The sequence below is a fragment of the Martinezella sp. CNPSo 3890 genome (genome assembly GCF_057784455.1).
Genome location: NZ_JBXSOR010000004.1, coordinates 1 through 57,671 on the forward strand (window position 1 = coordinate 1; position 57,671 = coordinate 57,671).

A 57,671-nucleotide genomic window follows, 5' to 3' on the forward strand; every position below is an offset into this window, starting at 1 on the left:
CGCGAAAACCTCGGCACGGATGCAATAAGTTCGCGTGTATAGGCATGGTGAGGCCGTTGGAAGACCTCTTCGACAGATCCAGCCTCGACGATCGCTCCTTGCTTCATGACGACGATCCGATGGCTGATATGCTGGATCACCCCCAGATCATGCGAAATGAACATCATCGACAGGCCGAGCCTTGCCTGCAGATCGACCAATAGATCCAGAACCTGGGCTTGCGTCGTGACATCGAGTGCCGAAACCGGCTCGTCACAAATCAGAAGTTTCGGCGCGGCCGCAAGAGCCTGGGCGATCGATACGCGCTGGCGCTGGCCACCTGAAAGCGCGGTCGGCCTCCGGGCGAGCAAATCCGGCGACAACCCGACCAGATCCATTAGACCGATGATCTTCTCGCGGCGCTCCGATCTGCCGAGACCGCCATGAAGCAGCAGAGGCTGTTCGATGATGCGCTCGACGGTGAAGCGTGGGTTGAAGGAGCTCAACGGGTCCTGGCTGATGGTCTGTATTCCGGCTCTGAGGGGGCGGCGAATGCGTTCTGAAAGCGCGCTCCACGGTCGCCCTTCGTACAGCACCTCCCCCGCATCCGGCCGCTGCAGCGCCAGCGCAATCTTGCCGAGCGTGGTCTTGCCTGAACCGGATTCACCGACGACACCCAGCGTTTCGCCGCTGCCGATATGAAGCGATACGTCCCTGACGGCGCGCAGAAGACTGCCATCCGCGTGCCTGAAACTCATCGATACGTTGCGTATCTCCAGCAGACGCTCGGTTGAGCAAACGGGCTTCCGGAGCGGCAAGGGCGTATTCGCTGCACTGAGGCGGCGGCCGCGATTGACCGCTGTAGGTACGGCTGCCAGGAGCCGCCAGGTATAGTCATGCTGTGGATCTGACAGGACGCTGCGCGCCAGGCCCGTTTCCACCAGCCGGCCCTTTTGCATCACCGCGACCCGATCGGCGAGCTGGGCGGCAACGGAGAGATCATGCGTGATCAGGAGGATGCCATGGCCGGCAGCGGCCAGTTCCTTGAAGATGGCGAGCACTCTTTTCTGGACGCTGACATCCAGCGCTGTCGTCGGTTCGTCGGCGACGAGCAAGCGCGGCTGGCCGGCAAGCGCGGAGGCAATCAATGCCCTTTGCCGCAATCCGCCGGACAATTGATGCGCATATTGCCCCATCCGCAAATCCGGCTCGGGAACACCAACACGTTCCAGCAATTCCACGACATGTTGCGATACGAGTGAAGGTGGTGCCAGTCGATGCGTGAGGATGGGCTCGGCGATTTCGCGACCGACCGTCCTCAGGGGATCGAGCGATACGAGCGCATCCTGAAGAATGAAACCGATTTCGCGGCCGCGCACATGGCGCCAGGCTTTTTCCGACAGGTCAAGGAGGTCGAGCGGCCGGCCATCATGCGCGCTCAGATCCATCCTGTCGGCTTTTACCACGGAGCGCGATCCGGCGAGGCCGACAATCGCCCGGGCCGTTACAGACTTTCCGGAGCCGGATTCGCCGACCAATGCGAGGATCTCGCCAGGCGCGATTTGTAGCGACAGGTCGCGAACTGCATCCACGCGGCCCTGCGGGGTCTGAAAGGCCACATTCAACCCTTTGACCGCAAGCAGCTGGGGCGGCTCGGAAGCGGTGGTCTGAAAGTTTCGAAGGCCGGACTGAATATTCATCGCAGATCTCCCGTTGCGAGGAGGGTTTGCAGCCGGCGGCCCAAAAGCGTGATCGAAATGACGGAAAGCGCAACCACCGTCGCCGGCAACAGGCTGGTCCAGGGCGCGATATCGAGAAAATTGCGGCCATTGGCGAGGAGCGCACCCCATTCAGCCGCCGGAGGCACGACGCCCAGGCCAAGGAAGCTCAAGGCCGAAGCGGACAGTACCGAACTACCCACACCAATTGTCGCGAGGATGAGAAGTGGCCGGATGGCGTTGGGGACGATATGCCGGCTGATGATCGTCCACGGATGCTCGCCAAGTGCCACAGCATGTTCGACATAGCCCGACAGCTTAATGTGAAGCACCTGCGAACGGATCAGCCGCGCGTAGCCGGCGATGCTGGCAAGCCCGACCGCCAAGAGCGTGTTCGCAGGCCCGCGGCCGAGAACGGCAATCACCAGCAGCGCGAGCAGCATTTCCGGAAAGGCAAGCAGGATATCGATGATGCGTAGCAAAAGCCGGGCAATCGGCCTTGGAGCCAGTGCAGCCGTCGTCCCCAACACGATCCCGCCGAGACTGGCAATCAGGGTCGCACCGATGCCGATGGTCAGGGATTGCGAGGTGCCGTAAACCACGCGCGAAAACAGATCCCGGCCCAGTTCGTCGGTTCCAAACCAGTGTTGCCCATCAGGCGGCAAGAGGATCGCATTCGGATCGACTGCCTCGGGATCGAGAGCAGAGAGCCATTGGGGCGCCCAGACCGCTACACAAAGAAGGACAAAAAAGGCGAAGGGAACAAGCAGTCCGAAAGACAGCCAGACGGGGCGTCTGCGCGTGATGCGGCGCTGCCCGCTTTCAGCTAGCACGACATCGCTCAAAGGCCTGTCCTCCTTAGACGTGGATCGATCACAAGGTAGAAAGCATCGACCAGCAGATTGACGATAACGAAGACAAGGGCAGACAGCATCACCAGACCGAGGATCAACGGCATGTCGCGGGTCTTGATCGCCTGAAGCGTGATCTGCCCGATGCCCGAACGGCCGAATACCGTCTCGGTCAGGATCGAGCCGCCTAGGGTGCTGGCAAGCAACGTGCCGGTGAGGGTCGAGGCCGCCAGTGCGGCGTGCCGCAAACCATGTCTGACACGCAGGACCGTCTCGCCGACGCCGCGTGTCCGCACGGTCAGAGAAAACGGCTGGGACAGCGCCTCCTCCAGGCCGTCGCGCAATACCTGGCTCAAGAGTGCGGCGAGCGGCAGGCTCAAGGCAATGGCGGGCAGCACAAGCGCCGATGGTCCATCATTGCCTGTGACCGGAAACCATTCGAGATTGAAGCTGAAGACCGACAATAGGACAATGCCGATCCAATAGACGGGCGTGCTCAGAAGGATCAATTCTATTCCCGAGGACAGCAGCGTCAGGCTTTTGCGACGGCCTGCGGTTGCCAAGGCCACGCTGATCGCCAGAAGGAGAGCAAGCACGATCGCGCTGCCGGCGAGCTGCAATGTCGGCCCCGCAGCCTCATAGATCACCTCTGAAACAGGCTGTCTGTACTGGTAGCTTTGTCCGAAATCGCCACTTAAGGCCTTGGCGATATAATGCGCATATTGCAGCGCAAGCGGCTGGTCGAGGCCATATTGATGCACCAATGCGGCCCGCTCTGCCTCATCGACGACGTTCTCCCCGCCAGCCAGGATCGCGACGGGATCGCCGGGAATGAGCTTTACGGCGATAAAGGCAATCGTTGCCGCGCCCCAAAGCACGGCAACGATCACCCCGGTCCGCCGCACAGCGGTTTGGAAGAGCTTAGCGGTCCAACCAGGCATCGTAGAAATTCGGCTTCGCATTGGTGGCCCAGGAAATGCCATGCAGGCTCTTCGAGGCGCCGAGCTGATAGGCGGCTACGAAAAGTGGTACGGCATAAGCCTGCTCGATCACTTCCTTCTGTATCTCGGCATAGAGTTTCTTACGCTCGGCATCGGAAGCCCCGACCGCTTTCGTCAGCTTTTCATCGAGGCTTTTGACGCGAGACGCATTCTGACCGGCTGGAGGAATATAGGCCGAATGGAATACCGTGCGCAGGATATCGGGCTCCGCACGCACATAGTAGAAGGACACGAGATCGTAATCATTGGCATTGGCGCGAGCGGTCCAGCCACCGGAATCGACTGGATCGAGCTGCAAATCGAAACCCGCCTGCCGCACCTGATATTGAATGGCCTGCGCCAAGGTCACTTCCGTCGCGGCGAGCGAGGTGCTGTCGTAGACATAATGCAGGGTCAGCCGGCCGCCATCTTTTTTGCGGACACCATCGGCGTCCTTCTGTGACCAGCCCGCCTCGTCAAGCAGCCGGTTGGCCTTTGCCAGATCGAAGCCCCATGAGCTGGAAATATCGTGGTCATAATAGAGCGTCGAGGGGCCGAGGATATTGTCGGCCGGCTTCAAGGTTCCGAAGAAGGCAGCCTTGACCGCTGCCGGTCCATTGACGGCGCTCTGGAAAGCCTGCCGCACCGTCAAGTCCTGAAATGGTCCCTTCGAGGTGTTCAGGAAATAGGCGCTGTTGACGCCCGGGTTTTCCCGCGTCACCACCTGCAGCTTGCCGTTACCCTGAACGGAGCGATAATTTGCCGGCGGCACCGCGTCGATCGCCTGCAACTGACCGCTTGCCAGCGCACCGAGACGCACGGAAGCCTCCGGCAGATATTTGAAGACGATCTGATCGAAATGGGCCGGCCCTTTATGCGCGGCATAGCCAGGACCCCAATTGTAGTCCGCACGGCGGCTCAGCTTGCTGCCGCTGCCCTTCGTAAAATTGTCGAGCACGTAAGGACCCGATCCGATGACCGTATTCGTCGTGCTCTGCGCCTTCTGAAGATAGGTCGATGATTGAATGCCGAGATAGGGAAGGCTCAACCCCTGCAGCAAGGGCGCGAAGGACTGGCGATAGCGGATCACGACCGTACGGCTATCCGGCGCCTCGATCTTGTCGATCGGTCCGAGCAGTGACTTGGCGTAGCTCGATGTCGTCTTCGGATCGAGAATGCGATCGAAATTGTATTTGACCGCGGCTGCATCGAGCGGAGTGCCGTCGCTGAATGTCACGCCCTGACGCAGACGGAAAGTATAGACGGTATTGTCGCCGTTGATGTCCCAGCTTTCTGCCAGCCACGGCGTGAACTTGTTGTCTTCGGCCTGCCCGACAAGCGAGTCGACGATATTGCGGGTAATCAATGCCGTAACCGAGTTGCCCGTGATCGACGGGTCGATAATGGAGGCATCCGTTGCCAATCCGACGTTGAGAATGCCCCCATCGACCGACTTTGCCGTATCGGATGCGGCATTTGCGACAGTGCCCATCATCGTCAGAAAAGAAAATGCCAGGGCAATGCGGATCTTGCTTCGCCCGATGGTTTTCGCGCTTGAATGCGTTTTTCTCATATCCCGTCCCTATTTTGGCCGCCACGACATCGATCATGCGGCCAAAAGGCCGCTCGGCACCGCGCGGGCTGAACGGCACGATAATTGTCTATAAAAATACTAGACTAAAGGCATTGTGATGCGTTTATGCGAAGACAGGCGGAAATCCGTTTCAAGATCGCTGAGGCCGTCAGCGGCAACCTGACCGGTGGCGCGTTCATTGGCGTTGGAATGATCTCAAGCAAACTATGAGGCAGTTCGAAGCGATGCGGATGCCAAACGGATACTGCACATGGCAAGCTGCGACGGCTCGCACCGTCGCAGTTTTGCATTTCATTTTGGAAGTTGCGCGCCAGCCTGCTTCACCGCATTTGCGATGGTTTCGCAAAACTGCTTTTCGGTCACGTTCTGCGCTTTTGTAATGGCTGCAAGATCCTGATTCACGCCCATGGCGGAGATCTTGCCTTTTTCACCCTCTTGTTCGGCCGCCTCGCCCTTCGCCGTATCCGAGGGCGCCGGTATGAGAGCGAGCATTTTCGTTTGAGTCTCGACAGCAGCCCCATCGATGTGGCCTGCATTCTGGCAATATTTCAGCACGCCAAGTTGATTGCGTGCCGAATTATAAGCCAATTCCAGTTGGTCGTTTGATACCTGTGCATAGCTTGGCGCGGCAAATCCGCATGCCACGATACCGATCAGAATGATCTTCCGCATATGAAACTCCTGATTGCTTCAACATGCTGCGATCTATCCTCGATCGTCCTGAAGGCAATAGCTGCAAAGTCGGAAAACGCTCTACCCACGAGAGCATCGCTGCGGAGGGTCAAAAGAAAGCTGAAGCCTTCGATATGATCGTGGTCGCCAACGGAACTGCCCGTTCCCTCCGCAGCTCGCGCGCAGGTCCGTTCGGCAGCGATCAAACGGATCTCCAGCTTCCGTGTCGGGCATAAGACGCCGATGACGCCGGTAGCATCCGTTCATTTCCTGTGGGAAAGCTTCAAACTTCATCCGGCCAACACATGGCATCGGGATCGATGTGGCAGTAATCCGGACGCGCCCGGACGGCTTTGACTGTCCGGATTTGCCTCTGCGTGGCCGTTGCGCTGCCGGGGCATCGCAAGAGCGAAGGAAAAGATCAACGGCTTCACCCGCGACATCCTTCGACAACAGCAACATCAGGACCTGGAGGTCTTACATGAAGAAGCCTATTGCTGCCGCCGTCTTCGCTGCAGCACTTTATACATTTGCCGGCGCCGCGCATGCCGATTGCGGTTCGGTCTCCATCGCCGAAATGAACTGGGCTTCGGCCGGCGTTGCGGCAAATGTCGACAAGATCATCCTCCAGGAAGGCTATGGCTGCTCGGTCGAACTCCTCACGGGCGACACGCTGCCAACATTTACTTCGATGAACGAGAAAGGCCAACCGGACGTTGCGCCGGAACTTTGGATCAATGCCGTGCGCACGCCGCTGGATCAGGCGGTTTCCGAGGGACGGTTGGTCATCGCTGCCGGCATTCTTTCCGATGGCGGCCAGGATGGTTGGTGGATTCCGAAATTCCTCGCCGACGCCCATCCCGATATCAAGACCGTCCAGCAGGCGCTGGAACACCCGGAACTTTTCCCCGCGCCGGACGATCCGAAAAAGGGCGTCATCTACAATTGCCCGCCCGGCTGGCAATGCCAGGCGTCGCTCGGCAATCTCTTCCGGGCGCTCGGTGGCGAGAAGAAGGGCTTTGAAATCGTCGAGACCGGCTCTGCCGCCGCTCTTGACGGCACGATCGCCAATGCCTTCGAAAAGAAGACGGGCTGGCTTGGCTATTATTGGTCGCCGACCGCTATCCTCGGTAAGTATCCAATGGTGCGCCTTTCCTTCGGCGTACCCCACGACAAGGCCGAATGGGACGCATGCACCTCGGTCATGGATTGCGCCAATCCAAAGGTCAATTCCTATCCCGTCTCGGAAGTCTACACCGTCGTCACCAAGAGGTTCGCCGATCAAGCCGGGATTGCGATGGACTATCTGAAGAAGCGGAAATGGTCGAACGATCTCGTCAACAGCATTCTTGCCTGGCAGACGGACAACCAGGGCACCAATGAAGATACCGCCCGATATTTCCTGAAGACCCATGAAGACATCTGGACGACATGGGTAAGCCCGGATGTCGCTGCCAAGGTAAAGGCCGCGCTCTAAATTCTGGCTTTTGGGGACGCGGTGAACCACTGCGTCCCGGCCCCATAGCCATGAGCGCGAATGCTCCAACAGCACTTTTGGACAGGTTGGCGAAAAAACTTGCCGTCGGGGGTGGGCAGAAAAACAATGCACGCTATTTGATGCATATGAGCGGGGAGAAATATTAGCTCGATGGAGGAGGTCGTCCGGCACGAAGGAAGAGGATTCTCATGCCCAATTCAGTTTTGAATGCTCTTGGACAGCCACTTTACTATAGCGATACGTCGACAGGTTTCTTTTCCGCCACCGGCTCTGGCCCGGTGCTTTACGGCACCGCCGGCAACGACTCCATGTGGGGTGACGCCTCCGTCAATGTGACGATGATGGGCGGCACCGGCGACGATATCTACTATCTCTATTCCAGCATCAATCACGCCTATGAAGCATCCAACGCCGGCGTGGATACCATCAATACCTGGATGGATTATACGCTGCCCGAAAATTTCGAAAATCTCACGGTCACGGGCAATAATCGCCATGCCTATGGCAATGACGCCGATAACATCATCACCGGCGGCAGCGGCAGCCAGACCATCGATGGCGGTGCCGGCAACGACGTGCTGACGGGCGGTGGCGGCGCCGATACTTTCATCATCAGCAAGGGCAACGGCAGCGATCTCATCACCGATTTCAGCGATGACGACAAGGTCAGGCTCAATCAGTATGGCCTGACGTCGTTCGATCAGGTCGTCAGCCATTCCACGCAGGAAGGTGCCAATGTCCGGCTCGATCTCGGTAATGGCGAAAGCCTGGTCTTCGCCAACAAGACCATCTCCGACCTGCATGAAGACCAGTTTCAGCTCGGGCTCGACAGATCGTCGCTCACTCAGACTTTTTCGGACGATTTCAATACGCTCTCGCTGCACGAGGGGACGCAGGGCACCTGGGATGCTAAATATTCCTGGGCGCCGGACAAGGGCAGCAGCCTGAATGATGAACTGCAGTGGTACATCAATCCTTCTTATGCACCGACCGCATCCGCCAACCCCTTTTCTGTCTCCGACGGCATTCTGACGATTACAGCGAAACAGACGCCGGACGCGCTGAAATCGATCGTCGAGAACCATGATTATACTTCAGGCATTCTGACCACTCACTCGACCTTCTCGCAGACCTACGGCTATTTCGAAATGCGGGCAGAGATGCCGCATAATCAGGGCGTCTGGCCCGCTTTCTGGCTGCTGCCGGAGGATGGTTCCTGGCCACCGGAACTCGACGTGGTGGAAATGCGCGGACAAAACCCGACCACGGTCAATGTGACGGTTCATTCGAATGCCACCGGCGAGCACACGAAGACCTCTATTCCAGTGGAAGTGCCAAGCACCGATGGCTTCCACAATTACGGCGTGCTCTGGGACAAGGATCAGATCGTCTGGTATTTCGACGACGTGGCCGTTGCCCATGCCGATACGCCGGCCGATATGCACGGGCCGATGTACATGCTGGTCGATCTCGCAGTCGGCGGCGTGGCGGGCACGCCGACGGACGGTCTCCCGAATGGGTCGGAGATGAAGATCGACTATATCAAGGCCTATTCCCTGGACGATCACAACGCCCAGCTTGCCGCCTCGACGCAATCCGCCCACACGACGGACTGGCACATCTGACCGCATCGAACAACCAGTGAGTCAAAGCAGGTACTTCGGACGGATTGATCCGGCCGAAACCAACCGTCATCGGAGCTATTCCTCGAAGCGGCTGGTACTCTCGCGATCGCGTGCGTATCGCTTCTCGAGCGGGAAAGGCGGCAGCCACGATTCGCGACGGATGGTCCATAGCTCGTAAGTGGGCTTTAGCTGGTCGGGAGCATCCAGGGAGCCTAGATTTATCTCGATTTCATCCGCGGTGCGGGAAAAAACGGAGGAGCCGCAGCGGGGACAGAAGAAGCGCCCTGCATAATCCCGGGCTTCGCCGTCGATCTTGACCGCGCGCTCGGGGAATATCGCAGAGGCATGAAAAAGCGCGCCATGATGCTTGCGACAGTCGAGACAATGGCAAAGACCGACCCGGTACGGCCGACCCGATACCACAAATCGGAGGTCGCGGCATAGGCAACCGCCCTCGTATTGATCCATGTTACCCTCCTCAAAAGTCAAGCGATGAAGCGTTTGCATCGACCGCTGCGCAATTGATCGCTGTGAGCAATGGCGCTCCCGCACATCACGACTCTGCGCCGATGCACCTATATGCCTAATCCTCTTTGAACGCTCGCCTGATCTGGTCGGTCATCGGCTTTGTCAGATAAGCAAGGACGCTTCGTTGGCGCGTTTGCAGGAAGGCCTCCACAGGCATGCCGGGCAACGGCGTAAGCTGCCGCAGCCGATCCCATTCCTGCTTTGCCACCTTGACCCGCACGACATAGTAACTTTGTCCCGAACGTTGATCCGTCGTCAGATCCGCCGAGATCGTATCGACATGCCCGTTCAATTCTGGTGTGATTCGTTGGTTGAAGGCAGGAAAACGCAGGGACACCGCCTGTCCCGTGGTAATCTGATCGATATCCTGTGGCGCAAGTTTAAGCTCCGCCACCAGCGCGTCCTTATCCGGCACCACCTGCAGGATCGCTTCTGCCGGCGAGACAACCGCTCCTGCGGCATGGATGCTTAGCTGGTCGACGATGCCAGCCTGCGGTGCCTTGATGTCGATCCGTTTAAGATCGTCCTCGGCTGCGATTAGACGCTCGGAAAACTGGCCGCTGTCGCTCTCCGCCTGGCGCAGCTGATCGGACACTTCCGAGCTGTGATCGGCATCGATCTGCAGTATCTGCAGCTCTGTTTCTGCGATCTTTCCTCGGGTCTGGGCTATAGACGAGACGAGATTGCCAAGATCGCCGTTCAGCGAAGCGCTTTCCCGCTGCAACGAGTAGACCTTCGTCGCCGAAATGATGCCCTGATCGAGCAGGCCTTCGAGGCTTCCGAGCTCCTTGGCGATGAGCGCGATTTCCCGCCGCTTGCCCTCTTCCTGGGCGACGAGACCGTCAATCTCCTGCCTGAGCTGCTGAATGCGCTCGTGAAGCTGCGATTTCTGCCCGTCGCGCGATATCTGACGATCGCGAAAGAGCCGACGCTCGCCTGCCAGGATAGCTGCCACATCAACATCTTCGGCAAACGAGAGCAGATCGGCCGGAAAGTCGATATCCTGCCGGCCGTCGCGCTCCGCTGCCAGACGCGCCGTGCGGGCAGAAAGTTCGTTGAGCCGTTTGCGGATGATCGAGAGGTTGGCTCTGGTCTGGGTGTCGTCAAGCCTGACGAGCACCTGACCGGCGGCGACATGATCGCCATTCTTCACCAGGATCGCACGGGCGATCCCACCCTTCAAATGCTTTACTGGCTTTACATAGCTGTCGACGACAAGCGTGCCGGAGGTGACGACCGCGCCGGAAATCTTTGTAGCGGCGGCAAGGCCGCCCATGACGCCGAACAACAGCAAAATGGCGGCTATCACCAACAGCGACAGGCGGCGGATCATTCGTTCGTTCGATGACGAGGCCTTGCCGATCATCCGTGCGTCTCCCCGCCGGCGATGGCCAGATGCGTCGTTCCGAGCTGCTTGGGCGACGGACCGAGGATGTCCTTCTTTGGCCCGAATGCCTGGACCTGGCCGCCGGCAACGATCATGACCCTATCGGCGGCGGCAAGAGCGCTTGGCCGGTGGGCAATGACGATCGCAATGCCACCCCTCTCCTTGACGCCTGCGAGGGCCGCCGTCAGTGCCGCTTCGCCTTCCGCATCCAGATTGGAATTCGGCTCGTCGAGAAGCACCAGAAAGGGATCGCCGTAAAGCGCCCTCGCCAGGGCGATACGCTGCCTTTGCCCGGCCGAAAGGCGCGATCCGCCTTCGCCGATCTTGGTATCGAAGCCATCCGGGAGTTTGACGATCATGTCGTAGACACCCGCCGCTTTCGCCGCCGCAATGATCGATTCGGTTCGCATGTCCTCAGCAAAACGCGAAATATTCTCGGCGATTGTGCCGTCGAAGAGGTCTACATCCTGCGGCAGATAGCCGATATGCTGCCCAAGTTCATCGGTATCCCATTGCGAAAGAGCGGCACGATCGAGCCGCACGGAGCCGATTGCAACCGGCCACAAGCCGGCAATTGCACGTGCCAGCGAAGACTTGCCCGATGCGCTCGGGCCGATGACGCCGAGTATGGTTCCCGCCGATATCTTGAACGAGACATTGCGCAGGATAAGATCGCGGCTGCCGGGCGACGTCACGGTGATATTCTCGACGCTGAGCTCCCGCGACGGTGCGGGCAAGGCGAAAGCCTGCTTCTCGGGCGGCGCGGCGTCGAGGAGTGCGGCAAGCCGAGTCCAACCCTGGCGTGCAGCCACAAAACCCTTCCATTGGCCGATCGCAAGCTCGACGGGCGCCAGCGCCCGCGTCACCAGGATCGAGCTTGCAATGATGATACCTCCCGTCGCTTCCTGGCGAATGACGAGGATCGCGCCGACGGCAAGGACACCGGATTGCAGCATCATGCGTGCAATCTTGGCGGCGATGGTCAGCGCGCCGACACGGGTGCTCGCTATCGCCTGGTGACTGAGATAATCCTCATTCATGACAGCCCATTTATCGGTGAGGCGGCCGGAAAACCCCATAGCAATAGCAGCCTCCCAGTTCCGCCGCGCAGCCTGAGCAAAGCCGAGGCGTGCTGCCGAAGACCTGGCCGCCTCCAGCGCCGGTCGACGCGACAGCATTTCGGCAGCCACGGTAATGCCGACGAGCAGCAAGGCGCCGCAAAGAGCCGTAAAGCCGATCCAGAAGTGGAACAGAAAGCAAAGGATCAGATAGAACGGCACCCATGGCAAATCGAAAAGCGCCGTCGAACCGGTACCGGAAAGGAAGGAGCGGATCTGCTCGAGATCACGCACCGATTGCAGCCCATCGTCCGACGTCTGTTTTTTGCTCGGCAGGAACAGAAGCGCGCCGAAGACCTTCCTGTTTAGACGCTCATCGAGCGACATGCCGATGCGCACAAGCAGCATGGAGCGCAGGAATTCGATTACGCCCTGAAACAGATAGAGGGTCACGACGATGATGACGAGACCGGACAACGTCGGCAGGCTATGGCTCGGAATGACCCGATCATAGACCTGCAGCATGAAGAAGGAGCCGGTCAGCGCCAGCACATTGATGGCCGCGCTCGCCAGAGCGATGCCGATGAAGGCCTTGCGAAGCGCCGACAACATCAATGCGACGAATGTCTGCGGCGGGTCTTTCGGGACGGCAAGCACCTTGCGTCGATCCTCAACATTGGCCGTCGCGTACGGCAGGGATTTACATGACGCCCAAAGCACCGCCTCCCGCTCGGCGCATGGACCTGCAAAGCGATCGCCTATGGCTTTGCCACCATTCCCGCTTCAAGCCTAACCTTCAACGATCCCTTGCAATTTAGGAAGTCGAAATCTATCCAGAATGCAGTTTCGGTGAACCCAACCTTATCGCGGAACGCCTTGTCCACTTGCGGGACAATTGCGCCATGAAATGGGGCAGCAGCCTGTTCCGGCAAGATGCGTGACCTATCATATTAGGATGAGCAGGCGGCATCTTGCCGCCTGCCTCCCGCGTTCAATCGAATTTCTCCGTCGCGTCCGCCTTGCCCTTGACCCAATAGCCGGACGCCTTGATCCAGCTCAGCGGATAGCCGCGGTCTTCGACGAGGTAGGAGCGCAAGGCGCGCGTGACGGAGGCTTCGGCGGCAATCCAGACGAACGTGCCGGGCACCACATCGATCGACTGCAATATCTTCAGAAGCGAGGACGGATCCGCCGCTTCCGAAAGAGGCCGATATGCCCAGCGCATATCCAGCTGCGCATCGGTTTGAAATGACTGATGTTCATGGGCATCGGCAACCGCGGCGATCGCCGTTATATGTGCCCCCGCACGTGCCTCCTCAATCCGGCGGCCGATGGCCGGCAGCGCCGTCTCGTCGCCGATGAGCAGCCAGTTCTCGATATCTGCGGACACGACGGCCGAGCCGCGGGGACCGCCGATCTCCAGCCTGTCGCCGACGCGAGCGTCGAGCGCCCATTGCGTGGCAGGGCCTGCCTCATGGACGGCAAAATCGAGGACGAGTGTCCGCGCGTCGGTGTCGTATTGGCGAGGCGTATAGTCACGCCGCTCCATCTCCTCGCCGGCGCCCGGCACCATCACCTTGATGTGGTCGTCGGGCGCAAGGCTGACAAAATCGGCGAGATCTTCGCCGGCCAGCCGAATGCGCAGCATGCCGGGCGTGATCCTGTCGATGGCCGTTACAGTCAGAGTGCGCCGCTTCAGTTCATGGCGCACGCGCTCGATCTTCGGAGCGGAGACGGCCGGGTTGGAATTATGGGGGGTATCCATGAGTGTCCTTTCGAGGCGCCTCGATCTCGATCCGCAGGACATAGTCGCGCAGACCGAAGCCGCAGAGCCGTTCGATCATACGCGTTGAGTGACGTTAACGCTTACGTGGCTGGACGATCCGGCCAGTGTGCATGTCTTCTATAAAAGAGGACGTTTCCTCGCGCAACGAAAAGATGATAATTTTAGACAAGTTTCGCATCCGACGCCCACGCGGACGCAAGGTCTGCCGAGCAGGTCGGCACGGCCTTTCAAAGCCGTGCCGACTGATTGATTACTGCAGTGCCTTTTCCATCAGCCGCGCCAATCGTTCGGCGAAGGCACGCGGATCGGCCGGCTTGTCGCCGTCGAGAACGCGGGCCTGGTCGAGCAACAGGAAAGCAGCATCGTCGCGCAAGGACGGCGCATCCGCCTTGGCGGCGATCGCTTTGACGACCGGGTGATCCATGTTGATTTCAAGGATCGGCTTGGCGCCGGACTGTAGACGACCGGCTCCCTGCAGGATCTTCTCCAGCTGGCGGTCATAACCCTGCTCGGAGGCCACGAGGCAAACGGCGCTTTCGATCAAACGATCGGATGCACGGACATCGGAGACTTCATCGGCCAGCTTCTGCTTAGCATAGTCGAGGAAGGCCTGGACTTCGGCGGGCGCGCTTTCGCTTTCCGGCTTGTCTTCGTCCTGCTTCTTGAATTGGGCGAGATCAGCAGAGCCTTGCGTGATCGACTTGAAGCTCTTGCCCTCGAATTCCGGTGCATTGGTCACCCAGAAGCTGTCGACGGAATCGGTCAGCAACAGGACTTCGATGCCGCGGGCACGGAAGCCTTCAAGCTGCGGCGACGCCTTCAGCTGCTCCAGGCTGCCGCCGACGAGATAGTAGATCGACTGCTGGCCCTCCTTGGCATCCTTGATGTAGTCGGCAAGCGAACGATAGCCATCTCCCGAGGTAGTCGTGCGGAAGCGCGAGAGCGCCAGAAGCTGCGAGCGGCGCTCGAAGTCCTCGTAGAGGCCTTCCTTGATGAGGCTGCCGAAACTCTCCCAGATCTTCAGGAAGGCGTCATGGTCGCTCTCCGCCTGTTTCTCGATCGCCGTGATGATGCGATTGGTCACGCCCTTGCGGATCGCCGTCAGGATCGGGCTTTCCTGGATCATCTCGCGCGAGACGTTGAGCGGCAGGTCCGACGTGTCGACGAGGCCGCGCACGAAGCGGAGATAGCGCGGCAGCAATTCGGCTTCATCGGTGATGAAGACGCGCTTCACATAGAGCTTCATGCGGCCCTTGCGGTCCGGATCGAAAAGATCGAAGGGCTGCGAGCCCGGCACGAAGGCAAGCGCCGAATATTCATGGCGGCCCTCGGCGCGGAAATGCACCGTCAGCGCCGGCTCGTCATACTGGCCGGAAACGCCGCGATAGAAATCGGTATATTCCTCGGCCGTAATGTCGTTCTTCGATTTCGTCCAGAGCGCGGTGCCGTCGGTCAGCTGCGTCGCTTCCTCGCCGGGCTTTTCGGCGATCTTGATCGGCACCGGCACATGACCGGACTGTTCCTTGACGATGCGCTCGACGCTCCAGCGCGAGGCATAGGTCTTGGCATCTTCCATCAGATGCAGCGTGATGCGGGTGCCGCGCGCCGGCGCCTCGCTGACGTCAACAGGCGCAACGCTGTAGCCGCCCTTGCCATCGGAAGACCAGAGCCAGGCATCCTCCGCACCGGCGCGGCGTGAGACAACATCGACGCGGTCGGCCACCATGAAGCAGGAATAGAAGCCGACCCCGAACTGGCCGATGAGCTGCGCACCCTCGCCCTGTTTGTTGGCCTCGATACGCTCCATGAAGGCGCGCGTGCCCGAGCGGGCAATTGTGCCGAGCGCTTCGATCATCTCGTCGCGGCTCATGCCGATGCCGTTATCCTCGACGACGAGCTTGCTGCCATCGGCATCGAGCGTCAGCAGGATGCGACTGTCGGGATCGTTGGCAAGCAAGCCGGGATGGGCAATCGCTTCGTAGCGCAGCTTCTCGCAGGCATCGGCCGCGTTCGAGATCAGCTCGCGCAGGAAGACATCCTTGTCCGAATAAACCGAGTGAACCATCATGTGCAGAAGGCGGGCAACGTCGGCCTCGAAAACGTGGCTCTCGGCGGTATTTTCTGCGGTGGTGGTCGTCATAAGCGTCTAGTCTCCTGGGAATAAAAAAAGTCGCGCCGCACAGGTGGCGGAAGACAAGCGAAATTTCAAGCGGGCGTTGTCCCACAGAGCTCAAAACGAGCGAATGAGCCCGTTTTCGCGTGCGGAAGCGTTCACGCGACGCTTCTGTCACGAGTTTATCACGCAGGATTGACAGCAGTGCGGCCCCACTGCGGCATGGTGCCGCAGTGACTGCCATAAATTTGGCAGAGGCGAGACCAAGATCGAAAGGGTTCGCATCGATCGGCGCTCCAAGCCATCCAAGCAGGAGCCGATCCGACATGCTCTCAAAGCAAAGGAGATCATCGTGCTAACCCTCCGCAATGCATTTCTCATCGGCGCCGGCCTTATCACAGCCACAGGATTGGCGAGCCAGGCTGTCGCTCAGCAGAAGATCGAGCAATCCGCCAATACGCACCAAATGACAGTTCGCCTGCCGGACGGCTCGCTGGAATTGATCCGCTACAGCGGTGCTCAGCCACCGACGATTACCTTCCGGGACGGTCCGGCGTCGATGGCGGGCTTTGCTCCAATCGACGACGTCTCGCCCTTCGCCGACATAGAGCGCATCTCGGCTGCCATGGATCGCGAGGCCGCAGCCCTGATGAATGATCCGGGTCTCTTCACGCCGTGGCCGGATGGCTCGGATAATCTCATGAAGATCGATCTGTCGAAGCTCCCCGCAGGCGTGAAAGGATATACGGTCATCTCGATGACATCGGGCAAGGGCACTTGCACGCAAACCGTGGAGTATTTCAGCTCCGGCAGCGGCAAGCCTCGGGTCGAGAAAACGAGCTCCGGAAGCTGCGGCCCGGCTCAGAGCCCGGCTACCCGGCCGGCACATGCCATTGCGCCCCAGCCATCTCCCAACCATCAGCCGTCCAACGTGATCCAGGCCTCGTTTCAGCCCAATGCAAAAACGGTGAGATTGGCAGGTCTGTTCTAGGATATAGACCCTAAATAAGCAGTATCGATCTCAAAGGCGGGATGCTCGAAAGGGCATCCCGTTTGTATTTGGAGACGCGGGTAGAGATCTTTTTGCATGGCGACCGCCCTCGCGCCCATGCGGATTGCTATGCGGGCAGTGTTGCTATAATAACTTGAGTTTAATTTGAAGGATTATTGCGCAAAAGCGACGCCGGAAGCAGCAAATGACGTTTCAGCCAAGAATGCAGAACAAGATCGGAGGCTTTTCCGTCATCGGCGGTATGCATCGCCGCCACTGGAACGGCATGGTTGCCGACATCTGGAACGTCAATTGCGCGGCGCAGGCCGGCGGATATTATGTGGCACGCGATCCACGCCTGTTCATCCTTCTGGAACAGCGTGGCGCAGGCAAGACCAATGTCCGCCCCTCGCCTCGCGCGCAGGCCCAGCTGCAGGATTATAGTAGTGGTCGCATCTCCTACATTCCCGCTGGCATGGAGCTCTGGGTCGACATGGCAGGCGTCGAGTTCGTCCGCCACCTCGATATTCATTTCGACGCCGAGATCATCAGCCAGCGCCTGATGGAACATATCGACCCGGCGCGGCTCGGCCGTCCGCAGCTGCATTTCAACGACCCGCGCATAATAGCGCTTGCCGAGCTGATCGCGGCCGAGTGTGAAAACCCGGAGCCGCTGCACGATCTCTACGGCGACGGCCTGACACTTTCGTTGCTGATCAATGTGCTGCAACTGCGCGGCACCCAGCCGCGCAAGCGCAGCGGTCTCGCTACCTGGCAGCTGCGGCGCGCGGTCGATTATATCGAAGAGAACTGCACGCGCGCCATCCGGCTGGAAGAACTGGCTGAATTGACCGGCCTCTCGCAGTCGCATTTCAGCCACGCCTTCAAGGCGTCGACGGGTCTGCCGCCGCATCAATGGCAAACGCAGGCCAGGCTCGAAAAGGCCAAGCAGCTTCTTCTGAACAGCGAGATGCCGCTGACGACCGTTGCCGTCGAAACCGGCTTTGCCGATCAGGCGCATTTCACCCGCGTCTTCCGCAAGAATGTCGGCGCTGCGCCTGCCAGCTGGAAGCGCAGCAGGCTTGCCTGAAAACCACAGCCCGCGAGCAATTGTAGGTTTTGCGGAGAATTGCCCAAAAACATTCAATTTCCCCCGTGACAGACAAGCCGCGCCTGTAAATATGAGTTAACTGCTCATCTTATCGAGGGATCGGCCACCGGGCTAAACGGGGCGCAAGAATTCGGGACAATTGACGGAAATGCAGGGATTGAAGCAGGACGTATCGCGAGCGCGGCTCATGGCGACGGGCGCAGCCATTATCGCGCTGCTGGCGGGCTCCAAGGTCATGGCGCAGGAAACGCCGACTGAGTTGCAGCCTTTGGTTATTCAGGGTTCGCAACAGAAGAGTGAAGACAACGGTACCGCGCCGGTCAAGGGCTATGTCGCCAGGAAGACCACGGCAGGCTCAAAATCCGACACGCCAATCACCGAAGTACCGCAATCGGTCTCCGTCGTCGGCCAGCAGGAAATGCAGGATCGCGGCATCACAAACAAGGTGGATGAGGCTCTGCGTTATACGCCCGGCGTTACCGCGCAGCCCTTCGGCAATGATGGCGATACCGACTGGTTCTACATTCGCGGCTTCGACGCGACGCAGAGCGGCGTCTTCATGAATGGCCTGACGCTCTATAGCTACGGCTTCGGTGGCTTCCAAATCGATCCCTATATGCTCGAGCGCGTCGAAGTGCTGAAGGGGCCTTCTTCCGTGCTTTATGGCGGCGCCAATCCGGGCGGCCTCGTCAACATGGTTCGCAAGGAGCCAACGGACACTCCTCAATATTCGACCGAGATCGGCATCAACAATCTCGGCAATGCCTTCGTCGGCTTCGACTTTTCCGACAAGCTTTCGGCCGACGGCGTCTATCGCTACCGCCTGACCGGCAAGATCGCCGGCGGCGACACCTATAGCGATGGCACCCACGACCTGCGCGGCTTCATCATGCCGCAGGTCACCATTTCGCCCGATGAGTCCACCAAGCTGACCGTCTTCGGCATGCTGAGCGGCTTGGATGAAATCCATAGCGGCAACGGCTTCTTCCCCTATGTCGGCACTGTTGTCGATGCGCCCTTCGGCAAGATCAAGCGCGATGCCTTCTATGGCGAGCGAAGCATCGATAATCTCAAATATGCCCAGCAGATGCTGGGCTACGAATTCTCGCACGATTTCGACGGCGGCTGGACCGTGTCGCAGAACGCGCGCTACGGCCATCTCTACAAGCGCGAGGAAGGCCCGTATCTGAACGGCTATGTCGACGGCAATCCGCTCAGCCCTGGTTATGACGATCCCAACTACATGCTGAACCGCATCGGCTTTTTCGAGCGCTCAAAGGTCGATACCTTCTCCGTCGACACACGCGCAGAAAACAAGTTCGACACCGGCCCGATCAGCCATGATTTCCTAATCGGCACGGACTATTCGATCTACCGCCTCGACCAGATCCAGGCGTGCTGCGGCTCCAATCCGATCAGCGCAACGAACCCGGTCTACGGCACGCCGCAGGGAACCAACTTCGTCTACCTCAATCAGGTCATGACGCAGCAGCAACTCGGTATCTATACGCAGGACCAGATGCGCTTCGGCGATGGCTGGCTGGTCACGCTCAACGGCCGTTACGACTTCGTCGACACCAATTCCGACTCGAAGGTCGGCACGAGTTACAAGTCGAACGCATCAGCGCCAAGCGGCCGTGCGGGCCTCGCCTACGAGTTTTCCAACGGCATCACACCCTATGTCAGCGCCGGCACCTTCTTCAATCCTCTGATCGGCACCAGCGTCAGCGGCGGCGGCCTGACACCGGAAAAGGGCGAGCAGTACGAGGCCGGTATCAAGTATGAGCCTGACTTCATCGACGGCCTGTTCACGGCGTCCATCTTCCAGATTAACCGTAAGAACATGGCGCTGACCGATCCGGTCACCTTCCTGCAGCGCCAGGTCGGCGAGGTCCGCTCGCGCGGTGTCGAATTCGAAGGCAAGGTCAATCTGGATGATAATTGGAAGCTCCTCGGCTCCTATTCCTACACGGATCTGACGATCACCAAGGACCTAGACTCCTCCATCATCGGCAACTCGCCCTATCTGGTACCGAATTCCACCGCATCCCTTTGGCTCGACTATGCCTTCACGAGCGATGCGCTCGAAGGGCTCAGCATCGGCGCCGGCGTGCGCTACCAGGGCAAGTCCTGGGCAGACCAGGCCAATACACTGCGTGTACCCTCGGCAACGCTCTTTGATGCGGGCATCCGCTACGAGAAGAAGGGCTGGGGTGCGGCGCTCAACGTCTCGAACCTGTTCGACAAGGAATATGTCTCGGGTTGCGCCGGCGAGAATGTCTGCGGCTACGGCGAAGCGAGAACCATCACCTTCAAGCTCAGCAAGAAGTGGTAAGTTGAGAATTAAAGTATACTTTTATTTTCGATCATGGCAAGGAACCGAGGATTGCCGCAAGGCAATCCTCGAACTCGTTTCAAACCGAAGGCAACGCTTACGCATGACGACGCAGTGGCTGCGAATTTACCGCGTCGGCGCAGGGATGCTTGCCCAGTCACAGTGCTGCAGCCTGGTCAGCTATTTCCAATGACAGCAGGAAACGCTCATAAGCTGTCTCGAAGACAGTTCATTGCGATGGCAGGCGCAAGTGCGATCGCCGGCCTGACGCCGGCGCGCGCCGCGGCGAGCCCGCGTGTGGCGACGCTCGATTGGGCCATTCTGGAAACCCTGCTGGCGATCGGCGCAAATGTGGTTGCCGGCACCGAATTACTGCAATTCCGCGACGTTGCCGTGACCCCGGCCATTCCCGCGGGCGTTGCCGATCTCGGGCTGCGCGGCACGCCGAACTTCGAAGTCCTTCATGCATCCCGGCCAAATCTGATCTTCAATTCCAATTTCTATACCTGGGCCGACGATCGCATGCGGCTGATCGCACCGGTCGAGAGTCACGCCATTTATCAACCCGGAGCCAGCCCTTACCGGCTTTCGGAACAGGCAACCCTTGCGATCGGCGAGCGGCTTGGACTTATGACAGGTCGTGCCCTCGTCGATGCGACGCGCGAAAAACTCGAAGCCTATCGCGCCAGTTTCAGCAGGGGCGATCACCGGCCGATCCTGCCGATCAATCTGGGCGACGCCAGGCACTTTCGCGTCTTCGGCTCCGATAGCATGTTCGGAGAAGTTCTCACCCGCACCGGCCTGACCAATGCCTGGCCGGATTTGACAAGTTATTCGGCGACCGCACCGGTCGGCATCGAACGGCTAGCCGCCATGCCGGATGCATGGATCGTCCTCATCCCGCCGCATCCGGCCGAAGCTCTGGCGGAACTCCAGCAAAGCGCATTCTGGAATGCGCTTCCGCCGGTACGGCAAGGTCGTGTCCTCATGCTCGGCTCGATCAATCCCTATGGTGCGCTGCCGGCGGCAGAACGCTTCGCCGATCTCCTTGCAGGAGGCCTCAACCGTGCATGGAATGATTGATCGGCCTGTGATTGCCCAAGGCAAATCGCTGGCACGCAACGGTGCTCTGCTCGCCACTCTCTGCATCCTTGCTTTTGCAGCTCTGCTCTTGCTGCGGCCGCAGCTTGCCGCTGATGTACGCGAGGCAGCCGCACTCAACCATATCTTGCTCACCGATAGCCTGCTGCCGCGCTCGGCTATCGCAATCATAGCCGGTGCGGCTCTCGGCCTTTCGGGCGCCTTGCTGCAAAGAGTCTTGCGCAATCCGATCGCCGACGCCTCGACGCTCGGGATCGCCGCCGGGTCGCAGCTGGCAATGACGATCGCTGTCGGGCTCTTTCCCTTGCTGATCGGCCTGCCGCGGGAGATCTCTGCCTTTGTCGGCGGGCTTGCTGCGGTCCTGATCGTTCTGGCATTGAGCTGGAGGCGTGGTCTCGACCCGGTTACGGTGGCGCTATGCGGCATGATGGTGACGCTGGTTGCAACCGCACTTAGCGTCACCATCATTCTCGCGCGCGGCGAATATGTCATGTCCGTCTTCATCTGGGGCGCGGGCGCGCTGAACCAGCAAAACTGGGACGGTGTCGTCACGCTTGCGCCGCGCCTGATCATCGGCTTTGCAGCCGCATTGGTACTGGTCCGCCCTCTGACGGTGATGAGCCTGGACGACAGCAGCGCCAAGAACCTCGGCCTTGCATTGCACAGCATGCGCCTCGCCATTCTGGCGCTTGCCGTCTGGCTGGCGGCTTCGGTGACGGCGCAGGTTGGCATCATCGGCTTTCTTGGGCTTGCCGCACCTCACATCGCCAGATTCTGCGGCGCGCGGCGCACGCAGCACCTGCTGATCGCCGCCCCTATCGCCGGCGCCGGCCTGCTGTTCCTGACGGATTGCCTGGTGCAGCTCCTCTCGCCGGGGTTCACCGACCTTGCCCCGACGGGAGCAGCGACCGCGCTCCTTGGCGGCCCCCTCCTATTGCTGCTTCTGCGGCGCCTGCATTCCGGCAATGCGCTGCGCGGCGATGGCGGTCCTCGGACGCGGCTGACGATTGCAGCACCGGGACGAGCGCTTGCCTTGCTCGCACTCGGTTTCGTTCTTCTGATCCTCATTGTTCTGTCGGTCGGGCGCAGCTTCGATGGCTGGCACGTGGCGCTCGGCAGCCAGTTTCGGGAACTTCTGCCTTTCCGCCTGCCGCGCACCATCGTTGCAGCAACTGCCGGCGCGATGCTCGCCGCAGCAGGCTTCATCATGCAGCGCCTCACCACCAATCCGCTCGCAAGCCCCGAGGTCCTGGGAGTGAGCGCCGGCGGCGGGGCGGGCCTGACGATTGCACTCTTTCTCTTTGCATTCCCCTCGCCCGTCGTCACGATCACCGCAATGACGATCGGCGCGCTGATTGCATTCCTCGCCATGATGGCATTCAGCGCGCGCGGCGGCTTCGACCCCGAGCGACTGCTGCTTTCGGGCGTCGCCATCGGCGCGCTCTGCATGGCAATCGTCACTGTCGTTCTCTCACGCGGCGATCTGCGCGCCTATCTCCTGCTGACCTGGCTGTCGGGCTCCACCAATCGGGCCGGTTCCTTCGAAGCCTGGACCGGCGTCATTTCGCTTGTGCTTGTCGTTCCGATCCTGCCGATGCTGAGGCGATGGTTCGATGTGCTGCCGCTCGGCGGCGACGTTTCGCGCTCCGTCGGCCTCTCGGTTACGGCAAGCCGCCTCACTCTGGCGGTTCTTGCGGCCATCCTGACTGCGATCCCCTCTTTCCTCGTCGGCCCGCTCAGCCTGACGGGGCTGATCGCACCGCATCTTGGGCGCCTCATAGGCTTTCGTAGCACCCTCAAACAGTTGGGCGCGAGCTTGCTGCTTGGCGCCATGCTGCTCGTGCTGGCCGACTGGCTGTCGCGCATTGTGATCTTTCCCTATGAGGTTCCCGTCGGTCTGTTCGCGGCGCTGATTGGCGGGCCCTATCTCATCTGGTTCCTGACCCGCAAGGAGACGAAAAAATGATGCATTCAAGGGATTTCACCGCTTCCGGCGTGGCGACCCACAAGGATGCCGGTCAATTGCTGGATCAGTTCTGCGCGCGTTTTGCCGAACATGTCACCATCACGAGAAGTGAGGCCGGAGCCCGCCTCGATACCGTCATCGGCAGCGCCGACATCGCCGTCAGCAATGATCGTCTCGACATCAAGCTACGTTGCCCGACGGCAGCCATGCTCTTCACGATCCGCAGCATGGTCGCCGAAAACCTGTTCGAACTCTCCACCAGCAACACTCTCGCCCTCGATTGGGCCGACGGCCCGCAACCATCAGCCATACCGAACCTCCGCGAAATCAGGGTCGTCGATGCCTACGATATCACTCCGCACATGCGCCGCGTCGTCGTTGCGACTGATGATGCCAGGCATTTCGTCGAGGGCGGCCTGCATGCGCGCCTGCTCATTCCGCCGAAAGGCCGCGAGCCGGTCTGGCCGCATACGGAGCCGGACGGCCGCATCCATTGGCCGAAGGGCGATGATGCGCTGACCATCCGCGCCTATACGATCCGTAGCATCGATCTTGACCGCGGCGAGATGAATATCGATTTCGTCGTACATGAAGGCGACGATGTGCCGGGAGCGACCTGGGCGTTGACTGCTCGCCCCGGCGACCCTGCCGGCCTGATCGGCCCCGGTGGCGGCGGCGTGCCGACAGCGCGCAAGCTCATTCTCGCCGGCGACGAAACCGCGCTGCCGGCCATCGCCCGCATTGCAGCCTCCGTCCCTGCCGATGCCGAGTTGCGGATCCTTCTTGAGATCGCCGACAAACAAGAAGAGCAGCCGCTGACATCAAGCGCATCGATGAATGTCACCTGGCTGCATCGCAATGATGCCGCTGCCGGGACGACGGATACGCTTGAACGCATCCTGCGCGACATCGTGCCTGCGGCCGATCCGGAAACCTTTGTCTGGGTCGCCTGCGAACAGAAGCAGGCGCGTGCCGTCCGCGCTTTCGTCAAGAGCGAGATCGCCAGGGATCCTGGCACTTTCAGCATCGCCGCCTATTGGCAGCGTTGATGAGGAAATAGCCAGAACAGGCCAAAATAGCCTAATATTTAGGCGATTTTTAAAATCGCCCAATATTTCAGCGAGCAACACTTGTTCGCCTTGCTGCATTGCGTCATAAAGATGCAATGAGCCGTCTCGATCTGACCATTCTTGTGATCGATGAAAACACGATCCGCGCCTCGATCATCGAAGAGGGGCTGCGGGAGGCTGGTCATGCGCGGGTGACGGTCATCCATGAAGTGCAGGGCGTCGCACGCACGATCGAGACGCTACGTCCAGACGTCATCATCATCGATCTCGAAAATCCAAACCGCGACATGATGGAGCATCTGTTTCAGCTGACGCGGACGGTAGGGCGGCCGATCGCCATGTTCGTCGATCGTTCCGACACCGCCTCGATCGAGGCGGCTGTCGAGGCCGGCGTATCAGCCTATATCGTCGACGGCCTCAAGAAGGAGCGGGTCAAGCCGATCCTCGATATGGCCGTCAGCCGCTTCAATGCCTTCAGCCGGCTACAGCGGGAACTGGCGGACGCCAAGTCTGCGCTTGAAGAACGCAAGATCGTCGAGCGGGCCAAGGGAATCTTGATGAAGATGCGCGGCCTTTCGGAGGAGGAAGCCTTCGCGCTGCTGCGACAGACGGCCATGAACGAGAAGAAGAAGATGTCCGAGATCGCGCAAAGCGTTGTGACGGCAGCGGGGTTGCTGATGTGAGCGTACCGAGCCCCATCTTGTCCGTCGCCTTGAGAGGGGAGGCATCGGAGTGAATATGAGAGTGCAAGCAACCCGTTCCGCCAAAGCCCAACAGGCGGGTGACAGCAATCCTTCGGCGCCTGCCCAGATTGCCGGCGAAGGCCCGCGCATACTGCGCGCCGGCTTCATTCCGCTCGTCGATGCTTCTGTCCTGATTGCGGCGGCGGAATTCGGTTTCGCCCGCAAGGAGGGAATCGCCCTCGATCTCGTCAAGGACGTCTCCTGGGCCAATGTCCGCGACCGTCTTGCCTTTCGCCAGTTCGACATCGCTCATATGCTCTCGCCGATGCCGGTCGCGGCGATGCTCGGGCTTGGCTCGAACCCCTCGCCCACGATTACGCCATTCTCTCTCGGCTGTGGCGGCAATGCCATCACGCTATCGACGCGGCTGTTCGACCGCATGTGCGAAGAAACAGGCCTGTCCGATCAGGCAAGCGCACTGGAAAATTCGCAGGCGCTTGCGAAGGTGGTCGACACCATGAAGGCGCGCGGGGAGCAGCCGCCGACACTTGGCATGACCTATCCCTTCTCGTCGCATAATTACGAATTCCGCTATTGGCTGGCCGCCGGTGGCATCGATCCGGACCGGGACGTGAAGCTCGTCGTCGTGCCGCCGCCCCTCACATCCGATGCGCTCGCCGCCGGCGCCATCGATGGCTTCTGCGTCGGCGCCCCCTGGAACATGGTCGCATCCGAACGAGGCGTCGGCCGCATCGTCGCAGCAAAGCAGGATATCTGGCCCTCCGCACCCGAAAAGGTGATCGGCATGCGCCCGGAATGGGCCGAAAACCATCCGGAAACCGTGTCGCGCCTTATCGTGGCGCTGGACGCAGCAGCGCGCTGGTGTGACCGGCCAGAAAATCACGATTCCCTTGCCGAAGCGCTTGCCGATCAGCGTTATATTGCGGCACCTGTGCACATCATCCGCCATGTGCTGGCAGGCGAATTCAACCTTGATGCCAGAGGCCATCGCCGCATCATCGACAGGTATTTCAGTTTCCATGGCGGCTTTGCCAACTATCCGCGCCCGAGTCAGGCGCTTTGGATCTTCAGCCAGATGATACGCTGGGGGCAAAGCGCATTTTCCGAGCAGAACATGAAGATGGCAGCCTCGGCCTACCGTTCCGATCTCTATCGGCTGGCACTCGGCAGCGAGGCGTCGCCCGACGATGCCGATATCCGTATCGAGGGCGGCAGGGATGGCGACCGCTTCATGGACGGCCATATTTTCGATCCAGCGGAGATCGCCGCCTATGTCGCCGGATTTGCCGTGAAAACGACAAGCGCGACGCAGTCTTTGAGCGACGACATCTAGCCTCAAGGCATGCTGCGCTGCACAGAATAAACGCAGGATCAAAAGCCGGGCGAGCGGCATCCGCTCAAAATATTTGCAGAAATCGCAACTGCCCGCACAGCGGGCCTTCCAACCATCTTCCTGAATAATCGAGCAATTACAATGCCATGATCGCGCCGTTAAAAACTGGCACGCGGCTTGCTTATTCAATTTCGCTTCGATCAACGGCGATCGAAGCACGCAATGCGCGGAAAACGCGCTCGCAAAGACATCGACGTCGCAAGGTTCTTGCCCCGAGGATTCCTTTCCTGTCCCGGGCTGCATCGACCGAGCGGCGTTTTTTTATGTCCAAAATCCACGCGTCACGAGCAAAACAAGGGGAAACTGCAAGTGAAGAAGATCCTCTCCGGTGGTATTACGCGCCGAAACCTTTTGAAGACATCCGCCACGGCAGCCCTGATCGGCGCCGTCAGGACCGCTTTCCCCTCCGGCGCCTTTGCAGCAACCGCCGGACCTGAAGTGTCGGATGTGAAGCTTGGTTATATCGCGCTGACGGATGCCGCACCGCTGGTTATTGCCAAGGAAAAAGGCCTGTTCGAAAAGCATGGCCTTTCCAACGTCGATGTGGCCAAACAGGCCTCCTGGGGCGCAACACGCGACAATCTCGTGCTCGGCGGGGCGGCAAACGGCATCGACGGCGCCCACATCCTCTCGCCGCTCCCCTACCTCATGCACACGGGCAAGGTGACGCAGAACAACCAACCCGTGCCGATGGCGATCCTCGCCCGTCTCAATTACGACAGCCAGGGCATTTCGGTTGCAAAGGAATATGCGGAAACCGGTGTGCAGCTTGACGCATCCAAGCTGAAAGCCGCCTTCGACGCGAAAAGAGCCGCGGGCAAGGAGATCAAGGCGGCCATGACCTTCCCCGGCGGCACGCATGATCTTTGGATCCGCTATTGGCTGGCCGCCGGCGGCATCCATCCCGACAAGGACGTCTCGACCATCGTCGTACCGCCGCCGCAGATGGTGGCGAACATGAAAGTCGGCAACATGGACGTCTTCTGTGTTGGCGAGCCCTGGAACGAGCAGCTCGTCAATCAAGGCATCGGCTTTACCGCCTGTACGACCGGCGAAATCTGGAAGGGCCACCCGGAAAAAGCGCTCGGCATGCGCGCAGACTGGATCGAAAAGAATCCGAATGCGGCCAAGGCCCTGCTGATGGCGGTCATGGAAGCCCAGCAATGGTGCGACAGCATGGACAACAAGGAGGAGATGGCGGCCATTCTCGGCAAGCGGCAATGGTTCAACGTGCCGCCCAAGGACGTGCTCGGCCGCCTCAAGGGCGACATCAACTACGGCAACGGCCGGATCGCCAAGGGCACCGATCTTTACATGAAGTTCTGGAGGGGAGGCGTTTCCTATCCCTATCAGAGCCACGACGCCTGGTTCATCGCCGAGAACATTCGCTGGGGCAAGTTCGCTCCCGATACCGATATCAAGACGCTGGTCGGCCAGGTGAACCGCCAAGACATCTGGCGCGATGCCGCCAAGGATCTCGGCGTTGCCGCGTCGGACATTCCCGCATCGACTTCGCGCGGCAAGGAAACCTTCTTCGACGGCAAGGTTTTCGATCCCGAAAATCCCACTGCCTACCTCGAAAGCCTCTCGATCAAGGTGGCGTCATGATGCTCGGCACTCTCTTCCAAAAAGGATTCGTTCAATGTCCGTAACCGCCCGCAAACAGCAAGCTGCCGTTGCGCAAGCGCCTGCTCCCGCAAAGAGCGATGTCGTGACATTGGCGGCCCGCCCGGCTCGGCGCATCAATCCAGGTCGTATCGCTGTCTCGGTCTTGCGTAACGCCCTGCCGCCGCTGGTAGTCCTGGTGCTTCTGCTCGTTATCTGGCAGCTGCTCTGTGAGCAGCCGGGCGCCAGCTTGCCGCCGCCGTCGCAGGTCTGGCAGGAGAGCTACGATCTCATCGTCTATCCCTTCTTCTACCATGGGTCACAGGATATCGGGCTTGCCTGGCGCGTGCTCGTCTCGCTGCAGCGCGTCGCCTATGGCTTCGGCCTTGCGGCCGTCGCCGGCGTGCTCATCGGCGCGGTGATCGGGCAATCGGTCTGGGCGATGCGCGGCCTCGACCCAATCTTTCAGGTCCTGCGCACCGTGCCGCCGCTGGCATGGCTGCCGCTGTCGCTCGCGGCCTTCCAGAACTCCAACCCGTCGGCGATTTTCGTGATCTTCATCACCTCGATCTGGCCTGTTATCATCAACACGGCAGTCGGCGTTCGCAACATTCCACAGGATTATCGCAACGTCGCCAAGGTGCTGCGGCTAAACCAGATCGAATTCTTCTTCCGCATCATGGTGCCGGCGGCCGCTCCCTACATCTTCACGGGCCTTCGCATCGGCGCCGGGCTTTCCTGGCTTGCAATCGTTGCCGCCGAGATGCTGACCGGCGGTGTTGGCATCGGCTTCTTCATCTGGGACGCGTGGAACTCCTCGCGTCTGCCCGACATCATCGTCGCACTCGCCTATATCGGCGTCACCGGCTTCGTCCTCGACCGCCTGGTCGCAGGCCTCGGTGCCGTCGTGACCCGCGGCATGACGAGCAATTGAGGAGAACCCAATGAGCGCCTATCTGAAGCTCGATCATATCGACAAATATTTCGATCGCGGCGGCCAACGTGCCGAAGTCCTGAAGGGCATCGAACTCGTCATCGACAAGGGTGAGTTCGTGTCGATCATCGGCCATTCCGGCTGCGGCAAGTCGACCCTTTTGAACCTCATTGCCGGCCTGACGCCGGTCTCCGCCGGAGCGGTGCTGCTTGAGAACCGGGAAGTCAACGCGCCAGGTCCAGATCGCGCAGTAGTCTTTCAGAACCATAGCCTGCTGCCCTGGCTCAGCGTCTACGAGAACGTCAATCTCGCAGTCTCGAAGATATTTCGCGGCACGAAGAGCAAGGCGGAGCGTCATGACTGGGTCATGCGCAACCTCGATCTCGTGCAGATGGCCCATGCCAAGGATAAGCGTCCCTCGGAAATATCAGGCGGCATGAAGCAGCGTGTCGGCATTGCCCGCGCACTCGCCATGGAGCCAAAGATCCTGCTGCTTGACGAGCCCTTCGGCGCGCTGGATGCGCTCACCCGCGCCCATCTTCAGGATGCCGTCATGGAAATCCACGCCCGCCTCGGCAGCACGATGGTGATGATCACCCATGATGTCGATGAAGCCGTGCTGCTCTCCGACCGCATCGTCATGATGACCAATGGCCCGGCCGCTCATATCGGCGATGTCCTTGAAGTACCGATTTCGCGGCCGCGCAACCGCATCGAGCTTGCGTCCGACAGAACCTACCTCAAATGCCGCGAGGCCGTGCTGAAGTTCCTCTACGAACGCCACCGCTTCGTCGAAGCCGCGGAGTGATACCATGACCCAGAAACTCGTCATCATCGGCAATGGCATGGCGCCAGGGCGCATGCTGGAACATCTGCTGGAAAAGGCGCCCGGCCTCTATCAGGTCACGATCTTCAACGCCGAACCGCGCGTCAATTACGACCGCATCATGCTGTCGCCGGTGCTGTCAGGCGAAAAGGACTTCGAGCAGATCATCATCCATGGCGACGGCTGGTACATCAAGCACGGCATCACGCTCTACAAAGGACACAAGATCGTCGCCATTGACCGGGCGGCAAAGACGGTCACCTCCGATCACGGCGTGACGGAGAGCTACGACAAGCTTGTCATCGCGACAGGCTCCGTCCCCTTCATCATTCCGGTTCCGGGCAAGGAATTGCGCGGGGTCATCACCTATCGTGATCTGGACGACGTGCAGGCCATGCTGCTTGCGGCTCAGTCACGCGAAAAAGCCGTTGTCATCGGCGGCGGTCTGCTTGGTCTCGAAGCCGCCGCCGGGCTTAGCCTGCGTGGTATGGATGTCACCGTTCTTCATGTGCAGCCGACTCTGATGGAACGTCAGCTCGATCCCGCCGCCGGCTATCTCCTGCAAAAGGCTGTCGAGGAGCGCGGCATCAAGGTCATCACCAAGGCCAATACCAAGGCGATCATCGGTGATGGCAAGGTCGAGGGGATCGAACTGGACGATGGACGGGTGATCCCGGCCACGCTCGTCGTCATGGCCGTCGGGATCCGTCCCAATGTCGGCCTTGCCAAGGAAGCGGGCATCGCCGTCAACCGCGGAATCGTCGTCGATGACGGCATGCAGACCTCGGATGGCTCGATCATGGCGCTCGGCGAATGCGCCGAAGTCGGTGGCATGGTCTATGGCCTCGTCGCCCCCCTCTACGAGATGGCGCGTGTCGCCGCCTCGCATCTGGCCGGCGATACGAGCGCCGCCTTCGTACACTCGGACACGCCGACGAAGCTCAAGGTCACGGGCATCGATTTGTTTTCGCTCGGTGACTTCGCCGATGGCGACGATCGCGAAGAGATCGTCCTGCGCGACGCGGCGGCCGGCGTCTACAAGCGCCTCGTGCTGAAGGACAACAGGATCATCGGCACCGTGCTCTACGGCGAGACCGCCGACGGCGCCTGGTTCAACGACCTGAAGAAGAAGGCGGTGGATATCTCTGAGATGCGCGATACCCTGATCTTCGGTCAGGCCTATCAGGGAGGGTCGCCGCTGGACCCTATGGCGGCCGTTGCAGCCTTGCCGGATGATGCGGAAATCTGCGGCTGCAACGGCGTCTGCAAGGGCAAGATCACCTCGACGATCACGGCCAAGGGCCTGACATCGCTCGACGACGTGCGCGCCCACACGAAGGCTTCGGCCTCCTGCGGATCCTGCACGGGCCTTGTCGAACAATTAATGTCGATCACGCTCGGCGACAGCTACAACCCCGCTGCCGTGCAGCCAATGTGCACCTGTACCGAGCTCGGCCATGACGATGTCAGAAGGCTGATAAAAGCCAAGGGATTGAAGACCATTCCTGCCGTTATGCAGGAGCTTGAATGGAAGACCTCCTGCGGCTGCGCCAAGTGCCGCCCGGCCCTGAACTACTACCTCGTCTGCGACTGGCCGGACGAATATGCCGATGACTACCAGTCGCGCTTCATCAATGAGCGCGTGCATGCCAACATCCAGAAGGACGGCACCTATTCCGTGGTGCCGCGCATGTGGGGCGGCGTCACCAACTCGAACGAGTTGCGCGCCATTGCCGATGTTGTCGACAAGTTCGAAATCCCGATGGTGAAGGTGACCGGCGGCCAGCGTATCGACCTTCTCGGCGTGCAGAAGGAGGATCTGCCCGCCGTCTGGGCCGATCTCGGCAAGGCTGGCTTCATCTCGGGGCAGGCCTATGCCAAGGGGCTGCGCACGGTGAAGACCTGCGTCGGCTCCGACTGGTGCCGCTTCGGCACGCAGGATTCCACCGGTCTTGGCATCCGCATCGAGAAATTCATGTGGGGCTCATGGACGCCGGCGAAGGTGAAGATGGCCGTCTCCGGCTGTCCGCGCAATTGCGCCGAGGCGACCTGCAAGGATGTCGGCGTCATCTGCGTCGATTCCGGCTTCGAAATCCATTTCGCCGGTGCCGCCGGCCTCGACATCAAGGGCACGGAAGTGCTCGGCCTCGTCAAGACGGAGGACGAGGCGCTCGAACATATCGTGGCGTTGACGCAGATGTATCGCGAGCAGGCCCGCTATCTCGAGCGCATCTACAAATGGGCCAAGCGCATCGGCCTCGACGAGATCCGCCGCCAGATCATGGGTGATGCCGAAAAGCGCAAGGCTTATTACGAGCGCTTTGTTTTCAGCCAGAAATTCGCCCAGGTCGATCCCTGGTCGGAGCGCGTCTCCGGCAAGGACAAACATGAGTTCAAGCCGATGGCGACGGTCGGCTTCCCGCAGGCCGCCGAGTGAGGAGATGAATATGAACTGGATCGAAATCGGCGACATCTCCGACATCCCGCCTCGGGGCGCACGCTGCGTGAAAACCCCGCAGGGCAAGATCGCTGTGTTCCGCACGGCAGAAAACGAGGTCTTCGCCATCGAGGATCACTGCCCGCACAAAGGCGGGCCGCTCTCCCAGGGCATCGTTCACGGTAAAGCCGTGACCTGTCCGCTGCACAACTGGGTGATCTCGCTCGAAACCGGCAAGGCGCTTGGCGCCGATCAGGGCGAAGTGCGGACTATTCCAGTCCGAAACGAGGACGGGGCGCTCTTCATCGCGCTCGAAAGCCTGATGATGGCGGCGGAGTGAGGATGACGGTGCGCGGGAAAAATCACCCCCCTCTGTCAGCTTCGCTGACATCTCCCCCACAAGGGGGGAGATTGGCCGGAGCGAGACGTCACCTTTATCGAGCCAAAATGGAAAGATCGGCGAAAGCGGCGCCAGGTGATCTCCTCCCTTGTGGGGGAGATGTCCCGCAGGGACAGAGGGGGGTGTTCTCCCACGCTCTAACATTCATGGACGCAATCCATGTCCATTGAAACCAAAACCACCTGCCCCTATTGCGGCGTCGGATGCGGCGTCATCGCCAGGGTCGATGACGCCGGCAAAGTTTCCGTCAAAGGCGACCCTGGCCACCCTGCCAACTTCGGACGCCTGTGCTCGAAGGGCTCCGCCCTTGCCGAAACGATCGATCTCGACGGCCGCCTGCTCCATCCGGAAATTGCCGGCCAGAGGGCAAGCTGGGACGATGCGCTTGACCTGGTCGCGAGACGCCTCAGTGAGACGATTGCCGAGCATGGCCCTGATTCCGTTGCCTTCTACGTCTCCGGCCAGCTGCTGACGGAGGATTATTACGTCGCCAACAAGCTGATGAAAGGCTTCATCGGCTCGGGCAATATCGACACGAATTCGCGGCTCTGCATGTCATCCTCGGTCGCCGGTCATCGCCGCGCCTTCGGTTCGGATACGGTGCCCGGCACCTACGAGGATATCGAGCTTGCCGACCTCGTCATCCTCATCGGCTCCAATCTCGCCTGGTGCCATCCGGTCATCTACCAGCGGCTGGCGGCGGCAAAGGCGGCACGGCCGACGATGAAGATCGTCGTCATCGATCCGCGCCGGACCATGACCTGCGATATTGCCGATCTGCATCTGGCGATCCGGCCGGATGGCGACGTTGCCCTTTTCCTGGGCCTGTTCGAGCATCTGATCACAAGCAACACCATCGATCAGAATTATATTGCAGAGCATACCGGCGGCTTTGCCGAGGCCTTCGCAGCCGCAGGCGCCCTGTCGTTCAACCGCGTGCTTGAGCTGACCGGCCTGCCCGCCATGCAGCTTCGCGAATTCTACCGGCTGTTTGCGCTGACCGAGAAGGTCGTTACCTGCTACAGCCAGGGTGTCAACCAATCCTCATCCGGCACCGATAAGGTCAACGCCATCATCAATTGCCATCTCGCGACCGGCCGCATCGGCCGGCCCGGCATGGGCCCCTTCTCACTGACCGGCCAGCCGAATGCCATGGGCGGCCGCGAGGTCGGCGGCCTCGCCAACATGCTTGCCGCTCACATGGCGATCGAGAGCGCTTTGGATCGCGACCGCGTGCAGCGCTTCTGGCAGTCACCGCGGATTGCCAGAAAGTCGGGATTGAAGGCGGTCGACATGTTTCGCGCCGTCGCCGACGGCCGCATCAAGGCATTGTGGATCATGGCGACCAACCCCGTCGTCTCCATGCCGGACGCCGATGCCGTCGAGGCGGCCATCAGAGCCTGTCCCTTCGTCGTCGTCTCCGACATCCTGCGCGAGACGGATACGACGCGACACGCACATGTGCTGCTACCCTCGCTCGGCTGGGGCGAAAAGGACGGCAGCGTCACCAATTCCGAACGGCGGATTTCGAGGCAGCGCCAGTTTCTCGCAGCGCCCGGCGAAGCCATGCCCGACTGGTGGCAAATGGCCGAAGTCGGCCGCCGCATGGGATTTTCGCAAGCCTTCTCCTTTCGCACGAATGCCGAGATATTCGCCGAGCACGCAGGCCTTTCCGGCTTCGAAAACGAGGGAAGCCGGGACTTCGACATCGGCGCTTATCAAGCGATCGCCACAGAAGAATACGACGCGCTCACGCCGTTCCAATGGCCACAGCCAGCCGGGGCGGCACCACGGATCACACGCTTCTTCGCAGATGGCGGATTTTATCATTCCGATCGCAAGGCGCGCTTCGTCGCCATAGAACCGCCGGCTACCGATCGAACCGACAGTCGCTTCCCCCTGACGCTCAATACCGGACGCGTTCGCGATCACTGGCATACGATGACGCGCACCGGCAAAAGCGCCCGCCTATCGGGCCACATCGCCGAGCCCTTCGTCGAGATCCATCCGCGCGACGCGATCGAGATCGGTGTCGCCGAAGCGGGCCTGGTCGAGATCGAGAGCCCACATGGCAAGGTGATCGTCCGCGCCTTGGTGACAGAGCGGCAGGCGCGCGGCAGCCTCTTCGTACCGATCCACTGGAACGATAGCTTCGCCGCCAAAGCCCGCATCGACGCCGTGGTCGTTCCCCTTACAGATCCGATTTCCGGTCAGCCCGCGTCGAAGAATGTCGCAGTCTGCGCACGCCGCTTCCAGGCCTCGCATTATTGCTTCACGGTCTCCACAGCAAAGCCGCGCGACCTCGAGAGTGCCTATTGGGCGCTTGCCAGGACCGATGGTGGATGGCGGACGGAACTTGCGTTCGATCTGGTACCGGACGACTGGGTCGGCTGGTGCCGCGCGACATTCGATATACCAGTTGACCTCGAGCCGCTCGGCTATGCCGATCGGGCCTCCGGAGACCTGCGCCTTGCCTTCTTCGATGGCGAGCGGCTGCTTGCGGCTCTCTTTGTCGCCCGCCAGCCCGTCGCGGTCGCCCGAAACTGGGCGATCGCCCAGCTTTCGGCATCGCACGGCAATCTCAACAAGCGGTTTGCGCTGATCGCAGGCAGGCCGGGAGCCGATACGATTGATGCCGGTGCGACGGTGTGTTCCTGCTTCAGCGTCGGCGTCAACCAGATCGTCGCCGCTATTCGCGGCGGCTGTCACAGTGTCGAAGCCGTCGGCAAGAAGCTTAATGCTGGAACCAATTGCGGCTCCTGCCGTGCCGAGATCCGTACGATCATCGATAGCTGTCTTGCCGCGGCGGCAGAATGAACGGTCTGGCATCATAGCCGATCATTCGCGTTAAACTGCAGTTTCACCTTAACGTTCTCGGTGCTAGAACTATTGAAAATAGCTGCATGATTTCGCTTTCCTTTTACACTCCGGGGAGGATGGGAGCGGATGGAGATCGAGGGCCGGAAGGTTCAACTCAGCTACGGCGCCGAGCCGGGCATACGCTTCGCCGTCCTTCTCGACGGCAATGGCAGCTGTCGCGAGATCGGTGCCGCCGGCCTGCAGAGTTGGAAGCCGGCAGACGGAATTCTCTGGGTTCATCTCGAGCGTGACCATGATGCGGCGGCCGCTTGGATAACACGAAATGGCGGTTTCGATCCGCTCGTCGCCGACGCGTTGCTGGAGGATGAATCACGTCCCCGTGTCGAGCCGGTTGATGACGGCCTGCTGATCATTCTTCGCGGCGTCTGCGCTGCACCGCCCGACGAGGCGGACGTGGCGGTCGAGGATCTGGATCTCGTTCCCCTGCATGCCTGGGTGGACGAGAACCGCGTCGTGACGCTTCGCGACAGCGGCCACTACATCACCGCCCTTCGCGACATTCGCCAGGCGCTCGAAAAGGGCAAGGGGCCGAAGCGTACCGGCGAACTGCTTGCCCTCGTCAGCGACAAGCTCGTGAGGGACCTGGAGCCCGTTCTTGATCAGATGGATGAGGAAGTTGACGAGCTGGATGAGCTGATCTTCCATGGCGAGGCCGCCGAAGTCCGCGAGCGCCTGAAGCTGCTTCGCAGACGCGCCGTGCAGCTAAGACGCTATCTTTCGCCGCAACGCGATGCCCTCAATCGCATCGAACATGACGACGCTCCCTGGCTTGCCGAACGCGACAAGCTTCGCATGCGTGAGGTCATCGACAAGCTGATGCGCTGCATCGAGTATCTGGATGCAATCCGCGACCGGACAGGCATCCTGCACGATGACCTTTCGACCGTCATCAGCGAGCGCATCGCCCGCAACTCCAACAGGCTTGCAGCGCTTGCCGCGTTGCTGCTGCCGCCGAGCGTCGTTGCCGGCCTATTCGGTATGAATGTCGGCGGCATTCCAGGCGTCAACGATACCTGGGCCTTCATCATCATCGTCGTATTGGTCGCCGTCACCTCCATCATCACTCTCTATATTCTGAAGCGCATCAACTGGCTCTGACTGCCTGGGAACCGAGCATAGCCTGCGACGTTCCTAGTTAGTCTGACGAAGGGATTGATATCATGCGTTATCAGGCGTGCCTTCTTACCCTCCTTGCCGCTGTTTGCCTGGCGACACCTGTCACCGCCGATGAAATCGGATTTTTGAAGCCGCTGAACGGCAGCTGGACGGGAACCGGCAAGGTGCTTCGGAAGATCGGCGACGCGCCGATCAATGTCTCCTGCAGATTCACCATCAGCGCACCGGGTTCCTCGATTTCGATGAGGGGAAACTGCCGCGGCCTTCTCATCATCAGTCGCGCGATCTCGGCCCAGCTCACAGCGCGCGGAAACAGATACTCAGGTACCTACACCGGTCCTTCCGGTGCGACATCGCAGCTGTCGGGCAGCAGGCAGGGCGATGTCATCAATCTGGCGGTGCGCTGGGCACGTCTCGTCAATGGCGATCGCGATGCCAGTATGACCATTCGCAGGCAGGGCGACGGCCAGCTGACGCTCCGGACCATCGACAAGGATCTGAGCTCCGGCAAATCGGTCGTAACCAGCGAGATCAATCTGCACCGTCAATGATGCTCGAAACGAAAGCCCGCTGCTTCTTTATCAATGATAGGGCAAAGGCAAGACCACATTTTCTGATTGACGAGTTTGGCCGAAAATTACCCATAAATTACAAGGAAATTAGAGTCGCTGGTTGGCGTTTTCCATTGGAAAGCCGCTGTGCCTCGGCGGCCGCGGCCCGAACGCTGCCTTGCTTGACTTTCAGAACTCCATATGAGAACATAAAGTGAACAAATGGAGATTTCCATGACCAAGGCAGAACAAGTCATCGAACGTGCAATGACCTTTGTCGCTGTCTCGAAGGCCCTTCGGGAGCGCGAACAGGAACGGCGCGCCACATGGACGCGCCGCGTTGAAATCAGCCGGCCGCTACCGCCCTTGCCCCGCGCCGTTCAGCTCTCGTTGAAACTCGACAGCTGAAATGGTGAGGGTGGTAACCAGCACCCGGCAGGCTGTGAAGCGCCCGCCTTTTTGGCGGGCGCATGACCATTTTAATGCTTAGGCCTTGAAGAAGGCGAGCAGGTCGGCGTTAATCACGTCCGCATGCGTGGTGGCCATACCGTGCGGGAAGCCCTTATAGACCTTGAGCGTGCCATTCTTTAGCAGCTTCGAGGAGAGAAGCGCCGAATCCGCGATCGGCACAATCTGATCGTCGTCGCCATGCATGACGAGGGTCGGGACTTCGATCTTCTTCAAGTCTTCGGTGAAGTCTGTTTCCGAAAAGGCCTTGATGCAATCGTAATGGGCCTTGGTGCCGCCCATCATGCCCTGGCGCCACCAATTATCGATAACACCCTGCGAAACAGCTGCGCCCGGACGATTGAAACCGTAGAACGGCCCTGCCGGAATATCGCGGAAGAACTGAGCGCGGTTGGCTGCAAGCGCTGCACGGAAGCCATCAAATACTTCCAGCGGCAGTCCGCCGGGGTTCTTGTCGGACTTGACCATGATCGGCGGTACGGCGCCGATCAGCACGGCCTTCGAGACGCGGCCATGGCCGCCATACTGGGCGACATAGCGCGCAACTTCGCCGCCGCCTGTCGAATGGCCGACATGGATGGCGCCCTTGAGATCGAGATGCTCGGCAAGAGCCGCCACATCGGCGGCGTAGGTATCCATTTCATTTCCGGTCGCCGTCTGGCTGGAGCGGCCATGGCCGCGGCGGTCGTGGGCGATGACGCGGTAGCCCTGATGAAGGAAGAATAGCATCTGGGCGTCCCAATCGTCGGAGCTCAAAGGCCATCCGTGATGGAAGACGATCGGCTGGCCCGTTCCCCAATCCTTGTAGAAGATCTGGGTGCCGTCTTTGGTGGTGATCGTGCTGCTGCTCATTGTGTCCTTACCTTTCGAAGTTGATTGCTTTGTAGAGGCTTGTGCAGGTTGAGCGAAGGGGCTGGCAGCTGCAGCAGCGGCAAGGCCCAGCCCGGCTGTCATAACGCCCCGACGAGTAGCTTGAGGGATAGACTGGCTCATTTCAATCTCCACTTAAATTTATCGTGCGATTTATTATCGCGACATGGACATGCATAATGGCTTTCGCCTGCCCTGTCCATATAAAAATTTTATTCACGATTATTTATTGCGATAAATAATTAGGCACCACAAGCCGTTCGACCGAGCGCGCTTGATGAGGCACCGCAGAAGAGCAGACATTTTCGCAATCAGATTGAGCTCGACCAGGTGTGCGAGCTATTGCACTGGCTTATCGACGAAATGCGCAATCGCGAACTGCGCAACGCGCTCGTTCGACTTCCTCGCATCATCGAGCCAGAACGGGAAAATCTGCCATTGATGGATCATCCCCGGCCAGACTTCCAGGCTCACATTGCCACCCGCCTGGCGCACTTTGTCTGCGAACCGCGAGGCGTCATCAAGTAGCACTTCGCGAGCGCCGACCTGGATCAGCAGCGGAGGGAACCCGGAGACATTGCCATAGAGCGGTGATATATCGGGATCGGCGAGAGGGCGATCACGCGCGAACGCATCGTGGATAAGGATCAACTCGGCCTTGTTCATGAAGGGATCGCTGGCGGCGTTGGCGGCCAGGGAAGCGCCCGTTGCAACGAAATCGGTAATCGGGCTCATCGCGACCACGGCAGCGGGAAGCGGACCGCTCAGCCTAAGCTGGTTCAAAACGACCTCGATGGCCAGAGTCGCGCCAACCGACTCGCCGACGATAACAACGTTGCCGGCCTTGTATCCCGATGTCAGAAGCCAGCGATAGGCCGCAATGGCATCGTCCTTCTGCGCGGGAAAGCGATTTTCGGGCGCGAGGCGATAATCGATCAACAGCACATCAGCCGAGGCGGCCTTGGCGAGCGAACCCGCTATGTTGGCGTGCGTCCGAAGGGAGCCGCTATAGAAGCCGCCGCCATGCAAATAAAGGATGGCACGCCGCCCGATCGGATGATGCAATCGTGCCGGCCAGATCAGATCGCCATCCACCCCGTTCGCGTCGACACGCCGTATCTGGACACGCGCCGGGCCTGGCGTCGATGCCATGAGCTTTTCGAAATCGGAGCGGCGTTGCAACAGGTCGGCTCCGGACACCGCGCCGCTGTCACGCAAGGTGCCGATCAGCTTCTCGATCTGCTCGCTCGAAGCCTTTGTCTGCGGAGCGATCTCGGATGTCTCGGCGGCTGCAGCGTGCGATATCGACCCCAGGCCTGCACATATCAGAACGGTCACTGCCATGACGAAACGGAAAATGCAGCGCAACGATCGGAACTCGTTCATCAAATAAGCCTTTTCCCCGTAAGGCCGTGGACGCTATTGTGATGCCACGGTCGCAGAAAAGCTATTTGTGTCAAGTATGATGGGCGACGTGAGACTAGAATTTCCATTCACCCGCTGCCCATCATTGCCTCGACACGATCAACCGTTGATCGCTTCCCTATCGATGCTCCGTTTCATTGAGGTGACAGTACCGGTGGACAAGCCGATGTTCATTCAGGCTCATGTCTGGCCGCCGTGAGGCGAGCGACGATCTCCTGCCGCGCCATTCTCGAGCCGGCAAGGCGTTGCCTGGTTCTCGCCAACACCCCAGCGCTGGCCTTCTCGGGCAATCCGGAATGAAATGGCGGCTCTGGCGCGTATTCCAGCGACAATTGGATCGCCTCGGCTTCCTCTCGACCGCGCAAAGCGGCAGCAATCGTCAATCCGAAATCGATGCCAGCAGTCACGCCGCCCGCGGTGAAGAGATTGCCATCCCGCACCACGCGCCCCGGCGTGACAACAGCTCCGAAACTCTCGAGGAAATCAAACGCATTCCAATGGGTCGTGGCCTTCTTGCCCTTAAGCAAGCCGGCCGCTCCAAGGACGAGAGAACCGGTGCACACCGATGTTACGAAGTGCGCTCGGGTCGCCTGTTCCCGGACGAAGCTCAGGACGGCCTTGTCCTCGAGCAGTGCATTCACGCCGACACCGCCGGGCACGCAGATCACATCGAGCGGCGGGCATTCGGCAAACGCCGTCGTCGGCTGCAACACCAGCTTCGTTGCCGATACGATCGGTGACGTGTCCTTCCACACCAGATGCACCTCCGCATCATCCATCGAGGCGAATACCTCATAAGGTGCGGTCAGATCGAGTTGCTGGACGCCGGGAAAGGCAAGCAGGCCGAAGCGAATGGTCATGACATATCTCCGATGATTGACTTTTCCAAACCTATGCGACAACGATCTGGCATATTTGCCAAACCACCGTCATTTCTTGCCAATCATGCGCCGCATCGAAATTCTTGCGTTCGACAATGCCCAGCTGCTTGACATTACCGGTCCGCTGCAGGTTTTCACCAGCGCCAACGAGGCGGCGCATGAGCGCGATCGGCCGAAACCCTACGAGGCCATCGTGGTCGCGGAAAACCCGCAGACGCAAACGAGCTCGGGTCTCGTGCTCATGACCGCCCCACTCGGCAATATCGATACACCGCTCGACACCTTGATCATCGCCGGCGGCTGGGGCGTCAATGAAGCCTGCGAGAACCTCGACCTGATCGAATGGGTGCGCCGGCGAGCTGCGAATGCCCGACGGATAGCCTCGGTCTGCAGCGGCGCCTTTCTGCTTGCGGAAGCCGGTCTTCTGAACGGGCGGCGGGCAGCGACCCATTGGAATCGTTGCGAGGAATTCGCCAAGCGCTTTCCGCAAGTGAAGCTTGAGCCCGATCCGATCTTCGTTCAGGACGGGCAGATCTGGAGTTCCGCCGGCGTGACTGCCGGCATCGATCTCTCGCTTGCTTTGGTTGAAGCCGATCTCGGCCGCCCGCTGGCGCTTTCCGTGGCTCGCGAACTCGTCGTCTTCCTCAAGCGTCCCGGCGGCCAGGCGCAGTTCAGCGCAGCGCTGAGACTTCAGGAGGGCGGCGAACGCTTCGACCGTCTGCATGGCTGGATCATGGACAATCTGCGCGCCGATCTTTCCCTGCCGACGCTTGCCGAGCAGGCCAATATGAGCGCACGCAGCTTCTCGCGCCATTATTTGAAGGCGACCGGGCGGACGCCTGCACGCGCCGTGGAGGAAATCCGCATCGAGGCAGCCCGCCGCCTTCTGGAGGAAGGCCTCAGCGTGCATCAGGCACGCATGCGCTGCGGCTTCAGTTCGGAAGAAACCATGCGACGCAATTTCATGCGGAAATTCGGGACGACGCCGCAGGCATTTCGCGATCATTTTGCTTGAGGCCTGTCTGCGGTGGCAGGCATTTAACCGCATACCAAACGAAGTGGCCTTTCTGCATAAAAGTGGTCGCTGCGCTCTTTCCCAGAGGTTCGGAGTCGTCATAGGCTGACGCGACCGGATTCCACGTGAGGCTTAAGCAAAATGGCAATACACCGTTTCGCCCCTACCCTTTATTACAATGTCATCGGCTCTCTGCCGCCGGCCTTGCATGTTGCCGATGGCGATACGGTTGTTACCGAAACGCTCGATGCCGCCGGCTACGACAAGCATGATGTCCGCCAGATATCCGGCCCCAATCCGATGAACGGGCCGATCTTCGTCGAGGGTGCTGAGCCGGGAGATTCTCTCAAGGTTGAGATCGTCGCAATGGTGCCGACGCGCGATACGGGTTTCACCGGCAGCGTGGTCGCCGCCAACGTCGTCGATCCGCAGGATGTCCGGGCACTACCGGCACGCGAGAGGGTTATCTGGCAGATCGACCGCCAGAATCTCACGGCGCGATTGGCCGAACCGGTGACGGGTCTCGAAACCCTTACCCTGCCGCTGGCTCCGATGATCGGCTGCTTCGGAGTTGCGCCGTCTCTCGGTCAGGCCATATCGACCGCCACCAGCGGCGAATTCGGCGGCAACATGGATTATCGCCTGCTGGGGCCTGGCACGACCGTCTGGTTTCCGGTCTCTGCGCCTGGCGCTCTCTTTTTCCTGGGCGATTGCCATGCAGTGCAAGGAGACGGCGAGATCGTCGGCACTGGGATCGAGACCACTTTCGAGGTGACGGTGCGCCTCAGCGTCGAAAAGAAAAAGACGATCATCTGGCCGCGCGGCGAGACGGCGGAGGATATTTTCACCATCGGCAATGCCCGGCCGCTCGATCAAGCCCTGCAGCATGCCACCAGCGAGATGCTGCGCTGGCTCGGCTCCGATTACGGTCTCGACAAGACCGCAGCCAGCCACCTGCTCGGTCAGGTCGTGCGCTATGATGTCGGCAATGTCTTCGACCCTGCCTACACGATGGCCTGCCGCGTTTCGAAAAGCTGGCTGAAACGCCGATAAAATATCAGCCTGATATCAGCTGGCATCCTGGGAAAGATCGCGCCGCTGGCGTGACACATTGCTCTCCTGCCGCTCCCGCGCCATGCGGCTGACGGCGGCACGCAGCTGCGGATGGCGCGACATGAATAGATTGAAGTCTCGGCGATCCAGCACGAAGAGCTGACAGAAATCGACGGCAACGACATCGGCCGTACGGCGTGCCCCCGTCAGGAGCGCCATTTCACCGAAGAAGGCGCCGGCGCCGAGCCGGATCTCGTCATTCTCCAGCTGCACCTCGACCGCACCGGAAGCGATGAAGAACATGCTGTCACCGCGATCGCCGGTTCTGATCACCCGGTCGCCGGGCGACGCCGATCTCGGGCGGAAGAGCAGCAGAAGTTCCTCATGCTCGTTATCATCAAGTTCGGCAAACATCGGGAAAGTTTCGATGAGCTGCTCGATCTCGAGATGATGCTGGCGATCCCGCTCCTCGCGCTGCTTGTTGATAACGGCCAGCTGGCGGCGAAGAGCCTCCTGCTTGGCCATGCCATATTTGTTCGCCAGGAACGGCCAGCGCGCAAAGGCCCAGTTTTCCAGCTTTTCCGTGGCGTAGAAAGCCAGTGGATTAAGGGTGATCGACAGGATTGCACCGGCGAGAATGAGATCCTGCCCTTCCCGCGTCAGCAATCCAAGCGAGACGCCGAGCCCCGCGAGAATGAAGGAGAATTCACCGATCTGCGCAAGGCCGGCTGCAACCGCAAAGCCGATGCTGGCGGGATAGCGCAGCAGTAGCACGACACAGAAGGCGATCAATGCCTTGCCGAGCATGATCAGGGCAAGCACGCCGATAATCATCAGCGGTTCGCGGATCAGGACGGTCGGATCGAAAAGCATCCCGACGGACACGAAGAAGAGAACCGAAAAGGCATTCTGCAATGGCAGGGAGTCGGCCGCCGCCCTATGGCTGAGATGCGATTCACTCATCACAAGGCCGGCAAAGAAGGCGCCGAGCGCAAAGGACACACCGAAGATTTCGGCCGCGCCGAAGGCGATGCCGAGCGCGATCGCCAGAACCGACAGCGTGAACAGTTCACGCGAACCCGTGCGCGCAACCGAAGTCAGGAGCCATGGCACCACACGCGGGCCAATGAAGATCGCGACAGCCGCGAAGGCTGCGACCTTGAGCAGCGTCATGGCGATTGTCAGCCAGATCGAACCGGAAGCGGCATGGCCGCCGGCATCCGCATGACCGCCCAGAACACCGGCAAAGGCCGGCAAGAGCACGAGCGCAAGCACCATGGCCAGATCTTCGACGATCAGCCAGCCGACGGCGACGCGGCCATTCGTCGAACTCACGAGATTGCGCTCTTCCAGCGCTTTCAGGAGCACGACCGTACTGGCAACGGCAAGGCTAAGGCCGAAGACAACCCCGGCGCCGACGCTCCAGCCCCATAGTGAGGTCAACCCCACCCCGAGCAACGTCGCGATTGCAATCTGACCGATGGCGCCGGGAATGGCGACGCCGCGCACCGCCAACAAATCCGCAGCAGAAAAATGCAGACCGACGCCGAACATCAGCAGGATGACGCCGATCTCGGCCAACTGCGATGCCAGCGAAACATCGGCGACAAAACCCGGCGTGGACGAGCCTATGATGACGCCGGCCACCAGATAGCCGACCAGCGGCGGCAAATGCAGCCTGTCGGCCAGATAGCCGAAAATGGCCGCGAATACAAAGCCGGCGGCAATCAATGCGATCAATGCAACGTCGTGCGGCACGGCGATCCTTCCCGTTTCACGGCGTCAAAGCCTGTTTCCCTCTGTGAAAGGCTACCTAGCATCGCTTTTGCCAGGCCGTCTACGGGAGATATGAAACCTAAGGGAAAACATCGCCTTGCCGGTGCGTGAAGCCAGAAGAAGACTTGAGGCAAGGCGATGGGACAGCGAGCGACTATTGGTCGAGGACGATCTGCAATTTGACGTCGGTCGGACGGGCTTCGACGGCGCGATCGAAAGCCTTGATCGAGTCCTCGAAGTCGAATGTCTCGGAGATCAAGGGCTTGAGATCGACGCGGCCGGAAGCAATCAGCGCGATGGAGCGCTCGTACTGATGCGCATAGCGGAAGACCGTTTCGATGCGGATCTCCTTGGTCGACGCCGTGGAAACATCGAAGCCGACCGGATTGACCGGCAGGCCGACGGCCACGATGACGCCGCCGGGACGCGGCAGCGCCATGACCGTCTCCCAGGCCTTCGGCGAGCCCGAGCATTCGAAGACGACATCCGCACCCCAGCCATCGGTCAGGCGATCGACTTCCTCGACGAGGTTCTTCTCGCGAATATTGACCGGAATGACGCCTTGATACTGCGCGGCGATATCGAGTTTCGGCTGGGCGAGATCGGCAACGATCGCCCGGGCGCAGCCACCGGCAAGCGCTGCAACCGCAACCATGATGCCGATCGGGCCGGCACCAAGCACGACAGCGGTGTCACCGGGCGTGATGCGCGCCTTGGTGGCCGCCTGCATACCGACGGCGAAAGGCTCGACCATCGCCCCTTCCGCAAAGCTGACATTATCAGGCAGCTTGAAGGTGTAGTTGGCCGGATGCACGACGAATGGCGTCAGCACGCCATGAATCGGTGGCGTCGCCCAGAAGGTGACCGCAGGATCGACATTGTACATGCCGAGACGGCTCGCTTTGGAATTGGCATCGGGAATGCCGGGCTCCATGCAGACCCGGTCACCGACCTTCAGATGCGTCACACCTGCGCCGACTTCCACTACCGTTCCGGCCGCTTCGTGCCCGAGCACCATTGGTTCGTTGACGATAAAGGGGCCGATTTTTCCGTGCGTGTAATAGTGCACATCCGACCCGCAGACACCGACCGTATGGATCTTGATCTTCACCTGGCCCGGCCCGACCTCCTGGGGCAGATCGATATCGCGGATCGCCAGTTCATGCTGACGCTCCAAAACCAGGGCACGCATCTTGCTCATTGCCTTTTCCTCTTTTCCAAAGCAGCCGGCGTCCCGCTGACACAGGGACGAAATCCTTTTCCGTTATATCGTGTGAGCCGGCATCATAAAACGATCTTTAGGCTCTTGCAGATGAAGTTCGACGGCTCTCTTCAGCCATCGAAGTATGTTTCGCCCTCAAAATATTAGATAACGCTTATTATTTAGCTCGCTATTGCCGATATTGACTGGCGTTCCATTTCTTGTCTTTCTAATCACTAATGAGAAGGAGGGGCTCATTATGACAGTATATGATTGGACCGGTCAGCGCGCCCGCCGGAGGCGGATGATGCGCGCGGCAAGCGTCGCAATAATTCTGATCATCCTGATGGCGATTCCAGCGATATTGCTGCATTATAATCTCATCCAACTCTCGTACTAACCGCTTCGGAAAAAGACGTCACTACGCCGCTTTCGACACACCCTTCCTTGGCTTGCGCGAGACGTTTTCGCCTGCCTTGCGGTCAAGCGGCAAACAATCCAGCACGGCCAGAAGCGCGATGATGCCGAGCAGCACGAAGGCGAGACGGAACTCGATGGCGACGATGCTCCCCATTCCGAGCGGTGCGCTGATCGCCTGACCGATGCGAATGCCGATCGCGCCAACGGCGATGCCCATGCCCATCGTCAGCTGAAAGACGGTGCTGAACAGCGTGTTGGCACCCGTCATCTGCCCCGGTGGGATATCTGCAAAAGCGATCGTGTTGAGTGCGGTAAAATGCATCGACCGGCACATGCCGCCAATGAACAGTACCGGCACGATGAACCAGAGTGGCGTATCGGGCGAAAACAGCGCACAGGCAGCGATGAAGACGGCATTCAGAAGACCATTGACGATCAGCACCGGCTTGAAGCCGAAGCGGCGCAGAATGGGCGTCGTTGCCGGTTTCATCGCCAGATTGCCGGCAAAGACGGCGAGCGTCAGCATGCCGGCGTGAAAGGCGCTGAGCCCGAAGCCGACCTGGAACATCAGCGGCAGCAGGAAGGGCACCGCGCCGATGGCGGTGCGGAATAGCGATCCGCCTGAGATGGTGATGGCGAACGTCGGCAGCTTCAGCCCCGAGAGATCGATGAGCGGATGCTCCGTGCGCAGAAAATGAAAAACGGCGATGGCCAGCAGGACAAAGCCGACGATCACATAGATCCAGGCTTCCAGCCAGACGGGATTGGGGCGTCCGATCAGTTCCAGCCCATACATGAGGCCGGCAAGTCCGATGCCGCTGACGACGAAGCCGATCCAGTCGAAAGGCGGGCGCGCCGTGCTTTTCGTCTCCGGAATGAGCATGAGCGCGAAGATGAAGGCCAGAATGCCGAGCGGCAGGTTAAGGAAGAAGATCCAGCGCCAGCTAGCATGGTCGGTGATGAAACCGCCGAGCGGCGGCCCGAGGATCGGCGCCACCAGCGCCGGCCAGGTGATCGTCGCAATGGCCGAGATCAGCTTGTCCTTCGGCGTATTGTTCAAGACGACAAGCCGGCCCACCGGCACCATCATCGCCCCGCCGATGCCTTGCAGAATGCGCATGGCAACGAAGGAGCCGACCCCATTGGCAAAGCCGCAGAGAACGGAGGCGAGCGTGAAAATAACGACGGCGGTTGTGAAGACCAGACGCGCACCGAAGCGATCGCTGATCCAGCCGCTGATCGGAATGAAGACGCCGAGGGTCAGAAGATAGGCACTCATACCGATATTGAGGTCGACCGGGCGAGCACCGAAGGAAACGGCCATCTGCGGCAATGCGGTCGCGATGACCGTACCGTCGAGATTTTCCATGAAGAAGGCACCGGCCACGAGCAATGCAATCAACAGCGAGCGCGAGCCCGCTTCCTGCGCATCCTCCCTTTGCCCAGGCGTGGACATGTCATTCATGGATCAGCAACTCCGAATCCGCCTCGCATCCCGCCTGCATTTAACCGGTTCGGTAACGTTTACGATAGTCGAAATCGTCCCATCAATCGATTAAGCGATCACGTTTCGCTTAGCGGATGGTGCGCAATTTGATCACCGCTGCCGATCCCAATAGAGGCCCGGGGCGAAACGCATTAGCATGTTCAAATTGGTGAACAGATCGATCAACCCGGTGCCAGTAGGCATGCATACGCAAGACATGCTAGGGTTTTCACTGGAAAATGCCGCGGGAAGAACAATGGGATCGATACAACATCAATATGGAACAGCCCCAAACTGGCCGAGATACCAGCAAGAAGCCTCGCAAATCGACGTAGGCTGATGATTGTTCTCGCGAACGGCGCATCAATAAGGAACGAGAGTCCCGCATAATGAAACATGGCCAGGACGCAATAACCTCCAGGGCTACCCCGGAGTCGAAACTGATCGTAACACAGTCGCCCTTCGATGCCTTTGTGCGAAAATACGGCACGATCCCCCGGCGCGGCGTCTTCGGCTATTTCGTCCACGAGCTCGGCCGCCGTATCGTCGGCGGAGACTATCCAGTCGGCGCAACACTGCCAAACGAGCCCGATTTGGTCGAACAATTCGGCATCAGCCGCACGGTCATCCGCGAAGCGATGAAGTGCCTGGCCGGCAAGGGACTGGTCGAGATCAAGACCCGCGTCGGCACGCGCGTCAAGGAACGCTCCAACTGGCATCATCTCGATACGGATGTCATGGTCTGGTACTATGAGACCGGCCCGTCGGTCGAAATCATGCGATCGATCAAGGACCTGCGATTGGCACTCGAGCCGGAGGCGACGGCGCGCGCAGCACTGCGCCGCACCGAGAGCGATATTGCCGCGATCAGCTCCGCCTACGAGGAGATGGCGTCCACCATCGGCGACGTCAACAGCAATGCCGATGCCGATCTGCGCTTTCATACGGCGATCTTCGCCGCCACACACAACATGATCTATTCGCAGCTGATCGATCTGATCGCCGTCGGGATCTACGCCAATCGCACGCTTTCCGGCCATGAGGACATCGCCGAAGGGCAAAAGCGCGCCCTGCCCCTCCACAAGGCGATCCTCGACGCCATCGTCGCACAGGATACGGACGCCGCAATCAAGGCATCGCGAAACCTACTGGAAGCCTGGCTCGCGCGCGACTACGGCTTCTGACAGATCAAGCCCTGCCCGACCGCCCGGACCTCGCGCTAATGAGTCATGGCTTCCTGTGCATCCGCCTTGGGTACTGACGACCCACGGCCGGCGTCTCGGGTGACCGGGATCAGCCAGATGGTCACGCAGGTCGTCAGAGCGACGATGACGACCCCCCAGAAGCTCCAGTGCAGGGCCGCATCGAAGACGCTTCTGATCGCGGGATCGGTGACAAGATCGGAAAGGCCGCTGGGCTGATTGAGGATATCGTGCAGCCTGGTTGCGAGCTCGCCGCTGCCATAATGAGCGATGCCGACATTCATGATCGCGCCGAGCGCGGTTGCGCCAAGCGTATTGCCGAGGCTGCGCGAGAAGATGATCGAGGCAGTGGCGCTGCCGCGCATCGACCACTCCACGCTTTCCTGCACCAGCACGACGCTCGTCAGGCTGATGAGACCCATGCCGAAGCCCATCAGGAACGAGCCGATACCGGCGATGACCGGGCTGCTCTCCGGCGTTAGGAACAGCAGGAAAAGCGAGCCGAAGGGAAACATGAGACTGCCGGCGCGCAAGGTGTTGCGGATGCCGAAGGTGCGGAAGAACCGGCTCGCCAGCATCACGGCCAGCGGCCAGCCGACAATCAGCATCGTCAGCGTAAAGCCTGCCTCTAGCGGCGAACGACCAAGGACACCCTGAACATAGATCGGCAGAACGGTCGTCAGGCCGATCAACGCCATACCGGCAAGCAGCGTCGCAGCATTGCTGGTTGCAATCAGCCGCTGGCTCCAGAGAGCGATCGAAATGATCGGCTCCGGCGCTCGCCGCTCCTGCCACAGGAACAGGATGCCGGTAACGATAAAGACGATCGCCAGGGGACAGAGAACGGCGAAGCCCGCATCGGTTTCGGTCAGGATGACGAGAAGCGACACGATCGATATCGAAAACAGGATCGTGCCGAGATAATCGATCTTCGCCTCGCGCGGCGTAACCGACTCGTGCAGGAAGAGGATGAACCCGGCGATGGCGAGCACGCCAAGCGGCAGGTTGATCCAGAAAATCCAGGCCCAGGAGAGATTGTCGACGATGATGCCGCCGGCAAGCGGGCCGATGACGGCGGAGATCGCCCAGACGCTGGCGAGCGCGCCCTGCACCTTGGCGCGCTCCTCCAGCTTATAGAGATCGCCGACGACGGTCATGGTCACAGGCTGAATGGCACCCGCGCCGAGGCCCTGCAGCAGCCTGAAGACGATAAGGGACGCCATCGACCAGGCGAAACCGGCGAGCGTTGAGCCTATGAGAAAGATGATGATGCCACCGATCAGCATCGGCTTGCGGCCGAAAATATCGGAAAGCTTGCCATAGATGACGGTGGTGGTGGATTGCGCCAGCAGAAAGGCGGAAAAGACCCAGCTGTAATAGGTGAAGCCGCCGAGCTGGCCCACGATGCGCGGCATGGCGGTCGCGACGATGGTCGCTTCAATGGCGACCATGAAGGTCGCAAGCATGATCGAGACGATGACCAACGGGCGTCTCGAGCGACCGACCGTGCTGGACATGGCATTCCTTTCTGACTGCTGCACCCGGGATCGAAACATGCACATGCCGCCATAACGGCCATGGTCGAGCGCTAAGCTTATGGGATCAAAGTCTAGGGACGAGACGATTGCGGGCGAGCGCCGGCTGAATCGTTATGGTAAGCTTTGCATATTGATACGGGTCGATGTCAACCATTTAAACGCGAACATGTTTTGCGAGATCGCCCCAAGACGGCGCCTGGACAGCCGCCTTCACAAAGCAGGTCGAGCAATCGGTGCGTTCTTCCGATACATTGCAGCGCGGCATCATTAGGGCTGCAATGAAACCAAATATGATTGCTTTGTTTATTTTCTGAACTTATTCTCGGCAAAACAAGCAAAAATCCAGGCGGAACGTCGAATTGCTAACGTCCTCCCAGCAGCAGCTCTTACGGGTCATCAGCCAATCAGGCCCTTCCAGCCGCACAGTTCTGGCAGCCTCCATGGGGCTGAGCAAGGCTGCGATGAGCGGGATTGCGCGCGATCTGATTTCCCTCGGCGTCTTGCGGGAAACGGAAACGATCTACGGACAGGGCCGCCCCTCGATCCTGCTGGACCTGCATCCGGAAGGCGCCTTCTTCGGCGGCATCTCGCTTCTCGAAGACCCGGCGCCGCTGGTTCTCTGCGATTTCAACGGCAATATCGTCGCGCGTCAGACGATGCCACTGTCGCGCGATCCTGATGTCATCGCCGCGATGATCGCCGACACGCTGCCGAAATTGCTTTCCGAATGTAAAGATGCCGGACGAAAGCTTTCAGGCCTTGGTATCGCGCTCTCCGGTTTCGTCGATGAAAAGCAGGCGAGCTGCGTCAAATCCACGTTACTCGGCTGGCAGGATGTACCGCTTGCGGGTATCGTCAGGCAGAAAACCGGTATCGCCACCTTTATCGAAAACGACGCCAAGGCGGTCGCCGTCAGCGAAAAGCTGTTCGGCGGCGCCCGTGATGTGCAGAATTTCAGCGTCGTTTCCTTCGACGACGGCATCGGGTGCGCCCATTTCGTCGGCGGCAAACTCTACCGCGGCAATCATGGCGGCGCCGGCGAAATCGCTCATTGCACGATCGAGCTCAATGGTTCGCCCTGCCGCTGCGGCAAGCGCGGCTGTCTCGATACCGTGGCGTCGCTGAAGGCGATCAAGGAAATGGCAAAGGCGGAAGGTCTTGCCTGCCAATCCCTCGACGACTTGGAGACGGAGGCATCACTCGGCAATGCCACCGCAATCCGCATCTTGCACCGCGCCGGCAGCGCACTTGGGCTTGCGATTGCGCATCTCATCCAGTTCAACGATCCCGGCCTGATCCTGATTACCCATGTCGAAGGCCGGTTTGATCGTCTCTTCGGCACCGTCATGCGGCAGGCGGTCGAGGCGAACGTATTGCCGCGCTATGCCGGCCAGACGCCGATCCGCACGCAGCGTGTCGATGGCGATGTCTGGGCGCGGGGCGCTGCCAGCATTGCCGCCCATAATTTCCTGATTGGCCCCAATCCCTAACGAGGTTCTCATGCGCATTGCCGTTGGAGGCATTCATATCGAATGCAGCACCTACAACCCGGTCCTGAACGAAGAGAAAGATTTTCGCATCCTGTGCGGCGCGGCGCTGACTGCCTCGCCCTACTTCGCCTTCCTTAGAGATTATGACGGCGAATTCCTGCCGACCATCCACGCCAGAGCCATCGCCGGCGGCCCGGTCGCTCGCCATACATATGAAGCCTTCAAGGCGGAGTTTCTGGAAGGGCTGAAGGCCCTGCTGCCGCTGGATGGACTCTATCTCGCCATGCATGGCGCCATGTATGTCGAAGGCATGGAAGACGCCGAGGGTGACTGGATCAGCGCCGCTCGCGCCGTCGTGGGCGAGGATTGCATGGTCTCGGCAAGCTACGACCTGCACGGCAATGTCACCCAGCGCATCATCGATGCGCTCGACATGTACTCCACCTATCGCACCGCGCCGCATATTGATGTCGAGGAGACCATGCGCCGTGCCGTCAAGATGCTGACGGAGAGCCTGAAGACCGGCGTGAAGCCGATCCTGCTCTGGGCGCCGATCCCCGTAGTGCTGCCGGGCGAACGTACCAGTACGGTCGATGAGCCGGCCAAGAGCCTCTACGACATGTTGCCCGGCATCGACGCCATCGAGGGCGTCTGGGATGCCTCGCTCATGGTCGGCTATGTCTGGGCCGACGAGCCGCGCGCAACGGCTGCTGCCATCATGACCGGCACGGATCGCAGCATACTCGAACGCGAGGCGAAACGACTGGCGCAGGCCTATTGGGACGTTCGCAAGGATTTCGTTTTCGGCTCGGAGACCGGCTCGATCGAGGAATGCGTCGCGAAGGCAATCGCCAGCCCGACCGCGCCCGTGGTTCTGGCGGAATCCGGCGATAACCCGACGGGCGGCGGTGTCGGCGACCGCGCCGATGTACTGGCTGAATTAATTGCCAAGGGTGCAGAAGGCGTCATCTTCGCCGGCATCGCCGACAAGGCTGCCACGGAAGCATGCTATGCCGCTGGCATCGGCGCCACCCTCGATCTCTCCGTAGGCGCATCGCTCGACACTAAAGGCAGCAAGCCGGTCAAGGGTAACTTTACGATCAAGTACCTGCTGGACACTATGGAAGCCAGCGACAGACAGGCCGTCGTCTCCATCGGCGGCATCGATCTCGTCCTGTCGGCCAAGCGCCGCCCCTACCATAATATCGCCGATTTCACCCGCCTCGGCCTTGATCCGCACAAAGCGAAGATCATCGTCGTCAAATCCGGCTACCTCTCGCCGGAACTGGCGCCGATCGCCAATCCGAACCTGATGGCTCTCTCCCCCGGTGTCGTCGACCAGTTCGTCGAACGCCTGCCGCGCCTGCGCAAGGCCAAGCCGACCTATCCCTTCGACAAGGATTTCGACTTCACGCCTGAGATAGCCATTTCGGCACGCGCCGTCGGTCGCTGAAGCTCAAGTCCCAGAACCGCGAGGGCGGACATCGTTGATCCGTCATCTCAAGAAGGCGACTCGTTTTGCGGGTCGCCTTTCTGCATTGCGCACAAACATTGTGCATTGCCGAAATTGCACAAAAAAGCGCTTGACGAGACGATCGAGTTCAACTTCTATTGGACCAATTCCAAATTGGTTCACCTTTCAATATGGCAATCAACAGCCTTCCGGAAAATTCGGTTCATGCCCTGGAAAGGCTCCGCGGGCTCTTGAATTCGGCCGATCTCCCGACGGATGGAAAGCTGCCGACGGAGCGGGCTCTATCGGAGAACCTCGGCGTCAGCCGGCGAGCGATCAGGCGAGCGCTCGAGGTGCTGGAAGCCGAAGGCCGCGTCTGGCGGCGCCAAGGCTCGGGAACCTATGTCGGACAGCGACCGGACGATTGGAGCCAGCATGTCAGCACGCTTGTGGCGGGCACGGATCTCATGGAAGTCATGGAAGTTCGCCTGCGTATCGAGCCGCAACTCGCCCAGCTTGCCGCCATGCGCGCCAAGCCCGACGACATCGACCGCATGTACGAACTGGCAAAGAAGATCACCGCCAGCGACGATGCCGACAGCCGCGAACTCTGGGATGGCGCATTGCATCGGCTGATCGCGCAAAGCGCCGGCAACCGGTTCTTTTTGACCATCTTCGACGTCATCAACCATGTCCGCCAGGACGAAGCTTGGCAAACCATTCGCGAATTGGCCCGCAGCATCAACAAGACCCGCCCGGTCTCCTACGCCCAGCATAGGACGATTATCGACGCGATTGCCGCGCGCAATCCGATGAAGGCGGCAGAAGCTATGCGCGAACACCTTCTAATGCTGCAGGAAAGCCTGATCCGCATCACCTCGCTGGATGCGCGGCAAGCTGAGGAGCCACTGACCGAGGAGGTGGGCTGACCCAAAAGCCTACCTGCCCGCCATGACCGGAGAGGAAACCGGTCGAGACTACAAAGAACGAAAACGATAAACAGGAGAACAGAATGAAGATCGCCAAATTCATGGCATCGCTTGCCGCCGGCGCTCTGATCGCGCTGCCGGCATTCGCCGTCGAACTCAAGATCGGTCTGCAGGACGATGCCGATGCGCTGGACCCTGCCCAATCCCGCACCTTCGTCGGCCGCATCGTCTATACCGCGCTCTGCGACAAGCTCGTCGACGTAACACCGGACCTAAAGTTCGTGCCGCAGCTCGCCACATCCTGGAAATGGTCCGCCGATGGCAAGCAGCTCGTCATGGAGCTGCGTCAGGGCGTGAAATTCCAGGATGGAACGCCGTTCAATGCGCAGGCTGTTGTCGACAATATCCAGCGCTATCAGACCATGCCGGAATCACGCCGCAAGAGCGAGCTTTCCTCTGTCGCCAAGGTCGAAGCATCCGGCGAATACGAAGCTACCTTCACCCTGAAGGCGCCCGACGTCACGCTGCTTGCCCAGCTTTCCGATCGCTCCGGCATGATGGTTTCGCCAACGGCGGCAAAGGCGGCCGGTGCCAAATTCGGCGATCATCCCGTCTGCTCCGGCCCTTTCAAATTCGTCGAGCGCGTGCAGCAGGACCGCATCGTGCTCGAAAAATTCCAGGATTACTGGAACAAGGACAAGATCTTCATCGATAAGGTGACCTATCTGCCGATCCCCGACACAACGGTGCGCCTTGCAAACCTGCGCTCCGGCGACCTCGACATGATCGAGCGCGTGGCTGCCTCCGATGCCGGCACGGTCAAGGGCGATCCCAATCTCGTCTATGCCGATGCTGTCGGCACCGGCTGGCTCGGCGTCTACGCCAATGTCGGCAATGGCGCTCGCGCCGACAATCCGATGGGCAAGGACAAGCGCCTGCGCCAGGCCTTCTCGCTGGCAATCGACCGCGAAGCCGCCATGCAGATCGTCTTCGATGGCACCGGACTTGCCGGCAACCAGCCTTTTGCACCGAATAGCCCCTGGTTCGACAAGGATATTCCGGTGCCCGTTCGCGATGTCGACAAGGCTAAGGCGCTGGTCAAGGAAGCCGGTTTCGACCGCATCCCGGTCGAGCTCGCCGTCGCCAACAATCCGGTTTCGATGCAGATGATGCAGATCATCCAGTCGATGGTTGCCGAAGCCGGTTTCGACGTGACGCTGAAGACGACCGAATTCGCGACCCTCCTCGACGCGCAGTCGAGCGGCAACTACCAGCTCAGCCGATCCGACTGGTCCGGCCGCTCCGATCCGGACGGCAATATCCAGCAGTTCGTGACGACAGGCGCCGGCCTCAACGATTCCAAATACAGCAATCCGGAGGTCGACAAGCTGCTGCTTGAGGCGCGCCAGTCGCAGGACAACGCCGTACGCAAGCAGAAATACGATGCGGCCGAGGCGATCCTCAGCCAGGACCTGCCGATCATCTTTCTCGGGCATCAGGCCTGGATCTGGGCCTACAATAAGAAGGTGTCCGGCTTTGTGCCCTCCCCGGACGGTATGATCCGCCTCGTAGGCGTGAAGAAAAGCGGCTGAGCTATGAGCGCCATGCGGGCTTCTTTCCGGATGGCGCTTTCACATTCGACATCGCGGCAAGGATCTGCCCATGTATAGCTATATCGGAAAGAGGCTGCTCGTCGCGATACCGACGCTGCTGATCATTTCGATCTTCGTCTTCTCGCTGCAGAAGCTTCTGCCCGGCGATCCGGTACTTGCCATGGCAGGCGAGGAGCGCGATCCCCAGGTGCTGGAGCTGTTGCGCGAGAAATATCGCCTGAACGACCCTGTGATCTACCAATATGGCTACTGGCTGCAGGGCGTCGCCAAGGGCGATCTCGGCGTTTCGCTGCGCACCAACCAACCGGTGCTGACGCTTGTTGCCGAAAAGCTGCCGGTCACCATTCAGCTTGCCGTCATGTCGATGATCTTCGCCTTCGCCATCGGCATTCCCATGGGCATATTGGCGGCGGTGAAGAAGAATAGCTTCATCGATTTTCTCGCCAACATCATCGCCTTGTGCGGCCTGTCCGTGCCGAATTTCTGGCTCGGCATCATGCTGATCCTGCTGGTCTCGGTGAAGCTGCATTGGCTGCCGGCCTCGGGATACCAACCCTTCTTCGAAGATCCATGGCGCTCCATCCAGACGATGCTGATGCCATCCTTCGTGCTCGGCAATGCGCTTGCTGCCACCTTGATGCGCCACACGCGCTCGTCGATGCTGAGCGTGCTCAGCGCCGACTATATCCGCACTGCCCGCGCCAAGGGCCTGCCGGAGATGGCCGTCGTGCTGCAGCACAGCTTCCGCAACGCCATCCTGCCCGTTGTCACCGTCAGCGCCCTGCTGTTCGGAGAGCTCCTGGCCGGTGCCGTTCTGACCGAGCAGATATTCACCATCCCCGGCTTCGGCAAGCTGATCGTCGATGCGGTCTTCAACCGGGATTACGCCGTCGTCCAGGGCGTGGTGCTCTGCACGGCCATCGGCTTCATCGCCATGAACCTTATTGCCGATATTCTCTACGTCCTCCTCAATCCGCGCATGAGGGCAGCCCTATGAGCACCATCGTTCAGACGGCCGCTGCAGCCCCTCCCGCCAAGCGCGCTCCCAATCGGGCCTGGCGGAAGCTGAGGGCCAACAAGGGGGCCTTGGTCGGACTTGCCATCATCCTTTTCTTTACCGCACTTGCTGCGCTTGCACCGCTCCTGCCGATTCCGGACCCGGTCGCAACCAGCTGGTCTGCGATCCGCAAGGCGCCATCCGCCGCACACTGGCTCGGCAGCGACGATCTCGGCCGCGACATTCTCTCCCGCATGATCTGGGGCGCACGGGCATCGCTGATGGCCGGCGTCTTCTCGGTTGCCATCGCGGTCGCGATCGGCGTGCCCTTCGGTCTCATCTCCGGCTACTATGGCGGCTGGATCGACCAGATCATCTCGCGCATCACCGAGGCCTTCCTGGCGATGCCATTCCTTATCACCGCTATTGCGCTTGCCGCCTTCCTCGGCCCGAGCCTCACCAACGCGATGATCGCGATCGGATTGTCCGCAACGCCGGTCTTCGTGCGGCTGACGCGCGGCCAGGTGCTGGCGGTCAAGACGGAGGATTATGTCGAGGGCGCCCGCTCGATCGGTCTCACCCATTTCAGCATCATCTCCCGCTATATCCTGCCCAACGTCTTTGCTCCGATCCTCGTGCAGGCAA

General features: G+C 60.2%; 45 protein-coding genes (1 of these 45 running past the window's edge). 28 read left to right on the top strand and 17 right to left on the bottom strand.

Going from position 1 to position 57,671, the window contains the following annotated elements:
• The 5 genes from AC13RC_RS12820 to AC13RC_RS12840 all read right to left on the bottom strand — a co-directional run.
• The coding region (locus tag AC13RC_RS12820; protein WP_488557339.1) for a dipeptide ABC transporter ATP-binding protein at positions 1 to 1,679 on the bottom strand (1,679 nt) is incomplete at its 3' end.
• Complete coding sequence (locus AC13RC_RS12825; protein ID WP_145318365.1) at positions 1,676 to 2,542, bottom strand: ABC transporter permease; 867 nt, start codon at positions 2,540 to 2,542, stop codon at positions 1,676 to 1,678. The genes AC13RC_RS12825 and AC13RC_RS12820, both read right to left, overlap by 4 nt.
• The gene (locus tag AC13RC_RS12830) at positions 2,539 to 3,489 is read right to left on the bottom strand and encodes an ABC transporter permease (RefSeq protein WP_488557340.1); all 951 of its coding nucleotides are present in this window, start codon (positions 3,487 to 3,489) and stop codon (positions 2,539 to 2,541) included. Before AC13RC_RS12830 ends, AC13RC_RS12825 begins: the two co-directional genes overlap by 4 nt.
• Positions 3,470 to 5,101, bottom strand: a complete 1,632-nt coding sequence (locus AC13RC_RS12835; RefSeq protein WP_488557341.1) for an ABC transporter substrate-binding protein — start codon at positions 5,099 to 5,101, stop codon at positions 3,470 to 3,472. Before AC13RC_RS12835 ends, AC13RC_RS12830 begins: the two co-directional genes overlap by 20 nt.
• 312 nt (positions 5,102 to 5,413) lie before the next feature.
• Positions 5,414 to 5,794 (bottom strand): pore-forming ESAT-6 family protein, encoded by a 381-nt coding sequence (locus AC13RC_RS12840; protein ID WP_113354375.1) that lies wholly within the window; start codon positions 5,792 to 5,794, stop codon positions 5,414 to 5,416.
• A 481-nt stretch (positions 5,795 to 6,275) separates the two neighbouring features.
• On the opposite strand from AC13RC_RS12840, the gene AC13RC_RS12845 reads away from it, so the two are divergent.
• The gene (locus AC13RC_RS12845; RefSeq protein WP_488557342.1) at positions 6,276 to 7,271 is read left to right on the top strand and encodes an ABC transporter substrate-binding protein; all 996 of its coding nucleotides are present in this window, start codon (positions 6,276 to 6,278) and stop codon (positions 7,269 to 7,271) included.
• Positions 7,272 to 7,480: 209 nt separating this feature from the next.
• On the top strand, positions 7,481 to 8,917 hold the full coding sequence (gene eglC / locus AC13RC_RS12850; protein WP_113354373.1) for an endo-1,3-1,4-beta-glycanase EglC: 1,437 nt from the start codon (positions 7,481 to 7,483) through the stop codon (positions 8,915 to 8,917).
• 75 nt (positions 8,918 to 8,992) lie between these two features.
• On the opposite strand, the gene AC13RC_RS12855 is transcribed toward eglC, so the two are convergent.
• From AC13RC_RS12855 to htpG, 5 genes are all read right to left on the bottom strand, one after another.
• Positions 8,993 to 9,385: a GFA family protein gene (locus tag AC13RC_RS12855; RefSeq protein WP_488557343.1), complete on the bottom strand. Its 393-nt coding sequence runs from the start codon at positions 9,383 to 9,385 to the stop codon at positions 8,993 to 8,995.
• Positions 9,386 to 9,500: 115 nt separating this feature from the next.
• Positions 9,501 to 10,811, bottom strand: a complete 1,311-nt coding sequence (locus AC13RC_RS12860) for an HlyD family type I secretion periplasmic adaptor subunit (RefSeq protein ID WP_488557344.1) — start codon at positions 10,809 to 10,811, stop codon at positions 9,501 to 9,503.
• Positions 10,808 to 12,547, bottom strand: coding sequence for a type I secretion system permease/ATPase (locus AC13RC_RS12865; RefSeq protein WP_113354370.1), 1,740 nt, complete (start codon positions 12,545 to 12,547; stop codon positions 10,808 to 10,810). Before AC13RC_RS12865 ends, AC13RC_RS12860 begins: the two co-directional genes overlap by 4 nt.
• Positions 12,548 to 12,881: 334 nt before the next feature.
• Positions 12,882 to 13,655 carry a siderophore-interacting protein gene (locus tag AC13RC_RS12870; RefSeq protein ID WP_488557345.1) on the bottom strand — a complete coding sequence of 258 codons (774 nt, stop codon included), beginning with the start codon at positions 13,653 to 13,655 and terminating at the stop codon, positions 12,882 to 12,884.
• Between the two features lie 271 nt (positions 13,656 to 13,926).
• Entirely contained in the window at positions 13,927 to 15,816 is a 1,890-nt protein-coding gene (gene htpG, locus AC13RC_RS12875) for a molecular chaperone HtpG (RefSeq protein WP_488557346.1), read from the bottom strand.
• A 325-nt stretch (positions 15,817 to 16,141) separates the two neighbouring features.
• On the opposite strand from htpG, the gene AC13RC_RS12880 reads away from it, so the two are divergent.
• From AC13RC_RS12880 to AC13RC_RS12960, 17 genes are all read left to right on the top strand, one after another.
• Positions 16,142 to 16,780: a hypothetical protein gene (locus tag AC13RC_RS12880; RefSeq protein ID WP_488557347.1), complete on the top strand. Its 639-nt coding sequence runs from the start codon at positions 16,142 to 16,144 to the stop codon at positions 16,778 to 16,780.
• 205 nt (positions 16,781 to 16,985) lie between these two features.
• Positions 16,986 to 17,870 (top strand): helix-turn-helix domain-containing protein, encoded by an 885-nt coding sequence (locus tag AC13RC_RS12885; RefSeq protein ID WP_488557348.1) that lies wholly within the window; start codon positions 16,986 to 16,988, stop codon positions 17,868 to 17,870.
• A gap of 169 nt (positions 17,871 to 18,039) precedes the next feature.
• The gene (locus tag AC13RC_RS12890; protein WP_488557349.1) at positions 18,040 to 20,226 is read left to right on the top strand and encodes a TonB-dependent siderophore receptor; all 2,187 of its coding nucleotides are present in this window, start codon (positions 18,040 to 18,042) and stop codon (positions 20,224 to 20,226) included.
• A 237-nt stretch (positions 20,227 to 20,463) separates the two neighbouring features.
• Complete coding sequence (locus tag AC13RC_RS12895) at positions 20,464 to 21,309, top strand: ABC transporter substrate-binding protein (RefSeq protein ID WP_488557350.1); 846 nt, start codon at positions 20,464 to 20,466, stop codon at positions 21,307 to 21,309.
• The gene (gene fhuB, locus AC13RC_RS12900; protein WP_488557552.1) at positions 21,302 to 23,293 is read left to right on the top strand and encodes a Fe(3+)-hydroxamate ABC transporter permease FhuB; all 1,992 of its coding nucleotides are present in this window, start codon (positions 21,302 to 21,304) and stop codon (positions 23,291 to 23,293) included. Before AC13RC_RS12895 ends, fhuB begins: the two co-directional genes overlap by 8 nt.
• Positions 23,290 to 24,342 carry a DUF2218 domain-containing protein gene (locus AC13RC_RS12905; protein ID WP_488557351.1) on the top strand — a complete coding sequence of 351 codons (1,053 nt, stop codon included), beginning with the start codon at positions 23,290 to 23,292 and terminating at the stop codon, positions 24,340 to 24,342. The genes fhuB and AC13RC_RS12905 overlap by 4 nt, the downstream gene beginning before the upstream one ends.
• A 116-nt stretch (positions 24,343 to 24,458) precedes the next feature.
• Positions 24,459 to 25,046 carry an ANTAR domain-containing response regulator gene (locus AC13RC_RS12910; RefSeq protein WP_069614611.1) on the top strand — a complete coding sequence of 196 codons (588 nt, stop codon included), beginning with the start codon at positions 24,459 to 24,461 and terminating at the stop codon, positions 25,044 to 25,046.
• Between the two features lie 55 nt (positions 25,047 to 25,101).
• Entirely contained in the window at positions 25,102 to 26,400 is a 1,299-nt protein-coding gene (locus AC13RC_RS12915) for a CmpA/NrtA family ABC transporter substrate-binding protein (protein WP_183809063.1), read from the top strand.
• A 369-nt stretch (positions 26,401 to 26,769) separates the two neighbouring features.
• A complete protein-coding gene (locus AC13RC_RS12920; RefSeq protein ID WP_488557352.1) occupies positions 26,770 to 28,068 on the top strand; it encodes a CmpA/NrtA family ABC transporter substrate-binding protein in 1,299 nt (432 codons plus the stop codon).
• 34 nt (positions 28,069 to 28,102) lie between these two features.
• Positions 28,103 to 28,999 (top strand): nitrate ABC transporter permease, encoded by an 897-nt coding sequence (gene ntrB, locus AC13RC_RS12925; RefSeq protein WP_488557353.1) that lies wholly within the window; start codon positions 28,103 to 28,105, stop codon positions 28,997 to 28,999.
• A 10-nt stretch (positions 29,000 to 29,009) separates the two neighbouring features.
• A complete protein-coding gene (locus tag AC13RC_RS12930; protein ID WP_488557354.1) occupies positions 29,010 to 29,807 on the top strand; it encodes an ABC transporter ATP-binding protein in 798 nt (265 codons plus the stop codon).
• A 4-nt stretch (positions 29,808 to 29,811) separates the two neighbouring features.
• Positions 29,812 to 32,262, top strand: coding sequence for a nitrite reductase large subunit NirB (gene nirB, locus AC13RC_RS12935; protein ID WP_488557355.1), 2,451 nt, complete (start codon positions 29,812 to 29,814; stop codon positions 32,260 to 32,262).
• Positions 32,263 to 32,266: 4 nt separating this feature from the next.
• Positions 32,267 to 32,602 (top strand): nitrite reductase small subunit NirD, encoded by a 336-nt coding sequence (gene nirD, locus AC13RC_RS12940; RefSeq protein ID WP_069614617.1) that lies wholly within the window; start codon positions 32,267 to 32,269, stop codon positions 32,600 to 32,602.
• Positions 32,603 to 32,821: 219 nt separating this feature from the next.
• A complete protein-coding gene (locus AC13RC_RS12945) occupies positions 32,822 to 35,479 on the top strand; it encodes a nitrate reductase (protein WP_488557356.1) in 2,658 nt (885 codons plus the stop codon).
• A gap of 129 nt (positions 35,480 to 35,608) precedes the next feature.
• Complete coding sequence (locus AC13RC_RS12950) at positions 35,609 to 36,640, top strand: CorA family divalent cation transporter (protein WP_183809056.1); 1,032 nt, start codon at positions 35,609 to 35,611, stop codon at positions 36,638 to 36,640.
• 62 nt (positions 36,641 to 36,702) lie between these two features.
• Positions 36,703 to 37,209 carry a hypothetical protein gene (locus tag AC13RC_RS12955; RefSeq protein WP_183809055.1) on the top strand — a complete coding sequence of 169 codons (507 nt, stop codon included), beginning with the start codon at positions 36,703 to 36,705 and terminating at the stop codon, positions 37,207 to 37,209.
• Positions 37,210 to 37,443: 234 nt separating this feature from the next.
• A complete protein-coding gene (locus AC13RC_RS12960; protein WP_015342656.1) occupies positions 37,444 to 37,617 on the top strand; it encodes a hypothetical protein in 174 nt (57 codons plus the stop codon).
• A gap of 78 nt (positions 37,618 to 37,695) precedes the next feature.
• On the opposite strand, the gene AC13RC_RS12965 is transcribed toward AC13RC_RS12960, so the two are convergent.
• The 3 genes from AC13RC_RS12965 to AC13RC_RS12975 all read right to left on the bottom strand — a co-directional run bounded on the left by AC13RC_RS12965 (position 37,696) and on the right by AC13RC_RS12975 (position 40,832).
• The gene (locus tag AC13RC_RS12965; RefSeq protein ID WP_113333156.1) at positions 37,696 to 38,529 is read right to left on the bottom strand and encodes an alpha/beta fold hydrolase; all 834 of its coding nucleotides are present in this window, start codon (positions 38,527 to 38,529) and stop codon (positions 37,696 to 37,698) included.
• Positions 38,530 to 38,886: 357 nt separating this feature from the next.
• Positions 38,887 to 39,891, bottom strand: a complete 1,005-nt coding sequence (locus tag AC13RC_RS12970; protein WP_488557553.1) for an alpha/beta hydrolase — start codon at positions 39,889 to 39,891, stop codon at positions 38,887 to 38,889.
• 251 nt (positions 39,892 to 40,142) lie between these two features.
• Positions 40,143 to 40,832 (bottom strand): DJ-1/PfpI family protein, encoded by a 690-nt coding sequence (locus tag AC13RC_RS12975; RefSeq protein WP_488557357.1) that lies wholly within the window; start codon positions 40,830 to 40,832, stop codon positions 40,143 to 40,145.
• 85 nt (positions 40,833 to 40,917) lie between these two features.
• Between AC13RC_RS12975 and AC13RC_RS12980 the strand changes: the two genes are divergently transcribed.
• Both AC13RC_RS12980 and AC13RC_RS12985 read left to right on the top strand, forming a co-directional pair.
• Positions 40,918 to 41,868, top strand: coding sequence for a GlxA family transcriptional regulator (locus AC13RC_RS12980; RefSeq protein ID WP_488557358.1), 951 nt, complete (start codon positions 40,918 to 40,920; stop codon positions 41,866 to 41,868).
• 141 nt (positions 41,869 to 42,009) lie between these two features.
• Complete coding sequence (locus AC13RC_RS12985; RefSeq protein WP_488557359.1) at positions 42,010 to 42,921, top strand: acetamidase/formamidase family protein; 912 nt, start codon at positions 42,010 to 42,012, stop codon at positions 42,919 to 42,921.
• Between the two features lie 15 nt (positions 42,922 to 42,936).
• Here AC13RC_RS12985 and AC13RC_RS12990 read toward each other — a convergent pair whose 3' ends face one another.
• The 3 genes from AC13RC_RS12990 to AC13RC_RS13000 form a co-directional block, all read right to left on the bottom strand.
• On the bottom strand, positions 42,937 to 44,679 hold the full coding sequence (locus AC13RC_RS12990; RefSeq protein ID WP_113389404.1) for a cation:proton antiporter domain-containing protein: 1,743 nt from the start codon (positions 44,677 to 44,679) through the stop codon (positions 42,937 to 42,939).
• A gap of 172 nt (positions 44,680 to 44,851) precedes the next feature.
• Positions 44,852 to 45,898, bottom strand: a complete 1,047-nt coding sequence (locus tag AC13RC_RS12995) for an NAD(P)-dependent alcohol dehydrogenase (protein WP_113389403.1) — start codon at positions 45,896 to 45,898, stop codon at positions 44,852 to 44,854.
• Positions 45,899 to 46,319: 421 nt separating this feature from the next.
• Complete coding sequence (locus AC13RC_RS13000; protein WP_488557360.1) at positions 46,320 to 47,783, bottom strand: DHA2 family efflux MFS transporter permease subunit; 1,464 nt, start codon at positions 47,781 to 47,783, stop codon at positions 46,320 to 46,322.
• A 410-nt stretch (positions 47,784 to 48,193) separates the two neighbouring features.
• Between AC13RC_RS13000 and AC13RC_RS13005 the strand changes: the two genes are divergently transcribed.
• A complete protein-coding gene (locus tag AC13RC_RS13005) occupies positions 48,194 to 48,988 on the top strand; it encodes a FadR/GntR family transcriptional regulator (protein ID WP_113333149.1) in 795 nt (264 codons plus the stop codon).
• Positions 48,989 to 49,023: 35 nt separating this feature from the next.
• On the opposite strand, the gene AC13RC_RS13010 is transcribed toward AC13RC_RS13005, so the two are convergent.
• A complete protein-coding gene (locus AC13RC_RS13010) occupies positions 49,024 to 50,523 on the bottom strand; it encodes an MDR family MFS transporter (protein WP_488557361.1) in 1,500 nt (499 codons plus the stop codon).
• A 380-nt stretch (positions 50,524 to 50,903) separates the two neighbouring features.
• Here AC13RC_RS13010 and AC13RC_RS13015 point away from each other — a divergent pair, with 380 nt between their 5' ends.
• The 6 genes from AC13RC_RS13015 to AC13RC_RS13040 all read left to right on the top strand — a co-directional run.
• Positions 50,904 to 52,034 carry an ROK family protein gene (locus AC13RC_RS13015; RefSeq protein ID WP_488557362.1) on the top strand — a complete coding sequence of 377 codons (1,131 nt, stop codon included), beginning with the start codon at positions 50,904 to 50,906 and terminating at the stop codon, positions 52,032 to 52,034.
• A gap of 10 nt (positions 52,035 to 52,044) precedes the next feature.
• Complete coding sequence (locus AC13RC_RS13020) at positions 52,045 to 53,487, top strand: M81 family metallopeptidase (protein WP_183809048.1); 1,443 nt, start codon at positions 52,045 to 52,047, stop codon at positions 53,485 to 53,487.
• A 191-nt stretch (positions 53,488 to 53,678) separates the two neighbouring features.
• Complete coding sequence (locus AC13RC_RS13025; protein ID WP_488557363.1) at positions 53,679 to 54,416, top strand: FadR/GntR family transcriptional regulator; 738 nt, start codon at positions 53,679 to 53,681, stop codon at positions 54,414 to 54,416.
• A gap of 83 nt (positions 54,417 to 54,499) precedes the next feature.
• Positions 54,500 to 56,008, top strand: a complete 1,509-nt coding sequence (locus tag AC13RC_RS13030; protein WP_488557364.1) for an ABC transporter substrate-binding protein — start codon at positions 54,500 to 54,502, stop codon at positions 56,006 to 56,008.
• A gap of 70 nt (positions 56,009 to 56,078) precedes the next feature.
• A complete protein-coding gene (locus AC13RC_RS13035) occupies positions 56,079 to 57,026 on the top strand; it encodes an ABC transporter permease (protein ID WP_488557365.1) in 948 nt (315 codons plus the stop codon).
• Positions 57,023 to 57,671, top strand: partial view of an ABC transporter permease gene (locus AC13RC_RS13040; protein ID WP_113355826.1) — the 5' portion only. The gene runs 230 nt beyond the window's last position; the window shows 649 of its 879 coding nt (coding positions 1-649); the start codon lies at positions 57,023 to 57,025; its stop codon lies beyond the right edge, outside the window. The genes AC13RC_RS13035 and AC13RC_RS13040 overlap by 4 nt, the downstream gene beginning before the upstream one ends.

Excerpts from the sequence above, each read along its gene's own strand:
- AC13RC_RS12830 (WP_488557340.1), bottom strand. The coding sequence starts at position 3,489 with ATGCCTGGTTGGACCGCTAAGCTCTTCCAAACCGCTGTGCGGCGGACC.
- AC13RC_RS12835 (WP_488557341.1), bottom strand. The coding sequence starts at position 5,101 with ATGAGAAAAACGCATTCAAGCGCGAAAACCATCGGGCGAAGCAAGATC.
- AC13RC_RS12840 (WP_113354375.1), bottom strand. The coding sequence starts at position 5,794 with ATGCGGAAGATCATTCTGATCGGTATCGTGGCATGCGGATTTGCCGCG.
- AC13RC_RS12845 (WP_488557342.1), top strand. The coding sequence starts at position 6,276 with ATGAAGAAGCCTATTGCTGCCGCCGTCTTCGCTGCAGCACTTTATACA.
- eglC (WP_113354373.1), top strand. The coding sequence starts at position 7,481 with ATGCCCAATTCAGTTTTGAATGCTCTTGGACAGCCACTTTACTATAGC.
- AC13RC_RS12855 (WP_488557343.1), bottom strand. The coding sequence starts at position 9,385 with ATGGATCAATACGAGGGCGGTTGCCTATGCCGCGACCTCCGATTTGTG.
- AC13RC_RS12860 (WP_488557344.1), bottom strand. The coding sequence starts at position 10,811 with ATGATCGGCAAGGCCTCGTCATCGAACGAACGAATGATCCGCCGCCTG.
- AC13RC_RS12870 (WP_488557345.1), bottom strand. The coding sequence starts at position 13,655 with ATGGATACCCCCCATAATTCCAACCCGGCCGTCTCCGCTCCGAAGATC.
- htpG (WP_488557346.1), bottom strand. The coding sequence starts at position 15,816 with ATGACGACCACCACCGCAGAAAATACCGCCGAGAGCCACGTTTTCGAG.
- AC13RC_RS12885 (WP_488557348.1), top strand. The coding sequence starts at position 16,986 with ATGACGTTTCAGCCAAGAATGCAGAACAAGATCGGAGGCTTTTCCGTC.
- AC13RC_RS12890 (WP_488557349.1), top strand. The coding sequence starts at position 18,040 with ATGCAGGGATTGAAGCAGGACGTATCGCGAGCGCGGCTCATGGCGACG.
- AC13RC_RS12895 (WP_488557350.1), top strand. The coding sequence starts at position 20,464 with ATGGCAGGCGCAAGTGCGATCGCCGGCCTGACGCCGGCGCGCGCCGCG.
- fhuB (WP_488557552.1), top strand. The coding sequence starts at position 21,302 with ATGATTGATCGGCCTGTGATTGCCCAAGGCAAATCGCTGGCACGCAAC.
- AC13RC_RS12905 (WP_488557351.1), top strand. The coding sequence starts at position 23,290 with ATGATGCATTCAAGGGATTTCACCGCTTCCGGCGTGGCGACCCACAAG.
- AC13RC_RS12910 (WP_069614611.1), top strand. The coding sequence starts at position 24,459 with ATGAGCCGTCTCGATCTGACCATTCTTGTGATCGATGAAAACACGATC.
- AC13RC_RS12915 (WP_183809063.1), top strand. The coding sequence starts at position 25,102 with ATGAGAGTGCAAGCAACCCGTTCCGCCAAAGCCCAACAGGCGGGTGAC.
- ntrB (WP_488557353.1), top strand. The coding sequence starts at position 28,103 with ATGTCCGTAACCGCCCGCAAACAGCAAGCTGCCGTTGCGCAAGCGCCT.
- AC13RC_RS12930 (WP_488557354.1), top strand. The coding sequence starts at position 29,010 with ATGAGCGCCTATCTGAAGCTCGATCATATCGACAAATATTTCGATCGC.
- nirB (WP_488557355.1), top strand. The coding sequence starts at position 29,812 with ATGACCCAGAAACTCGTCATCATCGGCAATGGCATGGCGCCAGGGCGC.
- nirD (WP_069614617.1), top strand. The coding sequence starts at position 32,267 with ATGAATATGAACTGGATCGAAATCGGCGACATCTCCGACATCCCGCCT.
- AC13RC_RS12945 (WP_488557356.1), top strand. The coding sequence starts at position 32,822 with ATGTCCATTGAAACCAAAACCACCTGCCCCTATTGCGGCGTCGGATGC.
- AC13RC_RS12950 (WP_183809056.1), top strand. The coding sequence starts at position 35,609 with ATGGAGATCGAGGGCCGGAAGGTTCAACTCAGCTACGGCGCCGAGCCG.
- AC13RC_RS12955 (WP_183809055.1), top strand. The coding sequence starts at position 36,703 with ATGCGTTATCAGGCGTGCCTTCTTACCCTCCTTGCCGCTGTTTGCCTG.
- AC13RC_RS12960 (WP_015342656.1), top strand. The coding sequence starts at position 37,444 with ATGACCAAGGCAGAACAAGTCATCGAACGTGCAATGACCTTTGTCGCT.
- AC13RC_RS12965 (WP_113333156.1), bottom strand. The coding sequence starts at position 38,529 with ATGAGCAGCAGCACGATCACCACCAAAGACGGCACCCAGATCTTCTAC.
- AC13RC_RS12970 (WP_488557553.1), bottom strand. The coding sequence starts at position 39,891 with ATGGCAGTGACCGTTCTGATATGTGCAGGCCTGGGGTCGATATCGCAC.
- AC13RC_RS12975 (WP_488557357.1), bottom strand. The coding sequence starts at position 40,832 with ATGACCATTCGCTTCGGCCTGCTTGCCTTTCCCGGCGTCCAGCAACTC.
- AC13RC_RS12980 (WP_488557358.1), top strand. The coding sequence starts at position 40,918 with ATGCGCCGCATCGAAATTCTTGCGTTCGACAATGCCCAGCTGCTTGAC.
- AC13RC_RS12985 (WP_488557359.1), top strand. The coding sequence starts at position 42,010 with ATGGCAATACACCGTTTCGCCCCTACCCTTTATTACAATGTCATCGGC.
- AC13RC_RS12995 (WP_113389403.1), bottom strand. The coding sequence starts at position 45,898 with ATGAGCAAGATGCGTGCCCTGGTTTTGGAGCGTCAGCATGAACTGGCG.
- AC13RC_RS13000 (WP_488557360.1), bottom strand. The coding sequence starts at position 47,783 with ATGAATGACATGTCCACGCCTGGGCAAAGGGAGGATGCGCAGGAAGCG.
- AC13RC_RS13005 (WP_113333149.1), top strand. The coding sequence starts at position 48,194 with ATGAAACATGGCCAGGACGCAATAACCTCCAGGGCTACCCCGGAGTCG.
- AC13RC_RS13010 (WP_488557361.1), bottom strand. The coding sequence starts at position 50,523 with ATGTCCAGCACGGTCGGTCGCTCGAGACGCCCGTTGGTCATCGTCTCG.
- AC13RC_RS13020 (WP_183809048.1), top strand. The coding sequence starts at position 52,045 with ATGCGCATTGCCGTTGGAGGCATTCATATCGAATGCAGCACCTACAAC.
- AC13RC_RS13025 (WP_488557363.1), top strand. The coding sequence starts at position 53,679 with ATGGCAATCAACAGCCTTCCGGAAAATTCGGTTCATGCCCTGGAAAGG.
- AC13RC_RS13030 (WP_488557364.1), top strand. The coding sequence starts at position 54,500 with ATGAAGATCGCCAAATTCATGGCATCGCTTGCCGCCGGCGCTCTGATC.
- AC13RC_RS13035 (WP_488557365.1), top strand. The coding sequence starts at position 56,079 with ATGTATAGCTATATCGGAAAGAGGCTGCTCGTCGCGATACCGACGCTG.